Genomic DNA, 57,671 nt, shown 5'->3' with positions numbered 1-57,671 from the left:
TCGTCGCGGTCGCCCGCCGAGCCGAAGTCTCCACCGACTTCCTCTACAGCACCCCGACCCTGCGATCGAAGATCCTCGAGTTGAGAGGTGGACGTCACGCACCGACCTCGGCCCCACCCCAAGACGACGGCACCTCAAGCACGAGCGCGATCCGCGCCCTGTCGACCCAACTCAAGGAACAACGCCATCGCCACCGCCATGAACTCGAGGCACTCCAGCGCGCCCTCGCCGCCGCGCACGGAGAGAACCTCAAACTCCGCCGTCGACTCGCGTACCTCGACGACCAACACCCCGACCCCGAAGTTCGCTGATCGGCGTCCCGGATAGCCCCCCATCACCGGGCATTGTCCAGGGCGGGTCTTACGGCACACCCGAACATGCGTTCGGGCGCCGACCTGCATTATCACCGCAAGGGGTTCCGCCATTGGGACGGTTCTCGCGGCAGTGGCGGGCGTGTCGTCACGTCGCTTGGGGTTCGACTGCAGCCGTGGGGGGGTGTCGGGTCTCCCATACGATGCGCACGGCACCGATGCTCACCAATGCGGTGAGGGTGAGCAAGGCCGGTGCGAACAGCGCGGGAGCGATGAGGGCGGCCGAGGCGGCGGCGGCGATGAGTCGATCGGTGGCTATCCGGTGGTGATCGCGCCAGCGGTAGGCGACGTCGCCGGCGTAGGCTAGGGCCACTCCACCGGTCAGGGCGACGGCGGGCAGCAGGTGGAGAGGGTCGAAAACCGTGTCGATTGCCTGGTGGGCTCCGAGTGCGAAGAACACGATGCCGGCCACGATGAGCAGATGCAGGTAGCTGTAGGCGTCGCGGGCCAGCCGGTTCCGCTCAGATCCGTCGGTGGACACAAGTCGTGCCTGAGCAGCGTCGGTGAGGCTGAAGTAGGACCACCAGAGCTGGCCGGCGATGAGCAACGCCAGGACGACTGCGGCCAGTACGCCGGGTTGGCTCAGGTCCTGGTTGGCGCCGGTGCCGACCTGGACGATGCTCTCGCCGAGGGCGATGATGATGATCAACCCGTGCCGGTCGACGAAGTAGCGGGGCAGCACGCGAAGTCCGCCGACTCCGATGACCAGCGGGCCGCCGAGGTCGATCAGCGCGGCGAGGATCCATACCAGCTCGCGGTATGGCGCACCGAGGAACGCGGCGATCAGGATGAGGCAGGGTCCGGCCAACATGGTGGGCACAAGGCGGATGGCCGCTGACCGCTGCTCGCGGCTCTGCCCTGTTTCGAGAACCAAGAGCACCAGATGCACGAGCCGCACACACAGGAAGGCCACCGCGAAGACCAGAGCCCGATCGCCGAAAGCATCGGGTAACGCGATGCCGGCGACCAGCATCGCTGCCATCGCGGCAATGGTCAGAATCCGTGCCGCCACTCCGGCATCGGCGGTGGTGTTGGTCAGCCAGGCGTAGCAGACCCACGCCCACCACACCGCGGTCAACGCCAACGCGCCTCGTCCGAGTCCCAGCCACGAGCCCTCGGCGAGCATCAACTGGGTCACCTGGGCCATCGCGAACACGAAGACCAGGTCGAAGAACAGCTCGAGGGGGTCCGTGGTCCGGTCGTCGGTCTCGGTGCCCGGCTCGGCGGCATTCACACCCATCGAAGCTTCCTCCTGACGGATCGGACTGCGCAGCAGCGTCGTTGCCTTCAGCCGATCACCAAGGTCCTCCAACCGCAAGGCATGCGCGCAGCCCAGGAGCCACGCATCTCAGCCAGTGACCCTCGCAGTCTTGCCCAGCGACCCATTATTGACGCGGTCACCAGGGTGCGGCGTAACGTCGATTGCGTTCGGGCGTGTGTCGCCATTGACCATGGGGATCGGTGGGTACCTGCGGATATAGCAGGCACGTACACAACGGTAAGGTGCATATGACCATCAATCTCGAATCCGTATCCCTCGAGGACGCTCAGCGCGTCATGGCCGCCGGTCAGGCGAAGGCCGCCGAAATCGAGTCGCCGAGCAACGTCGCCGTCGTCGACGCGGGCGCGAACCTCGTCGCCCACATCCGCATGGACAACGCATGGGTGGGCAGCGTCGACATCTCGATCAACAAGGCCTTCACGGCGCGGGCATTCGACATAGCCACTAAGGATCTGGCCGAGAACGCACAGCCCGGCGAACAGTTCTACGGCATCCAGGGCTCCAATCAAGGACGGGTGATGATTTTCGCCGGCGGGATCCCGCTCCGCCGCGCAGGCTTTGTCGTCGGGGCGGTAGGGGTGAGCGGAGGCAGCGGCGAGCAGGATCAGGCGGTCGCCGAAGCAGCCGCAGCGGCGTTCTGAAGGCCACGACAGAGCGAACCAACAGAAGGAGACCAAGATGGCGACACAGGTCAGCAAAGCGCTCTTAGTGCGACTCGAAGCGCTACCCGGCCGGGAGGACGAGGTCCGCGACTTCCTGAACCAGGGGCTGTCGATCGTCGAGGGAGAGCCGAAGACCGTCAGGTGGTTTGGCGTCCAGTTCGGCCCGTCGTCGTTCGGGATCTTCGACGCCTTCCCAGACGACGACGGACGTCAGGCCCACCTGTCGGGCGACGTGGCAAAGGCCCTAGGAGAGAACACGGGCAAGCTCTTTGAGGAGCCCACGATCGAGCAGCTCGACGTCGTGGCCGAGAAGCAGCCCGCCTAACGGCGGAGGCCGGGCTCGGTATCGACGAAGCCTGCGCCTAGGCGGTTCACTTAGCGGAGCCGCGTCGACGGCAGCCGTGTCCGGACCCGGATCGCGTGAGATGAGTGTGCCGATGCTCGCTGTGGTTACGACCATGTGCTTGCCGCGACCCCAAGCGGGGACTCGTTGTCGGGGGCGGGCTGGCCGCTCGCCACCTTCCATGCCGCGACGGTGTCCAAGCAGGAACGCCGAGTCCCGACACAGCCCCGCAGACAAGGGCAAGGGCAGCCCCAGTGCCGTGCCGGCCGCGCCGGGTGTGGTTTCCACTTCGGGCGGACCGCCTTCAGCGCGGTGGCGAGCGTGCGGTTAGGGTCGCCCTGGCTTCCAGCGATCGCGTTCAACTTCACTGGTGCCGGACGATGACAGAGCCGAACGTGCCCAAGGCCGCGACAGCCAACGATCCGCCCGCACATCGATCAACGTCACCGGCGCAAGGGAAACGCTCTCGTGGCGGTGATCGGCGGACGCCCGGAGTTCGGCACGGGTCGAGCTGGAGAGGCCGGCGGACGACGGGCAGCGCGACGAAGACGCAAACTTCGCACTGCAGTACGCCAGCGTCGCGCTGGGACTGATCAAGGCCCATGCCGCGGCGATGGGCGAAATGGAGAACCGACTGAGTCGTGACCTCCTCGACGACCTCCTCGAAGGCATCCCGGGCGAAGTGGCCAGAGACCGGGCCACCGCTCAGGGCCACGACCTTCGCGTTCCGCACGACCTGGTCGTGTCGGTGTGGTCCTCCGACGCGGGTTCGCGCGCTGACGACCGCGACGTCGACCGTGTCCGGACCGCCATCGCACACCAGCGTCTGCCCTGCCTGGTGACTCGGACCCATGGCATGGTCGTGGTTCTCGCCCATCACGGTCTCGACATCAGCAAGCTGTACGACGACCTGTGTCGCGCCCACGACCACACCGACGGCGTCGTCGCCAAGGGCGAGCCGGCCGCTTCGCCGGAGCAGATCCCGGGCGCCTACGAGCAGGCCCAGAGAGCACTCGCGGCTCGCCGGCAGTCCAGCGACCCGCGCGGCGCCATCGCCTACTCCGACTTGGGTGTCGACCGGATCCTCGCCCTCGACGGCAACTCCGGTGAGGTCGAACGCCTCATCAACGACTGGCTCGCCGACCTGATGTCATACGACCACGGTCATGGCACCGATCTCGTGCCTACACTTGCGACGTACCTCGATCATGGAGGCAAGTACGACGACACGGCACGTGCTCTCTCGATCCACCGCAACACACTGCGCTACCGGCTCGGCCGAATCACGGAGATCTCGGGCCACGACCTCGCCGACGTCGAGACGAAACTCAACCTGCACCTAGCGGCACGCGCCTGGCGACTCCGCCGCGCACCCAGTCGCTGAGCTCGCCGCACGACCCACCCCAACCCGCCATGCCCCGTGCCTTCACTCGGCGCCGGTGGGACGCGAACGACGACGTGGCGGCGGCGGGCCTGCGAGCTGACTGCGCGCCACGACCAGGTCCTCACCGAGCTCACCGCGCACCTGGTCGTTCCGCGCCTCCTGCGGACTTTCCACCAGGACGCCCCGGGAGTGCGGTGCTCCTGCGGCAGGAGGCCCGCAGAAGATTCTCCGCGACCTGATGACCGGCGCGTCCGAGCTGGCCGTCACGTCGATGCGTCCACCGGGCGCGCTCGGCTGGATCCAGCTCCAGCAGAAGCGACTGATGCTGATCAGTTCGCTCGACCCACCGGCTGCGCAACCTACGCCGGGTCGGACTCCACGAGCTCGCCGGGAAGGAACTCGTGACGACGCCGGTCGGCTTCGGCTACCGCTCGCTGGTCGAGGGCTCATTGCCGAGGCCGGTGTCGCCCGCCGCAGCTCCTTCGAAAGCGGTGACCTCGCCACCATCGAGGGACTGGTCGCGTCGAGACTCGGTGTGGGTCGGGCGGTCCGGCACCATCGGGCTCGCGCTCACGACGCCCGGGGGCGCGTCGTACGGTCGGCCTGACCTGGCGTGACGACGTCGAACTGGCGCCCGCGGCCGCTCGGTTCCTGGCGTTCGTCGTTCAGAACAAGACGTTCCCGGAGTGAGGTGTCAGATCACGAGCGCGGCGATCAGTCCGGGCGACGAGACGGGCGGCGTCGGACGCTGCGTAGAAGTCGCTGATGATGCTCGGGATCTGGCTCATGAGTCTGCTTGTGGTTGCTGCGCCAGGCGGCGCGCAAGGTACGGCGCGGTGGCACTGCCCTCGGTCGAGGCGACGTCGGTGGGGGTGCCGGTGGCGACCACCCTTCCACCCGCATCGCCGCCGCCGGGGCCGAGGTCGATGACCCAGTCGGCGGTGGCGATCGTGTCGAGGTCGTGCTCGACGAGGACGACGGTGTTGCCGGCCTCGACGAGCAGGTGCAGTTGTCGCAGCAGCAGGGCGATGTCGGCAGGGTGGAGGCCTGCCGTCGGTTCGTCGAGCAGGTACAGCGCGTGGCCGCGGCGTGCTCGCTGGAGCTCGGTGGCCAGCTTGATGCGTTGCGCCTCACCGCCGCTGAGCTCCGTCGCGGGCTGACCCAGCCGCAAGTAGCCCAGCCCCACCTCGCGCAGCGTCTCGAGGCTCCGGGAGGCCGCGGGGACGTCGGCGAGGAACGTGGCCGCGTCGTCGACCGTCATCGCCAGCACGTCGGCGATGGTCTTGCCCTGGTAGGTCACTTCCAGCGTCTCGGGGTTGTAGCGGGAGCCATGACAGGTCGGGCACGCCGCGTAGGTGCCCGGCAGGAACAACAGCTCGACAGCCACGAAGCCCTCGCCTTGACAGGTCTCGCACCGGCCCTCGGCGACGTTGAAGGAGAACCGACCGGCGCCATAGCCGCGGGCCTTCGCCTCGTCCGTCGCGGCGTACAGCTTGCGCACCGCGTCGAACATCCCCGTGTACGTCGCCAGATTGGACCGCGGCGTGCGCCCGATGGGGCGCTGGTCGACCAGGACGAGACGGTCGAACGACTCGAGCCCCGACGCGTCCTCCACGTCGACCTCGAGGTCGGCCTGGTCGGGGTCCTCGGGGGCCAGACCGAGGTGGCAGCGCACGAGCTCGGCGAGCACCTGCGTGACCAGCGTCGACTTGCCGGATCCGGAGACCCCGGTGACGGCCGTCAGCACGCAGAGCGGGATGTCGACCGAGACGTCGGTGAGGTTGTGGCGCGAGACGCCGCGCAGGTGCAGGTGGCCGTGCGGGGTCCGCGGGGTGTGGTCGAGGGGCTCGGCGCGCCCGAACAGGTACTGGCTCGTGGCGGACTCCTTGACGGCTTCCAGGCCGGCCACCGGGCCGCTGTAGAGCACCCGACCACCGCCTTCCCCGGCGCCCGGCCCGATGTCGACGACCCAGTCGGCGCGTCGTACGACGTCCATGTCGTGCTCGACCACGAAGAGCGAGTTGCCCGACGCCTTGAGTCGGGCCAGCACTTCGAGCAGCGGCTCGGCATCGGCCGGGTGCAGGCCGGCCGAGGGCTCGTCCAGCACGTACACGACGCCGAACAGGCCGGACCGCAGCTGGGTCGCGATGCGTAGGCGCTGGGCCTCGCCGGGCGACAGGGTCGTCGAGGAGCGGCCGAGACTGAGGTAGCCCAGGCCGAGGTCGAGCAGCACCTCGACCCGCGCGACCAGGTCGGCGCAGATCCGCACCGCTACCTCGTTGGACTCCTCGGGCAGCTCGGCGACGGGCCGCAGGAGGGCGACCACTTCGGCGAACGACATCGCGTTGACCTCGGCGATGGAGCGGCCGGCGACGGTGATCGCGAGCGCCTCCGGCCGCAGCCCGCTGCCGTGGCATTCCGGACAGGGCACGCTCCGCACGAACCGCAGCGCCCGTTCGCGCATCCGCTCGCTCGTGGAGTCGGCGAGCACGTGCATGACGTGCTTGCGGGCGCTCCAGAACTTGCCGTAGTAGCCGTGGTCGACGCGGTCACGTTGTGGCTTGATCAGCACGGACGGCTGCTCGTCGGTGTAGAGCAGCCAGTCCCGGTCCTTCTTCTTCAGCCTGCTCCACGGCTTCTCGATGTCGATGCCGAGACCGCTGACGATGCTGCGCAGGTTGGCGCCCTGCCAGGCACCGGGCCAGGCGGCGATCGCGCCGTCGCGGATGCTCAGCGACGGGTCCGGGACGAGGAGGTCCTCGGCCACGTCGTGCACGACGCCCAGCCCGTGGCATCGCAGGCAGGCGCCGGCGGCGGTGTTGGGCGAGAAGGCCTCGGCAGCCAGGTGAGCGGCACCCTCCGGGTAGGTCCCGGCGCGCGAGTAGAGCATCCGCAGGAGGTTCGACAGCGTCGTGATCGTGCCGACCGTCGACCGGGAGCTCGGCGCACCACGCCGCTGCTGGAGGGCCACGGCCGGCGGGAGTCCGGTGATCTCCTGCACGTGCGGCGCACCGACCTGTTGCAGTAGCCGACGGGCGTACGGCGCGACCGACTCGAAGTAGCGGCGCTGCGCCTCGGCATAGAGCGTGCCGAACGCGAGAGACGACTTGCCGGATCCGGAGACCCCGGTGAAGGCGACCATGGCGTCGCGCGGGATGTCGACGTCGACGTCGCGCAGGTTGTGCTCACTGGCGCCCCGCACGTGCACGAAGGTGTCGCTCGGGTCGTAGGTCACCACTCATCTTACCCCCTGCGCCCTGGGGGGAGAATCCCTGGACATGACCTCCTACCGGTTCCTGGACGCCATGGGTGCCGTGGTGGAGGAGGGCGACTTCGAGGACCACACCGCAGTGCTCGCCTGGGCGAGGGACGGCGACCACGACGAGGACGTGCAACGGGTCGAGTACCTCGGGCCGCAGCGCGACTGGCGCTGGGCGGGTCCACTGCTCGACTGACGTCCTAGGCCATCGAGGGCGCCGAGGGAATGTACGCGTGCGGCGACGGGGAACTGGCACATGACCAGCAGCTGGCGTGGCCCGCTCGCTCGAAGGCAGGTGGCCGTAGAAGTGGGCCGTCACCAGCCGGTGGAGCGTCCCGGTGGCAAGGGCAGGTCCAGCGCATCGCCGAGGACCACCACCCCTCCCGCAAGTCGCGGCTGGGCCACTCGGGCCATCGCCGGCTCTGGTCGAGTCCCACCGTGAACCCACGCAGATGCCCGGTCAAGAACCCGGTGCCACAGGCAATGTGCACCGTGCACCTCGGTGGCAGACCACGCACCAGTTCGACCACCCGGTGCACCTCGGCGTGCCACCTCGGTCGATCGCTATCGGCGAAGGTAAATCTGCCCCTCCTACCATTCGTCGTGGTCCGCGGAATGCCGGTCGTGGTATTACGCGGTCGTCGGCTCCCGCGCGAAACGCGGGCAAACGAGACGTCATGACCGAAGGTCGCCACCTCGCGCGGGCTCATGCCCCTCTCAGACTTCCCGATCCCGTACTCCGATCCGCGTGCGGGTGACCGAACACCCCGAACTCCGGGTGAGCTAGCGTTCCGGTGTGGCGTTGAATCATGTAAGACGAGGGAGCGGCAGCCCACTGTTGCTGGTGCACGGTCTGGGCTCTGGGTGGCGATCCTGGTCCCCGATCCTCGACGAACTGGCTGAGACTCGTGAGGTCATCGCCGTCGACCTGCCGGGGTTCGGCGAAACGCCGCCGTTGACCGGCGAGGTCTCGATCGCCACCCTGACCGACTCCGTCGCGGACTTCATCCGCGAACAGGGCCTGGACGGGGTCTCGACCGTCGGCCAGTCGATGGGCGGCCGAATGGTGCTCGAGCTCGCGCGGCGGGGCGTCGGCGGCGACACCGTGGCGTTGGACCCGGGCGGCTTCTGGAGCGATCGCGAGCTCCTCGTGTTCGGTGCCACGCTGCGGCCGTCGATCGCATTGGTCCGAGCGCTGCGAGGCATGCTGCCAGCACTGCTCGGCAGCTCTGTGGGAAGGACTCTGCTGCTGGCGCAGTTGTCGGCGCGGCCCTGGGCGCTCTCGCGCGAGACCGTGCTGCCGGACGTGCGCGGGCTGGCCGACTCCCCGGCGACGGGCGCTGCCTTGGACGCCCTGACCAAAGGGCCTAAGCAGCAGGGAGCCCCGGCTGGCACAGTGCCCGGCCGGGTCACGATCGGTTGGGGTCGTCGTGACCTGGTGACCGTGCCGAGACAGGCCGCACGTGCTACGGAGCTGTTCCCCGACGCGGTGCTGCACTGGTTTGAGCGGTGCGGTCATTTTCCACAATGGGACGCACCGCACGAAGCGACACGACTGATTCTCGACAGCACCGATTGAGGTCTGTTGCTCGGCATCCCGACGGCCGTACCCGTCGCCGAAGGCGGATCCCTATGCGGGACAGCAGATCACCTCTCTGTGACCGGCATGTCGCTGACGAGTTGACCTGCGCGATCAGATGGCACCTACTGTGGCCGGTACTGATACGATGTGATCGGCTCCAATGCTGGGAAAGTCGTCCGACAAGCGAGCCCAACCCCGCACCGCGTCGACATGTGACGCTATGCCGCTCTGCCACATGTGGGGACTATCAGGCAACGTGCGAGCCTCAGCCAAGATCGCTGCGCGTGCGACTTCAACTGCTGCCGGGGCCGTGGCGAGCTCGATGAGTTGGCGAGTCACCCAGTCACGAAATATGTCGCAGTGGTCCGAACGGATGGCTAAGGCGAACAGCTTGGCGCGAAGGTGGCTGTCAACCCCAGCCACAGCCTCGGCATATGGCCCAACGATCCGTTCGTCCTCGAACATGCTGGAGACGACGCTATTGGCCAGCTCCCAGGTATACGGGTCCGACGGATCCGCTTTGACGAGGCTCTCTATGCTGGTTTGGATCGACGCTAGCGAGGTTGTCGGCGTGATCTCGTCGAGCGCCGCGAGAATCTCTACGAGCGTCGACGAGATCCCCCAATTTGCTGGAGAGACCTTCTCAAGAAACCCATTGAGAAGCTCAATGACTCTCGCTCGATCACGCCCTTCGAGATCGATTACGCTGAACTGAACCGCCATGAGGCAGACGAGCTTTAGGTGGTAGCCCAGCAATCGCCAGGCGTGCTCGAGTAAGTCGGGGAGGGCCGATAGGTCCTCGGGGTGACGCGACGATCGGGCGATGATGGCGGCCGCATAGACGCGACCCCAGCCGGGGGCTGGTTGTGCCAGCAGCTCTCTGACGAGCGGGTGCGACGGGGGCTTGGTCCAGTGGTTCATCTGGTACGTCTGAATTGCTGCTGTGATGACTGCACCGGCGGGGAGGTATTGGCGTGACATCGGTGCGCCGTAGGTTGATGCGACAACGAGTGAGATTGGCGCCTGCTGGCCGGCCGTCTTCTGCCTCACCATCTCGCGTTGACAGAGCGAGTCGGTATGGTCGAGGACCTCGCGGACCTCAGCGACGAGGCGGCCTGAGACGAGCAGTTGCCCCGCTGCTTGCAGCATAGCTGTGTCGGCAGGCGGACGCTCTGTGGTGCTGGTCCAGGGCGTGAACCAGTTAGCTGCCCCTGCATCTGGAACCGCCCCGTCCTCAGTCAATGCTCGGTCAAGCACGTCTTTGATGAGACCCGTGGTCAGGTCCCTCACGTCTGGCCCCATGCCGCCGCGGCCAGCTGTCGCGAACAGGTCAGCTTCCGCTAGCTCGCGGAGCGCGTCGACGCACCGGACGGCGTCGCTTTCGAGGCGTAGGGCATGTTCACGGAGATCGCGGCGGCTGTGCTCGCGAAGCGCGTGGCCGAGCGTCGTGCCGCTGCCGGTTGACTGAACGAGGTGCTCAGCAGCGAGCAGCCGCCCGATCAGCTCGTGGACAAATCGAACGCGGCCTTGCTGGCGAACGAGAAGGGGCGACGCGAGGACCGCGTCGATCCGGTCGCTTTCGCAGACGACCCGCTCGAGCAATAGCTGGGCCTCTCGCCAGGTGAGCGACACCCGGATCTGGGCGTCCATCGCGCCGGCCAGGTGGTGGAGACCGCGGCGGATCCCTGTTCGCCCGGAGACTCGGCGGATGTAGACGTCGAGAAGGTCGGTTTGTGATGCCGTCGACGTCAGCTCCTCGAAGCAGAGCGCCGCCAGCTTGAGCTCGTACGGCGTCTGGAAGGCCGGCCCGACGGTCGCCCCGGCAGGTAGACCGTGCGACTCGAGAAGGGTCTGGCGTGTCTCGGCGTTGAGCGGTTGGAGCGTGACGACGGTCGTCGTCTTGTCGTCGAGATGATCAGGCAGGCGTGAGGCGGTCAGCACAAGAGCTGCCGTCGGCGCTCGGAGCCGAAAGGCTGCAAGATTCTCGACGAGCTGTTGCTGCAGGGGTGGCGCACAGCCGCTGAAGTTGTCGAGAAAGATCACGATGGAGCGGCCGGCCTCCTGCGCGGCATCCAGTAGCGGCATCACGGCCTGGGTGGTATGTGGTGCGACTGCTCGTGCGAGCAGTCGGTGGAGGCCATCCTTGGTGTAGTCGTCGGCTCGTGCCCACACCACCAGATTGCCAGCGTTGCTCAGCTGAACAGCGGTGTGCTGGGCCAGGTGGGTCTTTCCCCAGCCAGAGGGTGCCAGGATGACTGTCGTGCTGCCCTCAGGAAGGTGGCTGGGTACCTCTTCGAGGTCCTGTTGCTCTCCATTAACGGCTGCGGCTGTGGGGATCCGTTCGTGCAGATTCTCGTTGCTCGTGGCGAACGAGGCTCTGTAGTCGTCGATGACGTTTTCGGCGCTCCGTCGACGTTTTGTGGCCGGCGCATCGTCGGACTCGGGGTAGGTGCCCAGGTGCTTCGAATAGGCATCCCAGTCGTCATCGTTCCAGGGTGGTCGCGGCCCCGGCTCTTGCAGCCGCGCCAGGAGATTGTCGTAGCCAACCACCGTGGTGTGCGTGTCGGGATCGATCTTCGAGCCGTGAGGTACCGCGGGATCGATGCACAACACGCAGTCGAGGCCGGTGAAGAAGCGATCCATCTGAGGAAGTGACCTCTGGTTTGCTGCTTCACGCATGCTGTCACTGATCGCGAATTTCGTATCCCGAGCCTGCGCGTAGTAGTTGCCGCCGAGGTCCTTTACCGATCCGTCAGATCTGACCTGCTGCCACTTGCCGTTCAGCGCACCCAGCAACGGTCTAGCTTGCGAGTGCGACTTGAGCTCGAGGTGGACGCAGCGCTGATCGGTGACGATCAGGAAGTCGACCTGGCGCTGCTGGCGCGCTGGGGTGATGAAGTTGGCGAATATCAACGCGTCTATCGAGCGCTCGGTGAGATCGCGGCGAAGCTTCTGCAGGAACTTGCGTTCGGCTTCGTGGGCGAAGTCCTCACCCAGCCGGACGTGAACACCTTTGCGCATTTGAGCCGCCTCCGGGTCATCGAACTGGACTTACGCGAGCGATCTCCTCGCGGAGACGTTCTGCGGTGATCTCCACCCATTGCCTCAGTACGACGGGGTCGGTATCAGTGACACGCTGCACGAACACCTCCAGTTCCGCCTGAAGCTCCGCAGCCTCTTCCTCGATCCATCGTCCGGCGACCAGCGAGCCGGCCATCATCGAAGTGACGTCGGCATCGTGCCCGAATCGCGTGATGAGGAATCGGGCAACTGGCCCGAACTGGGTACGGAGGTCGGTGACCGCGGCCAGCGCTCTCGCCTTCCCGACATCGTCACCAACCCAGCCTTCGGCCGTCTCGACGTCGGCGGCTTCACCGAGCCAGCGCCCGGCCGCCCGAACGTAGTGATGGGATTCTGCTGCCACTCCGTTCATGAGTCGCAACCAGGTACCGGCTTGAGTAGCAGCCACACAGGCCGGCAGGAGCTTGTGCTCGTCGGGGCCGAGGACACCGATCCGGAACCGACCGGCCTCGATCAGTTCGATCAAGAGGTCGGCGAGTACGCCAGGTTGCTTGGTCAACTGCCGCAGCGCGAGCCGGTTCCAGTCCCATTCTTCGTGGGAGAGCTTGGGGAACTGCCGGCACCGTGCCACCAACTCGGCGACAACTGGGTCAACGGTTTCGATCCAGGGCTGGCGCGCGTAGAGCATCTGGTGGACGCAATCGACGACGGCGTTGTAATCCTCCTGTGTGCTGAGCCGGGGGAGCCAGTCATCCAGGAGCTTCTTGAGGTCCGCATCACTGACCTTCCACGCAAGCATGGTTCGTGCCCCGTCAGCTGGTTCGAGACCGGCGCTGAGGTGGAGAACTCGAGCCGCTGCTTTCGGGCTGCGTGGGCCACGGACGGTCACATACAGCCGACGGCTGCCGTCTAACCCAGCGCCTGCCCGGGCGTCGAGGAAGCGATCGCAAGCTCCGGATTGACGCTGCTCGAGGGCGTAGAGGTAACCAAGCAATGGGGCCGCGTCCGTTTGCGCGAGCTCGACCAGTGCGGCTTCGACCGTCTCGTCTTCTCCAGTGGCTTCGCCGAGGATTCGGCCAATAGCAAACGAGCCTCGCGGCTGACGCCGCAGGATGCTGAGCAGCAGGGTGACACGGCCGGATTGGTCGAGGCATCCGACGGCCGCCTGGAGCTGCGGGTAGTAGTGCTCGCCGTCGATGTCGTGTGATGGGTTGACGTCGGCGAGGTACTCGACGGTCTCCTCCGGGGTGGGAGCCGGCAGGCTGATCTCGAGGGTTTCGAGATTCTTGACGATGCGGTGGTCCTGGCTGTCGCGGTGGAGCAAGCGCAGTTGCGAGATCGCCGCCCGTATCGGTCGCAGTTGGGGCGCAGTCAGCCTTGCTAGGACCGGGACGAGAGCGGCTGTGAGGACGTCCGTTTCCAGCAGCTCGCCGACTGCCTGCGCAAGGCAGGACACGGCTGAATTGGCAGTTGCCGGATCACCGTCGTTGGCAAGCGCGCCGAGAATGGCGATGGCTTCGGCTTTGTAGTCCCAGACTGCACCCCAGGTGGTGGGCATACCGCGGCTCTCGATCAGCATCGTGCCTTGGCTGTGCAGGGATCCGAAGGCCGTTTCGTCTGGCCGTACCGCTCGGCTCGCGGCGAGGACGGCAAGACGGCGATCCCTTGGGTCTGTAGAGACCTGCGTTGCACGCAGATATCTGAGGCGCGCCTCAGGCGGCGCCGCTGTGTTGGGCAGGATCGTGCCGAAAAGGCTCGTGAATGTGATGACGAACGGGTCTTGACCTTCAAGGTCTTCCAGACCGACAACGGCGGGGCTGGGGTTGTTGGGATCCTCGATAGGTGCCGTGCGGGCGATGCGGCGGATGAGGTCCGCCGCTCTCCTGAATGTACTGGTGCTCCACGCGAGGCGGTCGAGCGCGCCCCGCGCGGCCTCCCATTGCTCCAACAGGTCGAGCAACTCGTCCTCAGGGCTGGCGTTCACTTCCTCCTCGACGAGGCCGCAGACAGCGTCAGGGGCAATCGCGGCCAGGTTGGACAGCAAGGTCCCGTACTCATGACTGCCATTGGGTCGGAGCTGTACGAGCAGTTGCTCGGAGCGAAGAATGTGTCGGATCGCAGCGCCGGTCACATCAGAGGAACCGAGCTCAGTGACTCGTTGCACGAGGTCATCGAGGAGGTCGCCGCTGGCGGCCGCCGGGAACAGGTCATTCAGAATTTCGGTCGTCAGGGTATCCCAGGCGCGTCGGGCCAGATGTACAGCCAGTGGGTGAGGTGTGATCCTGCAGATACGGAAGTCCGGGCGATCGATCGAACTCACGCTTGAGACGAGCCCGAGTTCGTCAAGGTGGGCGAGGGCCCTCCTCAGCTCGATCTCGGTGACCGGGAGCGCGGATGCGAGCTCGCCAAGAACATTTGTGTCGCCACCGATCGAAACGGAGGGGACGAGCGCGACGACGTAGTAGGCCAGGCGATTGTTGTCCTTGGGGAGGTCAGCGGTGATGTAGGTCTCGATGATGTCTTGGTTGATCAGCTCACCGACCGTGGCCTTCGGGTTCTGGCTGAAGGCATCCGCGAAGACCTGCGCCAGCCGGGGGTTCCCGGCCGAGGATGCGGCAGCGAAGGCTCGGTGCTCTGCGGAGAGGTTCGGTCGTGCAGTCTTGATGACGCCGGCCACGGCATGTTCTTCTAGCGCTTCGATCACCAAAGGCTCAGAGCGTCCTCTATATCCGGTGGGATGTCCGATGGTGATGAGGCGGACAGGCGACTGCACTGTCAGCATCCCGGCGAGTTGTTCGTGCTGACGAGCCTCACATTCGTCGATCACCAGGATGGTCGGCCGCTGCTGGAACTGAAGCTGCTGAAGCAGTCCTTCCGGGGCCGACCTGTAGGCGGGCAGGTAGGCGACAAGTTTCGCGTAGGGTCGACTGCGGAGTGCCTCAAGCACTGCTCGGGTCTTGCCAATGCCGCTGACACCCTCCAGCCGCAGATCAGGAACGCGGCGACCGCTCACAAATTTGTCGAGTTCGGTTGCTATCTCTGCGCGTGAGGATGACATCTGCCAGGGGTTGCTGAGCCGGCCGGCACGACTCCACTGGTCAAGCGGCATCGCGCCATTACCGATCCCACCCAGCAGAGGCGATACCGCTACGGCTGGGTGTTCTTCTGCCCAGGAAGCCAACACATTGGCCGGGAGAACCTCGAACATTCCGGGAGCTACGTTGATCCCCTCGGTTGCCGCAGCCTCCTCCAACGCTTTGCGTCGCTTGGTCACCTTGGCGGGCGTCAAGTCGGCGCCCAGCACGAGGCGATAGGAACCGCCGGCACGGACGGTATCGAGGGCCGCTGACGGTTCTTCCAGATCAGGCCGGAGCAGCTCCTTCTTACACTTTGCCGGTTCCAGGTCTCCTGCTTTGAACTGCCAGGCGCTGTCGCCAGCTGGAATGTGGCGGGTCTTGATGGCTCCGCGGATGCCGGCGTCGATGCCCAGGTCGCCGATGTTCTCGCGATATGTCGTGTTCAATTGCCAGCCGTCCAACCCGGCTGCGGCGGCCTCGGCATCCAGCAACGCGTTGACGAAGGGCACGAAGCTGGTGCCGAGCGCCTCCACCTGGTGAGTCGCGACCGAGAACGGTCCACCGAAGTCGCGCTCAGCCACCGTTGTCCCTTCCGTTCAGCACCGTCTGCGCGGCCCTGTGAACGAACCGCATCCCAGCCTAACTCCGGTGGTTCCTTCGGATACCTCCTGGCGATTACGTCGTCAGGTGACGGACCACCTCTCCCCCAAGCAGCGGTTTGTCCTCCGGGCCCTTCACGTACGGACCGCGGTAGATCACCTTGTGCCGCTGCTCCGAGGGGTACCACTGTCGGACCTTGTGCATCCGCACCACCCACCGATGATTCCATCGATCCACGTCCGGACCATCTGCCGAGACCGCAGGGCGCGCTGTTGGACGCAGCTGCGCGACCCGGACTTCGGCCGGTACGCCGGCGCGCTCCGATGTCACCCGGGCAGCGTGACCCACCTCGGTCGGCGACACCTCGGCAATGTCTTGCTCACAGAGTCGCCAGAACGCGTACAGGAACCGCGCCGTGAAGAAGCCATCGTCGTCGGGGATCTCCGCACCCGGAACGTAGTCACCAACCATCCGGGTTTCATCCAGGCCCAGCTTTTCTGCCTCGGCCAGTTGCGCCTGACTGTGCTCCCGCGTCACCTCCCGGTACTGATCCATCGCCTCACGCTGCTCGTCCACGGTCTTCAACCCGAACCACAGACACTGCAGTCCGTCCAGCATGAGCGGTGGCAGCGGAGTCTTCTCCGCCCGCGCTCGAGCAGCAAGCTGGCGAAAAGAGTCCGGCTGAACGGGCCCGAACGTGTCGTAGAACGACGTGATCCGAACCGCCGGTTCCCGGACCCAACTTTGCTTGGCCATGTCCACCCGGGACCCCAGCAGCGTCCCGTTCCAGCCGAAGGCGCGGTCGTCCGACACCTCGCCGCCGATCGAGCGGACCAGCAACGGGTGTGGAAGTACCACGAGCCCCCGCGGAGTGGGCAGGTCTTCCTTGGCCATCAGGCTGAGGTCGTCGAAGCTCAAGCTGAGGGCTGCCGCAACCACCACGTCGCACATCTGCGGGCTGAGGATGTAGAGATCGGCTGATGCCAAATCCGAACCCTGGTCTGTTGTGACCATGGCGCCGAACTGCGCGAAATTCGCCGGCATCCACGATTCCGGGTCGTACCCGTAGCCCGCTACCATCAGCTGCAACGCAGCCGACTCCTGACCGGCACCCAAATGCGCCGTCTTGACCTGATGCAGATCCATCAGCCGGTGAGCCTGCATCTCATAGGCCAGCTCCGCCTCGCGCAAGAACCCCGCGGTTGCAATGCGGCTTTCCCGCGCCGCCCGGGCAGCGCCCGCAGCAGTCCATCCGAGCTTCTTCCGTTTCGCCACGGCTACCTGCTTCCATGGAGACGACCGGCCATCGGCGCGACGGTCACTGGGAGAGGTTTCGCCGGCTGCGACTGCTCCGCAGGTGATAAACCTTTCCAGGCGATGAGACGAAGCGTGGGCTTGACTCGCAGCATTACGACTCAACCTCCTCGGGAGCCCGACAGCATGACCGCAATCACTGTAGGTGATTCGTCCGACACTTCAAGCTGGTGAGTGGTACGCGGTCGGACCACACAGGTAGCGTTCGCGCGGCGTCGCGCGGACCTGACATGTTGAGGTCTCAACGACTCGTCAGGGCGACAAGGCGAGCCGTCAGGCGGTCGTCCACCCTGCACGGCCAGGCGCCCCTAAGGTTGGTCCATGTCCGCTCGGCCGCTCCAGAAGCTCGCTCGCGACGCAACGCTCGCACCGTCGACGGTGACCGAGATCAGCACTGGTCAACTTGGCTACCGCCGGCCGCGACGTCGGGGAACACGCCGATCATCCGACGTCTCGCGGAGTCAGCTGCATCCTCTCGTCCTGGCGGAGCTGAAACGCCGTACTAGCCACCTCGAGAATTACCAAGTCAGCGTGTTGTCGCCAGTCGAAGTCCTGATTCACTAGCAGCCGAAACACGCGGTCAGCGTCGAGCTCGATCGACCTTGCCCCGCAGCCACGGCACCACGATCACCCGCAGTTTCCAAACAGAGGCGGTTGCAGGATGACGTTCCCCCGCCCACCCCGCTGGGCGCTCGCAACCCTAGACACCCAGCTAGGTCCCGTCGCCACGCTTGTCCTTGAGGCCACAACAATCGATTCCTATACCGCGATTCGCACGCAGCTGACGATGACGGGCTGCATCGGCCAGATCGCGCCACACGATTGGCAGAGATGTCAATGGCCCAACTCCGGCCGGCTGCACCTCCATCACACAGACCGAAGTGTCACGTCGCTCACCAGCCCCAACTCTGCACTCCAGCTGCCCGGCGAACTCGATGCCAGCCGGAGATGGATCGACGCTGCGAGCATCGGGTACGGACTCTTCGCTGTGGTACCACCTGGCACTACGACACCTCCTTGGTCGGGCGAAGTCGACCCGATCGGGTTTCTGCTCGCCGACCTCGCTCACTCGCATCGACTCACCGCGGGCGTCGCCACGACGAGCAGCGAATGAGAAGTCGGCAAGCCCGGTGCGTTCTCAGGCATCATGGCCCCGTGCCGATTGAACATCCGATTCCCACTGGCGATGCCGACGCAGACGCCGAGATCGCCGCTATCGTCGCCAGGGGTGGGCCCGTGTGGATCCCCTCTGACGAAGCCAACGCCGAGATGGACCGCATTCTGGGCGAGGCTGAAGACGCCGAGGACGCCCGTGCGTTCCAGGAGTGGGACGACCTCAGTGCGTCAGGCCAGGCTGCCACAATCCCGCACGATCAGGCGCGTCAACAGCTCGGCTTGCCGCCACACCAGGCAGCGCCCGAGTAGACGATGATCACGGGTGATCGTTCACCGACGACATCACCAAGCCGCACACACCGTCGGCGGAATTCGGTTGGAAACGAGCTCGCCGCAACAAGATCATGGTGGACAGTTCATCTCGGTCCGCACCTGGCAGCTCTTCGAATGAACAGATTGGCTCGTGGTCATGAGCAGCACCCCTTCCCGGCCTGACGGACGGGCCGAGTCGCGGGAACTGTCGGATCTGCGCGGTAGCACCCGCGAGCTCCGCTTTCACCTTGACACACTCCCGGTCGACTACAACCTGGATGCTCCCCCGGACCAGTTCCTCGCGGGTCTCGCATTCATGCTCGGGAGGCAGCGCTTCGCGTGCGCCGACTCGCTGCTCGGTGCCGGCTTCGGCGGCTCGGTTGTCGGCGCACTCGCCCGGAGCTTGTTCTCCGAAGGCCTGCGCTGGCTGTGGATCGGCGAGGACGCGACTCACTGTCGATCCGGACTGTCAGATGTCCTTTACGGTGCCTGTGAGCCCCAACTCGCTTAACCGTTGCTGGAGTTCGCTCGCTACCGACGCATCCACGACCAGCTGGAGTGTCCCCAGGAGGTAGCTGATCTGCCGTTCATCGAGCGCCATGTAGAGGGTCTTGAACAAGGCGGCGAAGGTGTCGGCGTTGTCGGGACTGGCCAGGAGGTTGCTGGTGAAGGAAAAGGCGACCTGCTTCTCCTTCGCGGCTGGCGCCTTGTCGTCGGGGCCTCCGGCCGGACCATCTTGGGGCCCGGTGGCTGCGGGTCCTTGAGTGCCGCCGGTCGTCTCTGAACCGGTTCCGGCGCTCATGTCCCCGCCCGCGACTGCGGTGGGGCATGGGCCGGTGTGCGTGGGTTGGCCGCAGTCAGCGCAGGTCTGTGCCTGCGGCTTTGCAAGCCGCAGGCCGGCGCTGGTGAGGTTGACCTGGCCGGGTGCGGTCACGGCTACGTCGGTACCGTTCCCGTCAACGATGCTCACCAAGCCTTCGTTGACGGCGTCATAGATCGCCTGCTGCAGGTCCCGATCGCCGGCGTACAGCAGCGGGAGGCGTGGTGCGCTGTAGAAGGCAGCGCGGACGTCCGAAAGTGTCTTCCCATAGTCATGCTCCCGCAGGTTGTGCATGAGCGCCCTGGGCCCGAATTGGCCGATGTCGAATACCTTGTCGCGGGCAGCCAAGCCCTTCCAGACGATGGTTCCGTCGAGTGCGGTGAAGTTGTCGTCGTCGAACGTGATCTGGTCGAGGTAGCGGTCGCCGTCTGGGTCGGGCTGGGCGAGGTAGGCCACATGCTGGTAGGCCCGCTTGAGTGCCTTCTCGAGTTGCTCCTTCGCGGCCGCGAGCTCCTTGGTGCCGGTGGCTTTGAGCTCGTCGTCGTTCTGGACCTCGGGGGCGGCCAGCGCCTTCTGACGCGCGAGATACTCAACTGCCAGGCCGCGAGCGAGGCCGCGTCGCTGGGTGTTCACGACCGCGTAGACGGCACTGCTGGCCCACTGGACTGGCAATTGCTGCGTTCCTTTGCCCAGACCCATGGCGACGGTGAGGGCCGTCGTTGTGGCCTCTTCCATGCCGTTTCTGAGACTGTACTGGGCGGGGTCGAGCACGATGAGTCTGCTGGTGTGTGCGGTGTCGAGTCCGGCGGTAGCCAGGACGTTGGCGGCGCTGCGGCTGAAGTCGGCCTTGACGAACTTAAGCTCGCGGAAGGGTCCGCTGCTGGCTAGGCGCTGGGCGAACTCGGCGAGGACCTGGTCACGCTCGCTGTCGGTGATGGTGCGCCGGATGTTGTTGACCAGCATTCGGTGGGTGAGGCGGGTCGAGAGGAAGTAGCGGGCAGGCTTGTTGTTGCCCTGGCCGGGGATGATCTCGACCGCGCTCATGCCCTGGTCAGGGTTGACGAGCTCGTCGACGATGCTGTCGGCGTCGGTGAGGCTGTAATTGGTGTCCGGGACGCTGGTAGCTGCCTTGACTTCAGGTGCGCTGGCGCCCCGGCCGCGGCCGGGACGCAGTGTGCCGACGATGCTGGCGAGGAGGATGAAGGTGGCGGCCCGCTCGGCGGCCCGCGGGTTGCTGTCGCTCCATATGAGCGGCTGGCGTTCAAGATCTTGGCGACGGGCGGTGCCCGCCGAGCTGTCGTGGTTGACGACTTCGATCTCCGCGAGGCTGCGGTAGTTGGCGATGGTGCGCTCGTCTTCAACCAGCCCGCTACCCAGGAGGGCCTCACGCACTGCGCTGTCGGACAATGGCAGATCACCGGGGCCGATGAGCGCCGGGACCCATTGGCCGCCCTTGCCTCGCTGTTGTTGGGCGTAGACGGTCGCCGCGAAGATCCGGATGGTGGACCGGACTCGCTGGAAGCCAGTGACCTTGCTCCACTCCTCTTTCGCGACGCTCATGAGCATCGGGTGGAAGGGGTAGCAGGCCGCGACCTCGTCGTCCCAGCGACGCCGCCAGTCGGCGCCGGTTGCTTCCCAAACGTTCTTGGTCCACGCCTTGTCCTCGAGCACGGGCCGATACAGCGCGGCGGTTGCAGCGAGGACTTCTGCTGGGGGATCGGCGTCGAAGAGACGGCGCCGCAGGATGTCGGCGAAGTCGCCGACCTCGGTGACTGTGGCTGGCTTGCCGTTGCGGTCGAGCTGGCTGTTGAGGTCCTCTCGACGCTCCTGGGCACCTGTCGATAGCGCGGTCTTGTCGTGGTCTGATGCAATCATCACGACGACCATGGCAACGTGCGGAACATCATTGACGACGTCGAGGAGCGCACGAAGGAACGCCATGTCTTGGGCAGTAAGGTCAGGCTTGCTCGCGCCGTCGAGGCCGTTGCCGACGTAGTCCATGATCTCGTCGACGATGATCAGAACAGGCCGGTTGACGGCGCGGATGGCCTCACCGATCTTGTGCTTGTCGCTCCAGTAGGGCTGGTAGCGCTCGTAGAGCGAGTAGTCCTTGCTGAAGAGTCGCCAGAGAAATCGCTCGTAGAGGTTGGTGGCCGGACCGTCGAACTCCTGGACGCCGGCCCCTGGCGTCATGTTGTCGCACGGCATCACGACGACGTGTGGTCGTCCCAGATCGGCCGGGAGATCGTGCCCAATCTTCGCCTTTGCGCGCGCGGCGACTCCCTGGCCGAGCTCGGTATTGAACAAGGCTTCGGGGTTGGCGGCCAGGTGGTAGGCGCCGATGCAGGCGTGCGACTTTCCGCCGCCCATGCCTTGGTCGAGCCGAGTGACGGCGCGCGCCTTGAGGTAGTCGCTTCCGCTTCCGATGCGGACAGCGATCTCGGTGAGCAGGTCTGTGAGCCGCTCGGTCGGGTGGGTGATGTCACCGTAATAGGGCGCGTCGGCGTACGGCGGCTTGTCGCTGCCGGTTCCGTGGACAGCCCGGAACAGTGACATCTGCACATCGTCGATCTGGCCAGAAGCGCTGAGGATCTCCTGGCGGACCTTCAGGGCCTTCCACCACGGCGTGACTGTCGTCGTCATGGCAACCTCCTGCGGTTGTCTCTGGCTCTGATGGAGCATCGGCGGGCTGTGATCTGGCTGGCCATCAGAGCAACTTCAGCTGGTCGTCGTCGTTCTTCTGACGTTTGCGTTGCTGCTCGTCGGTTGCGGTGACCAGATCGGCCGCGGTCGCAATGCCGCTGCGTGTGCGTAGGACTCGGGTGAACGCGATGGAATCGGGGTCATTGTCGGGCAGTCGGTCAGCGAGGAACTGCACGGCGGCCCATAGGTAGGTATCGTCTGCTGATCGCTCTGAGGCCGCGAGGACCTCGCCCATCGCGTCGAGCCCGTCCTCGGAGGCGGCGGCGAGAGCGAGGGCCACATCGATCACGGCGGAGTCGCCGGTGATCTTGCCGGTGAACTGCTGCGATGCGGTGAAGCGGACTCCCTTGTCGGCGTCGGGCGCCAGGTCGCGGACGGCTGCCATGTCGAGGGATGAGGCGAGGGCCTGCCACCGGAGCTCCGACTTCGCCTGGGTCTGGCGGCCGTACAGGCGCACCCACCACAGACCGAACCGCGTGCGGGCGTCGAAGGTCTCAAGAGGCTGGTCGTTGATCTCGACAGACATGGCTTCCTGAACCGCGGCCCGGGCGAGCGGCAGGAAGGTGTGGATGTCGACCTGCTCGCCCTTGGCATCCAGGACCTCGCTGTAGCGGCCGACGACTTCCATCGCTGGACCGGCCGCGGCCATCAGCATGTCGGCCGGAGCGAGCCCCCAGCGTTCCCAGTCGGGGTAGCGCTGTTTGATCTCGGCCTTGATCTCGGCTTCCACAGCGCCCTTCCGACCAGACTGTCGACCGACTGGGGCAGGGCGGCAAGCCATGGTCAGAGTGGTCTCGATGTTGGCCTTGCCCTGCTGGCCGCCGGACTCGGTGTTCGCTGGCCACGAACCAGTCATGACCAGGCCGGCCTGGTCGATGGAGTGGAGCAGCCGCTGCCAGACCTCGGGTTCGCCGTGGCCGAAGACGATCGTGACGACGCCGTCGTCACGGACGACCTCGCGCATCTGGGTGAATGCCCGGGCGATGAGCGCGTCGTAGTGCTCGCGTGTGCGGTGCTCGTCCGGAGCCTCGCCCCGGACACGCTTGACGATGATCTCCTCGCTCTTGTCTTGGCAGCCGTACGGGTCGGCCGTCACGCCGAACTCGGGCCAGGTGTTGTGGAGGCAACGCTTGGCCCATGCGAAGAACAGGTCCGATGCGTCGGCATAGGCGATCATCTGGTCGTAGGGGGGATCAGTCACGACGGCGGTGAAGGTCTTCGCCGGGAAAGGTAGCGAAGTGGCTGAGCCGCGCTGGACTGAGGTCGCTGTGCCGCGCAGGTCGTGGAACAGGTTGCGGCAGGCGGCGAGAACGTTGTCGGAGATCGACATCCAGGTGCCCGGACCGTCACCGATCCCGGCCTCGAAGAAGTCGTGGGAGAAGGTGATCGAGCCTTCGTTCACGAAGAGATCTCCCACGCGGGCACCACCGCTGGTCTGGAAACGGGCTCCACGAGTGGAGCGCCGCAGCTTCTTGACCACCACGGCGGTCGCGTAACCGGTCAACGCGCGCACGTAATCACCAGAGAGACCGGCCGCCGTCAGCTCGTCACCGAGGCCTGCGATGACACGGGCGAGCCGGACGTAGGACAGAGATTGCCGGTCGACCATGAAGTCGCCGTACGTCTTCGCCCCGTAGATGCTGGGCCCGATGATGTTGTTGTTTCCGGGCGCTATGCCCTCGTCCGGTACGGCCGGCATGAGCGGGGTGAAGGGTGCTTCGGTCGCGAGCGCTTTGCTGGCCGCCTCCACCGCCTGGCGCTCGAGGTCCGTGGGCGGCCGGAACACCTTTTGGCTGCTGCGGTCGATATCGGCGGCGAGCACCAGGGCGTCGCGGCCGCGGCCCTCCTGCAGGAGACGGCGGTGGACCGCCAGAGGGTGAACGTGGGAGCAGAACACGCACAGCGCACTCTTGCCCGCCACCTTTCGCCCGTTGACGACTGCGTTGGTGAGTGTCGGCGACTGTGTAGCGGCGCCGTCCTTCACAACCGCTTGCCAGGTGCCGGTGGCGCGGTCGCCCTCGATATAGAAGGAGACCGGCCCCCGCGTGCCGCGTGCCGCGAGCAGCTCGTAGGAGCCGATCAGAGGGAACGTGTTGCCGCACTCCTGGCAAGGGATGGTCACAGCCCACAGGTAGCCCCACGGGAGTGCCTCACCGTGGCGTGGGTAGAAATCGCTCATGGCTGCGGCGTGCCGCGTCTGCACCTCGGCGAACAGCGTGGCGAGGTCGCTCAAGAGCCGGTCCTTGGGGAAGGCCAGCACGCCGGCGCTTCCCTCTCCGAAGGGCAGCGGTGGCTCGTTTGACCAGTCCTCGAACGGGGCCGACGTGAGCAGGTGACTAGCCAGCACCGCCATCGGGCTGTAGTCCAGGGCGGACGAGGGGACACCGAGACGAGCGGACTCGAGGGGAATCATGCCTCGGCCCGAGAAGGGGTCGAGGGTCGTGGCGCCCTGGGGGTTTGCGAGCTGGATCTCGGCCTGCAGTTGCCCCCAGGCGGCGTATCTGCCCGCCATCGCGCCTCGGACCAGTTCCTGGAGCCGCTTCTGCTCCCGGTCGTCGTCGGGCCACGGCAACAGCGAGCAGATTGTGGCGGCCTTCGCCTGCGCCGTAGGGCGCTTGGCGAACCACATGAACAGAGAGATCTCGCTGTTTCCGGAGCCCCAGCCCTTGCTGCTGTTCTCGGAGACCTCGGCGCTCGGAAACCATCGCTCGATCATGCGGGTCATACATTGCTCCCGGGTGCGTTCTTGAGGCTGCTGCCGGGGACGCGGAAGATCGCGTCGCCGGTCATGTCGGTGGCGAACAACATGGCGGGGTCCTCGTAAGCGCCGAAGAACCGGCCCTTGCCGTCGGCACACGCGTCGACGACGTAGAGCCAATAGTCCTTGCGGTGCTGGGTTGCGATGAGGACCTCGTTGCCGGTCATCCGGATGCCATCGCTAGCGGCGCTGCCGAGCACGCCTTTCACCTCGACGTGGCGGACCTGACTGTTACGTCGGGCATCGAGGTCGTAGCCGCGGCCCTCGGTATGGACGTCCTCCACAGTCCAGCCGTCGTCCTGCAACAACTGCTGGACGTGTTTCATCGAGACCATCTCGGCATCGATCTCGGCCTGGATGCTGGCGTCAGCGGCGGCGAGGACGCGGAGCCGGCCTACGAGCCTGGGCTCGGTGAGCTGGACGTCGACAAGCCGCTCAAGTTCCCCGAGCCGCTCAGTGGTCTGCGCCTGGAGGCGTTTGCGGAGGGTGAGCCGGGTGTCGCGGTCGTTGATGCCCTCGGTGAGGCTGAGCGGCAGGTTGGTGAGGTCTTTGCGAGCTTGAGCGAACCAGTCTGTGCGGACGTTGCGGTGCTGTTCGACTGTCTCCTGGGCGACCAGGTGAGCGGCATGGACGGCACTGTCCTGCCGAGCGGGATGGGGTCCAGTGCCGGGCTGGGCGGTCGAGACGAGGTTGGCGAGAGTCTCCCAGCGCACGGCGCGCGCGTTGCCGCTGTCGTCGACCTTGATCAGGGTGGCCCAGATGCTGGCACGTTTGCCATCGCTTTCGGTCATGGTCGCCTCGTACGCGTAGAGGTCGTAGGGCGTGAGGCTGGTCGGGTCCTCGGCCGCGCCGGACTGGTAGACGTCTTCAGCCAGGCTGCGGTCGGCGAGCTTGATGAGGTCGGTAAAACCAGGCTCGCCGGGGCCGAGTGTGATGGTGTCGCCGACGTCGATGTTCTCGGCCGCCTCACGCAGCGCGTCGCCGCTGGTGGCGATGTGGACTTCGTATCCGCCGCCCAGGCTGGCTGGAAGCGTGCCGCTGGTGAGTGCGAGCCGTCGGAAGCCGGCGCCTGCGGCGGTCGGCTCAGCGCGTAGAAGGTTGGCGGCTGCGAGCCGGTCAAGATAGGCCTCGACGATGGCTGGGTTGATGCGTGCGAACAGATCGCGCTGTAGCAGTGTGAGTGCGGCGACCGCGTCGACCTGGCTCGCGAGTCTGCGCTCGGTATCTCGCACTTGGCGAGCGACCCGGGTGAGCTCATGTGACTGGATTGCTTTCGCCGCATCGATTGCGTTCTGTTTCTTGACCTCGTCGTTGCCGTAGAGGTCCGACAGCCATTTGTCGTAGTCGACGCCGGTGATCTCGGCGACAGCCGACAGGCTGTCGAACATCTGTCCGCGCAGCTCGTTTGCGGCGGTGACGAAGTTGTCGAGTAGGCGGAGCAGCGTCGCGCCCTCGCGAGTGTCGGTTGCGACGAGGTTGTACAGAAAGACGTCGCGGTGCTGGCCGACACGGTGGATGCGGCCCATGCGCTGCTCGAGCCGGACCAGCGACCAGGGGATGTCGTAGTTGATCAGGACGTGCGCGGCCTGCAGGTCGATTCCTTCGTTGCCAGCGTCGGTGGTGACGATGACCTGAAACTCGCCACGCATGAAGGCCTTGCGAACGTCGTCGCGGTCGGCTTTGCTCTGGCGGCCGGAGTACAACCGGGCGGTGTAGCCCTGGGCTTGCAGACGCTGGGCGATCCACTCTGCCGAGTCAGCGTACTCGGTGAAGACGACGGCCTGCTCGGTGTTACCTGGGAGGATGCCGTGCTTGCCAAGGCAGTCTTCAGTGAGTCGCTTCCATTTCGACGGCTGCCCACTGGGGTCGTTGACTGTGGCGTCGATCTGGTCGACGAGCGCCTTGATGCCGGCGCGCTCCGCCCGACTCGCGGTCGACGCGGCATGCACGACCTTGGCCTCGTCAATCTCGCTCTCGTCGCCTTGGTCTTCACGATCGGCGATGAGTGCGGCCTCGGCCTCGCTCATCTGTCCCATGTGGGCATGCCGGCGACGCAGCGTCTCGGCGAGGGCGTGAAGGCTCGAGGCGGCACGTTTGCCGTAGACCATGCGGGCGAGGGGCTGCGCCGTGGGCGGGAAGTATTGATCGACCATGTCGAGGGCGGCCTGGTAGTAGCCGTACTCGACCTGAGACAGCGGGACGCTGTGGTTGTGGGCCGTCCGGCCTTTGAACAGTCGCGTCTGGCCGTCGTAGTCGACCAGGTCCTCCTTCATGCGCCGCAGGAAGTGAATCGGCCCCGGGCGCAGCGCGCTCAGCTCGATGTTCGGGTCAGTGCCGGGGTCGGGGTAGATGGCGGGGTCGACCAGATGCAGCAGGTGTCGGAACAGCCACTCCTTGCCGCGGTGCGGCGTAGCGGTCATCAGCAGCGCACGTGGCGTGTTTTTCGCCAGCAGACGACCCACCTGATGAAAGCCTGCCGCGGTCGGGGTGAGCCGGTGCGCCTCATCAAAGACCACTAGATCCCAGCCCGCCCGATCCGGACGGATGGCGTCCTGGACGGCGGGGTTGACGGCGGCCAGCTCGAGACTGACAACCCAGAGGTCGTTGCTGTTGAGTGCGTTCTCACGCACGGTGGCCGAGGTGAGCTGGCGTAGACCGCCGCCGAGAAGGCGCTGGAAGTCGTCCACCCACTTGGTAGCCAGGTTCGCCGGGCAGACGATGAGCGCCCGCTTGACCAAGCCGAGCCTCTGCATCTCCCGCAGGTAGAGCCCAGCCATGATGGTCTTACCGGTCCCCGGCTCGTCTGCCAGCAGGAACCGAAGCAGCGGCTGCGGCAGCATCGCGCCATACACGGCGGTGGTCTGGTGCGCATACGGCTTGAGCGGAGTCGAGGCCATCGCACTGGACTCCGCATTGGTCGCGGCAGCATCCATCCACCGCGTCCACATGCCGGCCAGGACCCTGGCCGAATCAGCCTTCCCATCGCTGACAAGAGCACGAACCGTGACCGTGTCCCCGGCGGCCAGGTTCACCTCGTGGCGTCTCTGCTCGTCGTCAACGAGGATCAGATCAAACGAACCCGGCCGCTCCCCAGGAATCACGAACCGAACGGTGGCGAAATCGGGCACGCCGACCGCGGACACACGGACCCGCTGCCCCTTCTCAAACATCGGTCGTCCCCCTTCCATGACGCGGGTGTCAATGTACCCCTGAGCCGTGATCCGCGATGGCCTGCGAGCCCGACACCTCCCCTAGTGACGAGCCTGAAAAGTCGCCGGCCACCCCAGCCACGTGGCTGATGATGCCACTACAGCGCGTAGTCAGTACACCTTACTAAGACCACGCGGTCGCTTGACCCAACAGTCTTGGTCGAGATGGGCTGCGAGGCCCACTGGTACGACCGATGGCGATCTGGACGACAAGATCGGGTAACCGAAGAGGGAGCACTCACTGAGAGATGTCACTTGGGATAGCCCCCGAGCCAGTCGGTTCGGGGGCTGTTTCGTGTCAGGAGCCGGACTCGCGCGATTTTGCCATGGCCGTCAGGATCGGAATGGCTGCAATCTTCCTGGCGTCCAGGTCCTCCCAGATCAAGCCACTCGGCCGGCGTGAGCTGGGGCACTCGATCACTTCGTCCGGGGTGACGATCAGATCGACGCGAAAGTCATGGCCAGATGTTGGTAGGTCGTCGTCTACGACTTGGAGCTGGTGAACCGGGGCAACGATGACGGTCTCATCTGTGACCAATCCGGCCTCAGTCAGGAGTGCGACCTCGAGATCGGAGTACCCGGCACCCTTGCCGATTCGGGCACCGTCCCGGTTGACGGCGACGCTCCCACAGATCACTAGATCGACGGGGCTCATCTCGCTGATCGCGATGAGCGTCCGATTGCCGTCTGAAGCCTCCTCGATCGCTTGGTCGGGAGAAAGGTCCGTAGCCTCTGGATCCAATACGTAGAAGGGCTGCGGTGTGGCCATCTTGGGGACTGCCACGTACAGCAGTTTGCCGTCCTCCAAAGCCCGGACCCGAACGGGCCGCTGGGCACGATCGGGGTTGGCCTTGATTGTCCATGCGCTCTGCCACTCGGGCCTTGCCGACAGGAGATCGGCAGTCCGATCGGCGCCATGGAAGTTGGGGATCTTGCCGTGAACCCCGGCTGGTGCTGCGTGCTCGGATTCGAGGAGGTTCCAGATCCGCTCGCGAAGTTTCTGCTTGTCATGATCAGCGGTCATGCCGCAGTTTGTCTAGATGGATGCCATGAGCGCAAGAAGGCGATCGTGGATGTCCTGGACCCAGGGTTCCTGGCGCCAGGGCTTCAGCTCGCGTCCAGCGGTGAAGACGAGGTTCAGCGCGCCGCCGCCGCGCGTTAGCTCGACAGCGTCAATGGTCTGATGCAGTGTGCCCGCTGCCTCATCCAGCTTCCGTTGCCTGATCAGGGAGAGAGTCAGATTGGCGAGTGCGATGGCCTGGCTTTTCTTTTTGGAACCCAAGGCACACGCGGTCTGGTACAGGATTGGCTCGGCTCGGCCGGGCAGGTTGAGGAACAGGTAGCAGGATCCCGCCAGCCGGTTGAACTCATTGATGGAGTAGTGGGCAGCAGCCACATCGTCTGCGCCAACCAGATCGAACTGACGCTCGGCCCCCGTCAGGGCGATCTCACAGCTCCGGAGATCTCCCAGCATGGCGTGGCTCTCAGCGACGTGCAGAAGGGCTAGACCGGTGAGGGAAGGGCTGTAGTCGCTCGCCACCTCCGACGACTCGGTGGCGAGCGCGAGCCCGCGCCGCGGATCGGACTCGCCATACAGGGCGACGTACGCCTTTCTGAGGATGGCATAGGACTCAGCGGCGGGATCACGTACCTGTTGTGCAGCGTGCACAGCCTGATCGAAATACGCGATCGGGCCTGTGGGCTCGCGACGCTGGCTCGCGTCCCAGACGAGCTGGCCCATCAAGAGTGAGGACTCAGCCTCCACCTCGTACAGGGCGCGCCGGACCTTGGCACTGTTGGCGTTCTCGCGGAGATAGGCCACCTGTCCATGGGCCTGGCCCGCCGCGCCTATCAGCCCAGTGGACGGCGATCTGTCGTAAGACTCGTCCAACGAGAGGATTCGGTTCCTTAGTTGGGCGACGCCGACGAGGTCGGTCGATGCAGGATGACCGAGTGCGTAAGCCATCCGGTCTTCGACGCCAGCCGATTTGTCGACCTCGTTGAGGAGGTCTCGGACATGATCCAGGCTGGTGCCCAGCGCCGCCGCAAGTTTTGGTCGCAGATACGGTTGCGGGTCGGTGTCAGCCGCCTCCCAGCGGCCGACTGTTGAGCGATCGACGCCGAGAAGTTCAGCAAGGCGTTCCTGACTTAGGCCAGCAGCCTTCCGCTGCTGTGCCAGTCGTACGCGCTTGGATGCCATCGCCCCACGCCCAGCCGCCTGGGCTTTACCGCCTTGTCGTCGTCGCGTCAACGGTGCAGCACAGATGCGGCTTTTCTGCGCTGGCAACTACGCAGGGTAGACGGTTTGCTTGTTTCAGTGAAGCCACTGGCCATTGTGTCCCTGCAATCGTCACCAACTGGCCGCCCGCTAGAGGCTTTCCCGCTCAACCCACACCTGGGGATGTGACTAACAGTGGCCGAACTGAGCGAGGCGCAGATCAGCGAGTACGTCAGGCGATGCCCCGACCAGAACCGGTGGGCTTTCGAAGGGTGGCTCCGGGGTGAGCGCCACCTCGACGGGGATCTGATCGAACGGGGAGATGAGGACCGAGATGGAGACGGCGCAGGCCGAGGGGGCCGCTGAAGGGCGACGGGTGCAGGTTTGGTTCGGGGAGCATCTCATCTCGGACTGGATCGGCGACGATCCGCGATACGCGGCCCGTTTGGCGGCGGCGCAGCGCAGGCGGTTCGCGAAGCTAAGGGTGACCAACGAGCCGACCGCCCGCGCGGATCGGTGACCGATGACAAGCGGTGGCTCGTCGTCGTGATCCGCGATGGCCAGGTCATCAACGCTCGCGTTGCGCCGACCGCTCTGGCCGAAGCCTATGCCGACGTGTTCCGGAAGCGATATCCGCTCGATCAGATTCGCGCCAGGGAAGCGACAGAGAACGAGATCGCCTATCCACCCGGCGAACCGTACGACCCGCGCGACTGAGTACCAACCCATGGTCTGGCGGGACCGGCATCCAACCTCTGGCGCGGATTGATCGTCGCGCGTTGCTTGGTCCCGTCACCGAAAGCTGGAGTCCTCGGCACTCAACCCCGAGGTCGAGGACTCCTCCATGCCAGCGGGTGGGCTACGCCGAGCAAGCGGCGCCCACCCGCTGTTCCAACTGACTGAGAAGGAGTGTCGTGGACACCCAGACTGCATCTGTGCCCGAACAGCCCGCGGTGAGTGCCGAGATCCACCAGCACTACTCGACCCGGTGGGATGAGTCGGCTCGGCTGAGTTCGACCCTCAAGGGCCAACTCGAGAGCGCGCGCCTATACGACTTCCTCACCCGCTGGCTCCCTCCCGAGCCGTGCCGCATCGCCGACATCGGCGGCGGTCCCGGCGTACACGCGCGGTGGCTTCAACAGCAGGGTCACAACGTGGACCTGCTTGACCCGGTGGTCGATCACATCAAGAAGGCGAGAGACAGCGGGATCAGCGCGGAGCTGGGCGACGCCCGGAACCTGCCATGGCCGAACGAGACGTTCGATGCAGCGTTGATGGCCGGCCCGCTCTACCACCTGCCGGATGCGGCAGACAGGCGGTTGGCGCTGCGCGAGGCGGCACGTGTGGTCCGGCCGGGAGGCATCGTGGTGGCGATCGCGATCAACCGCGCGGCAAACCTGATCGGCTCAACCCTGGCCAACACTCTCGTACGACGCCTGCACGTGGTGGAGAAGATCGTTGACACCGGCTACAGCGAAGACAACGAGCGGATGGCCCACTGCTACTACCACAAGGAAAGTCAACTCCGCAGCGAGATCGCTGATGCCGGTCTGCGACCCGTCAAGATCTACGGTCTCACGGGCCCGGGCGGCTGGCTGACTGTCATGATCGATGCACACTTCAAGGACCAGCCGTACACCGGCAACCTGGCAGATCATGATCCGCTCAGTACTGCCCTGGAGTGTTGTCGCCTCGCTGATCGGATGCCTGAGCTGGTTGCCTCTAGCTCCCTGTTCCTCGCCATCGGCCGCAAGGACTGATGCCCCTGCTAGCCCGTCCGGCCGCCGAACAGTTCTTCGTGCTCGATCTCTGCTCGCAAGACCTTGGAGAGCACGGCCTCGGCGGTCGGCAACGGGTGCTGAGGAAACTTCGCACCATCCCAGCGCAGCCGATGACCATCGAGCAGGCGCGACGGCGGAATTACGACCGGTGTGCCCGGGGAGAGATACTCAACACCGGTCGCCAACGGACCGAGAGTGTCGCCTGGCGGCAGAGTGCAGGTGATCCAGTCGCCGTCAGCCAGCTGCATCATCGGAGGCCAAACCCCCGGTCGCTCCTGCTCATACAGACGCTTGCCGTAGGCGCCAGCCAACTTCGGCAACCTCCAGATCGCGACCGCCGCACTAGACGTGATCGCGAGGTTCGGGGGCTCCGCGACTCGCCAGACAGCACCAACAGAGTTGGCATCCGTCAGCCAGTCTGCCATTTCCGCGTTGCCGTCCGGAGTCGCGGGCTTAACGGGGATGCCCCGCTCGACACAGGCGAGCGCGGTTTCCAGCAAGCGGTTCTTACGTCGAATCATCCGAGCACCAACCTCCATTCAATCCACATCATGGCCCAGGAGCCCCCAGGCCGCATCCCCAGCCCAATGGCCACAACCCAAACCCAGCGAGGAGATTGACGTGTCAGATGTGCAACGGCTGAACGGACAACTCCATCAGGTACCTGCCGAGGCCAAGCAGGCCGCGGGAGGTCTGGCCGGGTTCAAGCAACGGTTCGGCCGGCACAGCGTCCAGGTGCAAGCGCTGATCGCGGGAACGGCTACCGGCGTCGACCCGGGCATCAAGGCCACGCCAACTGCGTCAGCGTTGCTGATTGCCATCCGGCCGAGCGCGGCTGCCGAGACCGCGACCGCGAGATCATTCGGTGACGGGCGGAGCAAGCTTCGGAACATCGTCTGGACTGAGGTCGGGTCGTATGGCTGGGGGACAGCGTTATCTGATTCGTGCAGAATGCTCCAAGCCCGCTGGCACGCCCGCCAGGTGGGCCCGCGCTGGATACTTGCTTTGTCCAGCAGCAACGGCGGCGTTTCGGAGGTTCGGTGGCCGGGTCGGCGATCATTCCGCCAACGTCAGCGCCGGTTGTGCGCTCTCTTCCGGTTGCGTTGGTCGCCGGAGCTCTGATCGGCGTTCTGGGCGGGATGATCGGCCTGGGCGGAGCCGAGTTCAGGCTCCCGCTGCTGATCGGGCTGTTCGGTTTCATCGCCTTGCAGGCGGTGATCGTGAACAAGGCGATGAGCCTGATCGTGGTGCTCACCGCGCTGCCTGCCCGGTTGCTCGCGGTGCCGCTTGATGACGTCACTTCGCAGTGGGGCGTGGTGGCGAACCTGCTCGCGGGCAGTCTGGTCGGCGCCTGGATCGGGGCGACCTGGGCCACCAAGATGCGATCGGCGACCCTTTACAAGGTCCTCGCCGTGCTCCTGGTCGTCATCGCGGCCGCGCTCGCCGGATCCCATCTGGGGCCGGTCGGCACTCTTGAGCTGCCGGCCTTGGTCAGGCTCGTCGCGGGCCTGCTCGCGGGCGTCGCGATCGGAGTGGTGGCCGCGCTCATGGGAGTGGCCGGCGGCGAGCTGCTGATCCCCACCATCGTGCTGCTCTACGGCATCGACATCAAACTCGCCGGCAGCCTGTCGCTGGCCGTTTCCCTGCCGACCATGCTGGTCGCGTTCGCCCGCTACTCCCAAGACGCCAGCTTCGAGATCCTGCGCAGCAACAAGACTTTCGTACTGACGATGACGGTCGGCTCGATCGTCGGCACCCTGCTCGGCGGCATGCTGCTCAATGTGGTCCCCGCAGTGGTGATCGTGCCGCTGCTGGTCGTGCTCCTTCTGGCCTCAGCGATGAAGGTCTGGCGGCACCAATAGCCCTGGAGCTGGCGCTGCTGCGGTGGTCCTCCGGAAGCTCAGTTCGGTCATCAGACGCGGTTGCATCTATCACAACATTGATGCGCTGTTGCTTGTCGGAGCTCTGAACGCCAACCCACAAGGTCGAGGCTCGGCGAGCGATCAGCCGACCCTCAGGACTCCGCACCGTTATCAGGAAGTGTCGGAACATCTTTTGGCTGCAACTCCGCTCGTATGCGTAGCAGGCGCAGTGGGTGCCGGTAGTGCCCGTCCTTCTGCGCTGCGTCGGCCGAGACTTCGACCACGACGCCGGGCCGAACCTTGATGATCGGAGTCCTCTTGCTGTTCTGCCACTGGGTCGAGATCTCGTCGGGCCAAGGATGGCGTGCCCCGGCCGGCTTGAGCACCTTGCTGAGGCCGGCCGCCTGGTCGCCTCGCAGCTTCACGGTCCGCCCGACAATCTCCAGCGTCTTACCGCGGTAGCGGCCGACGATCAGGGAGTCCGGGCGGTCGAGCGAGCCGGTGACAGCGCCGGCGATCGCCTCCACCGACTCGCGATGTTTCACACGCAGCCACTCTCGGCGGCCGCCGACATACCGGGATGCAGCGCCTTTGACCACCAGGCCTTCCACGCCGAGCGCCGCGGGCAGTACGTCGAACCACTCCTTGGCTTCGTCGACGTCGCTGGTCACTGGCGAGAGCTGAAGAGGAGGCGACCAGGTCGACGCGAGTCCGTCGAGGCGGGTACGGCGAACCGACCACCGTTGAGTACGCAGGTCGACGCCGCCCAGCGCCAGCAGGTCGAAGGCCATGAACAATGCCGGCGGCGAGCCCACCAGCCCGCGCAGCAGCGCCTGGAAGTCCAGCTTCCCGTTGACGAAGGCAACAATAACGCCGTCCAACACGACGCCGGTCGGTAGCTGCAGCTGCGCTGAGGCGACGATGCCGGGAAACCGGTAGGTCAGTTCCTTGCGCTGGCGTGACCAGATCCGCGCAGTTTCTCCCTGCCGGATCAATATTGCTCTAAAGCCGTCCCACTTCGGCTCGTAGCGGCTACCGCCCGGGAGCGCCGACGGGCCAGGAAGGACCTCGACCGATCGAACCAACTCGACGTCGACCGGTCCGCCAAGGCCTTCCGGTAGCCGAGGCTCAGTTCGGCGAGCCGGTGCCATCGCTATCCCGAGGCGTTGCCCGGCGGCCGAACGGCGGCCAGACGATCATGACCACCCGCTTGACGCGGTCGGTCTTCGGGCGTCTCGGGCAGAAGCGGTGGTGCGCGGGAACGTTCAGCCCGTCGCACTTCCCGCACTGCCAGGTCATGACCTCAGAATGCGCCCGACCTTCGCCAGCTGTCTCGACTCAGCAGTCGTCTAAGCCGACCTGCCGCCTGATTTGGACGACACAGCAACAAACGAGATGCGACAGCCCGACTCAGCGATCTCGGCCAAAGACCGGCGAGCGTTGCCCGAACCAGGCATCCAGTACTGCGTCGTCGGCAAGCTCACCTGAACTAGGGCAGCGCTCCAACAGCTGCAGCAGCAGCACGAGGCGCTGCGCGGTGTCACCCATCCCCATGAACCCGATCCCCTCCCCTGCCGGATCATCGGGTGCGGGCCCTGAACCGTTTCCACAATTCGCCGATCGTGGCGAAACCGACATCCGCTGCCTGGCCCGCTGCCATGCATCGACTGCGAACCTTGCCCACTGCAACCACCCGGTCACACAACGATTAGGGGTTGTCCGTGGCCTCCCGCAGCTGGTCGCCGGGCACCCAGTGATATCGCCCGTCGTCATCGCGGACCTGGCCGAGCCATTCACCGCCTTCGCGGACCCACGCGACCAGCACCCCCGCGGGCTGCCACGCCTGGACAGGCTTCGGAGGATCCACCTTCTGGTAGGTCTCGGCCGGCCGATAGCCGTGCGCGTCGTACTGCAGCTCGAGCTCGGCGGCTTGGCGATGCGCTTCGGCCTCGTGCAGACCTGAACCTCTCAGACCGTTCGCACCGTTGTCCCAGATCGACCAGTCAGCCTCTCCGGTTCCTGGCCGCACATTGAATCGTCCCACCATGACCACAGAATGCCATGTATTCGAACATGTGCTCTACTAGCCGAGTAGCTAGGAGCCCGGTCAAAGGGGCGACCGTACGGAGTGTCTTGGAGGTGGCGCTTTGGGTTACTCGAATCCGCCGATCTCCTGGTCGGAGCTGGAACGCCGGCTGTCGGACCGATCCCGGCCGGACTCCCACGGAGGCCGGCCTCCGGAGGCAAATGGCGGGGACTCCCCCGCCTGGAGCCAGCATCGCGGCCCGTACGTCCCTCCGCTGGAGGCCCGGCCGACCCGTCCGGCCGGGCCGGTCACGCCGTACGCCGAGCTGCACGCCCACTCGCATTTCAGCTTCCTGGACGGCTCGTCGTCGCCGGAGCACCTGGTCGAGGAGGCGGTCCAGCTCGGCCTGCACGCCTTGGCGCTGACCGATCACGACGGGTTCTACGGTGCCGCTCGGTTCGCCGAGACCGCCGCGACCTACGACCTGACCACCGTCTACGGCGCCGAGCTGTCGATCGGCCTGTCGGGTCCACAGAACGGCGTCCCGGACCCCGAAGGCACCCATCTGCTGGTGCTGGCCGAAGGCAAGGAGGGCTACCACCGGCTGTCCGGGGCGATCACCGAAGCCCACCTGGCCGGCGGTGAGAAGGGCCGCCCGGTCTACGACATCGAGAACCTGGCCGAGCGCGGCCGCGACCACTGGCTGATCCTGACCGGCTGCCGCAAAGGCGCAGTCCGCCAAGCCCTCACCAGCGCCCCGTCGATCCCGGCCGGCATCGACGCTGCTCGGCGCGAGCTCGACAAGCTGACCGCGCTGTTCGGCAAGGACCGGGTCGTGGTCGAGCTGATCGACCGGCAGATGCCGACCTGCTCCACACAGAACCGCGCCTTGGCGGAACTCGCCCAGCAGGCTGGCCTGGCGACCGTTGCGACCGGCAACGTGCACTACACGCAGCCGCGCGGCCACAAGCTCGCCGCCGCGGTCGCCGCGGTACGGGCCCGGCGGAGCCTGGACGAGATGGACGGCTGGCTCCCGGCCGCCGGCACCGGGTTCCTGCGTGACGGCGACGAGATGGGGAGTCTGTTCCGCAACTTCCCCGGCGCGGTCGCACGGTCGGTCGAGCTGGCCGACCAGCTCGCGTTCAACCTGCGTGCCGCGAAGCCGAACCTGCCGAAGATCGACGTACCGGACGGGCACGACCAGATGTCGTGGCTGCGGCACCTCACCTTCGAAGGCGCGCTGGAGCGGTACGGGACCCGCGAGCAGCGCCCGGACGCCTACCGGCGTCTGGAGCGCGAGCTCGATGTCATCGCCGAGCGCGACTTCCCTGGCTACTTCCTGATCGTGTGGGACTTCGTCCGGTGGGCGCGCGAGCGCAGGATCTTGTGCCAGGGCCGCGGATCGGCAGCGAACTCCGCGGTCGTGTTCTGTCTGGGCATCACCGCCGTCGACTCGATCTTGTACGGGTTGCCGTTCGAGCGGTTCCTGGCCGCGACCCGCACCGAGGAACCCGACATCGACGTCGACTTCGACTCCGACCGGCGCGAAGAAGTCATCCAGTACGTCTACGACAAGTACGGCCGCCGCAACGCCGCCCAGGTCGCCAACGTGATCTCCTACCGGCCCAAATCCGCGGTGCGGGACATGGCCAAGGCGCTCGGCTACTCCCAAGGCCAGCAAGACGCCTGGTCCAAGCAGGTCGACGGGTGGTCACCGGAGATCACGTCGACCGACCACGACATCCCCTCCCCCGTCGTCGCCCTGGCCGGCGAGCTGCTCAAGTTCCCCCGCCACCTCGGCATCCACTCCGGCGGCATGGTGCTCACCGAACGCCCAGTGGGCGAGGTGGTGCCGATCGAGCACGCCCGCAAAGAGAAACGCACCGTGCTGCAGTGGGACAAGGACGACTGCGCCTACATGGGCCTGGTCAAGTTCGACATGCTCGGCCTCGGGATGCTCGCCGCTCTCCAGTACACGATCGACACCGTCGAGAGCCGGCTCGGCGAGGCCTGGGAGCTGCACACCATCCCCAAGGAGGAGCAAGGCGTCTACGACCAACTCTGCCGCGCCGACTCCGTCGGGGTGTTCCAGGTCGAGTCCCGCGCCCAGATGGCCACGCTCCCGCGGCTGCGGCCGCGCCGGTTCTACGACCTCGCCTGCGAGATCGCGCTCATCCGCCCCGGCCCCATCCAGGGCGGCGCCGTGCACCCGTTCGTACGGCGGATGACCGGCCAAGAGCCGGTCACCTACCCGCACCCGCTGCTGGAACCGGTGCTCGAGAGAACCAAAGGCGTGCCGCTGTTCCAGGAACAGCTCATGCAAATGGCCATGGCCATTGGCGAGATCGACGGCGACGAAGCCGACCTGCTCCGCCGCGCCATGGGGTCGAAGCGCGGCGTGGAGAAGATCTCCTCGCTCAAGACCAAGCTGTACGCCGGCATGGGAGCCAACGGCATCACCGGCGACACCGCCGACCAGATCTACGCGCGGATCGAGGCCTTCGCGAACTTCGGGTTCGCCGAATCCCACTCGATCAGCTTCGCCCTGCTCGTCTACGCCTCCACCTGGTTCCGGCTCCACTACCCCGCCGCGTTCCTCGCCGCGCTGCTGCGCGCCCAGCCGATGGGCTTCTACTCACCGCAGTCACTGGTCGCGGACGCGAAACGGCACGGTGTCGAGGTACGCCGTCCTGACCTGCAGCTATCCGGCGTCAACGCCGAACTCGAAGACCTGGTCGACGGGCCCGCAGTACCGACCGGGATGGCCTCCTGCCTGGCCACCGTCCAGCCGCCCATCGGGCCGTTCGACCCCGAAGCGCCCGACACCTGTGCCCAGCACCGCCGCGACGGCGCCTTCGCCGTCCGGCTCGGCCTGGCCGGCATCAAGACCATCGGGGACAAGGACGCCGAGAAAATCGTCGAACAGCGCGACCTCCACGGCCCGTACGCCGACATGGCCGACCTCGTCCGCCGTACCAGCATCACAACACCCCAAGTCGAATCACTCGCCACAGCAGGCGTGTTCGACTGCTTCGGCCTCGACCGCCGCCAAGCCCTGTGGGAAGCCGGCCGCGCCGCCGAAGAACGCCCCGAACGGTTCGCAGGTGTCACCGTCGTCGGGCCACCACCCACGTTGCCGGGGATGAGCGAGGTCGAGCTCACCATGGCCGACCTATCGTCGACCGGCATCACCACCGCCCACCACCCCATGCAACACGTCCGCGAACAGCTCACAGCCGACGGAATCCTGTCCGCCAAGCAGCTGCGCACCGCCACACCCAACAACCACGTACGAGCCGCCGGCGTCGTCACCCACCGCCAACGCCCCGCGACCGCCTCCGGCGTCACCTTCATCAACCTCGAAGACGAAACCGGCTTCATCAACGTGATCGTCTCCCCCGGCTGCTGGAAGCGCTACAGACGCACTGCAAGGGAGTCGTCGGCATTGGTCGTGCGTGGCCGGCTTGAACGCGCCAACGGCGTCACCAACCTGGTCGCCGACCGGCTGGAACGTCTGCCACTCGCGGCGCGTACGACGTCGAGAGACTTCCGATAGCGGGCCGCTCGACGGCTACGCAGGGATGACTCGCTTGCGTCCTCACGTCGATTCCGGTGGAGGTCTCTGAGATGCCGGGACCGCGGCGAGTAGATGGCCGTGCGCAGCCACTCACCTATGGCGTGCAAACGCCTTAAAAACAAGGAGACGTGCGAGAAATCCGGCCGTTCTTGCAAACTGTCGGAGGCTAGTCGTACGCTCGTGAAGCGATGTAGCAAAGGCTCACTAATCAATCGGACGGAGGTGAACACATGACCTTGGAAATAACCCCAACGAAGGGACACCGCGGTGACCTCCACCGACGTACTTCAGTACCTGCCTGCGCTCATCGTGACAGCGCTCATCCCGGCCGCTTACTGCGGTCTCTATCTCCTGCTCGCCGCCTTGTCGATCTTCATGAAAGATCGCGATCGGCAGCACGTACTGGTCCTTCTTGAGGGCCTGCGCGATCTCATCCGCAGGCGGAAGTAGCTTCGCCCGTAGAGCTGGTGTAGGAGCGCACCGGCCGACGCCTGTCCAGCAGTTCAGACAGACCTCGACCGGTGCGCTCAAACATGACCAGGGCCAGCGGCGCGTCAGTGGCTGCTCTCGGCCCCGCCGTTCACCTGGATCACCTGCGAGGTGATATGGCCGGCCGCCGGGGAAGCGAGGAAGTGCAGCGTCGATGCGATGTCGCCTGGTACGCCGACGCGACCGGTCATGGTCTCTTCGGCCCGGCGCTTCAGACGTTCGTCGGTCATCGGTTCGCCGAAGAACGGCGTGTGATCGATGAGGCCGGGCGCGACGACGTTGACCGTGATCCCTCGCGGCCCGAGTTCACCGGCGAGCCTGACGGCGTACGGGTGAAGGCCGGCTTTGGCCGCGCCGTAGGCCACGCGGCCGGATCCGCGGTACGCCGAGATCGAGCTGATGAACAGCACGCGGCCGCCGCCGTCGACCAGTCGATCCTTGAGAGCCTCTGTCAGCAGTACCGCCGTCAGGGTGTTGAGCCGAAAGTTCAGCGTCCAGTCGTGAGCGATCGCTTCGAGCGGATCGGCATGCTCCACCGGGGGTTCGAGCAAGCCGTTCCCCCCGGCGCTGTGAACGATGACGTCGACGGTGCGGTACTGCTGGGAGATGAAGGTGGCGGCCGCGCGGGTGGCGCCGGGGTTAGTTAGGTCGGCCGGGAAGTAGATGGCGCCGGGGATCTTTTCGGCGGCCGCAGCGAGCACCTCCTGGCGCCGGCCGAGGAGGACGACCTGGTCGCCGCCTGCTGCGAATGTCTCCGCAGCGGCGAAGCCAATACCGGTTCCTCCGCCGCTGATCACCACGGTGCGCGCCATGCCCTGGATCCTACGAGCGGCCCACTCGATCCGCAGTCGGAATCGGCTCGTCACGTGGTGGCATTTGCGCTAGAGAGCGGTTAGGCGCGCGCGAGGTTCAGTCCAATTCTTGGGTACGTCCGGTCGCCTCTGGATTGCTGTTCCGTCGCCAGAGCTGTTGCATCGTGGCCTGGTACTCCTCGAACGGCTCCATTCCGACAGTTCTTCGTCGCTCTGCCAGACCATCAGGGTCCTCGATCGGTCGCGGTTCCAACCCGTTGCCGCAATCAACGAACTGCGTCCCGAACAGCTGAGGTCGGCCGCTGTTGATACGTACCCGGTCCTCCAGATATCCGAGCAAGCGCGGTGATGCCTCGCCGGCCTCAACGGCCTGCGCCATCAACCGGTGGAACAGGCGCTGGCTCTCCGGTTGCATGTCTGCGTGCTGGGCCAGCAGCCATGCATTGGTGGCCGCTTCCTCACCGACCTCGGACTGCTGTGGCCAGCCCTGCCGGGTAATTAGGTCGACGAGCCAGCGGGTGTTGTCGGCGTCGATCTCGCTGACCGCATTCCACAGCTCGGTGCGCGAGTCGTCCGACCAGCCCTCGACCGCCTGACGGGCCTGCTGGTCGCGCGCTGCCCGGCGCTCCAATTCGTCGCGGAGCTGACTAATCCGCATCGCTCCGTGGCCCGGTCGGACCCCACTCGGTGAATTCGCCGTTCGTCACGCTCACCCGCGCCGTGCCGCCGTGCTGAATAAGCGCGGCCTGATCGAGCTGTATCGCTCCACGTTCCGCAGCCGCCAGGCACTGTGCAACATAGGCCACGAGCTCCGGCGAGTCCTTGTGCACGTGATGGCCTGCGAAGTGCGGCACAACGAGATGGCCGGTCCACCGCTTCGCCAGGTTCAGCTGATGGCGCTGCCACCACTGATCCATCTCGACCAACGTCAACGGCCGATACTCAGCGGCCTTCTTGACCGGCAGCCAGCGCCAGACCGCCGAGCCGATCACCACGGTCTCGATCTGTCGCTGCGGACCAGGCTCGAAGTTGTCCAGCGTGGCAGGCACCGAGATACGCCAACCCTCCCCGTCACGGCCGTCGACCAGGACCAGCTTGTCGTTGTCCAGGGCTGTGTGCAGGACCGGGTCGCTGGCATCCACCAGGGCCAGGCCAGTGACCTGCTCGGGCCATAGCCGCGCGAATGCATCCACAATCAGGCCCCCCATCGAATGCCCGACAAGTACCCATGGCTTCGGTACGCCCACCGTGTTCAGAAGCTTGAACAACTGCTCAGCACCCCACTGAATCGGCTGAGCATCACCCACAGCCGTCGCCGCGTCGACCGGACCACTGCTCCCGCAGCCCGCCCGGTCGTAGACGAACGTGGAGAGCCCAGCGGGAAGGTGCTCGATCACGCCATCCCATACTTCACCTGACTCGCCCAAGCCAGAGACGAACACGGTGCACGGACCATCACCTGGCACGTACCGGTGCTTCAGCTGGATGCCATCGACGACACAGCTTTTCTGCAGGTTGCTCATACACGTCCTCTTTTCGTAGTCGCGCCGGCAACAGCTACTGCGGGCAGGCCTGACACGCGCGGTCTGCCTCATGTCTCGACACCTGCCACAGCCGTCGGCATCGCTCGATTCGCAGGCCTCCGTCCGCGTCGCAACGCCGACCGCGCTGCTCTACCTCGGCCAGGCCCGCTGCCAAAGCCGCGCAAAAGTCTGTTGCAGGTATGCTCGTCGGGCACGCCCGCCGTCGACCCCCGCTCCGCGATCTCCGCAGTTGCCGCGGCGCGACTGTCGGCATGCACGCGAGCAAAGGAGCCGTCGGGATCCTCGGGTGCTTCCGCGGCAAGCTCTTCCCCGGTCACCCCGAAGTACGACTTCTTGCGCTGCCCATCGTCGGCCTGCATCTCGTTGAACTCCTTCGATGTTGTCCCAGACCAGCGCTGCGTCTGTATACACAGGCTGCGGCCGCTGTTCGTCAAGAGACGAGGTCTCTGAATTGATCGCCAATCCTCACAGTGGTTCGCGGTCGGGGCCTAGGGCGACTTGTCGGCCAGGAGTGCGGCTCACCTGCCGAGTGTCGGCGGTGGTCGGTGCTGCTGGGCCGCTGGCGGCCGCCGCAGGACGGTGCGGCTGGCGATGACGAGGCAGATTGCCATCAGGATCCCGGCGGTCCAGAAACAGGCGTCGATACCCCACTTACTGGCCACCAGGCCCCCGAAGAGCGCGCCGAGCGGTCCGGCGCCATTGCCGAGGGTGCGAAAGGTCGTAACGACGCGCCCGAGCATGTCGCGCGGGGTGAAGTGCTGCCGCGCGGACACCACGGACACGGTGACGACCGACGAGGCGAAGCCTGCCACGGCCAGCGCGGCCCCAGCGACGATCGCAGACGATGTCAGGGCGAGCAGGGGCCAGAGCAGAACACGGACCGACATAGCCAGTACCACAGCCCAGTGAAAGTCCAGGCGCCTCAGCAAGCGCGGTGACAGCGGACCGCCGATGATGCCGCCGATGGCCAAGGCGGCAATCAGGAAACCGAAGTCACGGCCTGGTATGCCGAGACCGTCAGGACCGGTCGCGTAAAGAACGAGCAGCGCGTAGACCATCGTTGTGGTGAAGTTAGCCGCGCCGGTCAGCAGGGCCAGCGTGCGCAGTTGGGGATGGCGGGCCAGCCAGCGCATGCCGGACCAGATCGCCGTACGGAGCGACTCCCGCGGTACTGCGGGGTTGCTGTGAGTCTGGTGTTTGGGTGCAGCGCTGAGGAGTGCCGCAGAAGCGACGAACGAGATGGCGTCCGCGGCGAAGGGTAGCCAGGCCGCGAAGGTGAACGAGGCCGAACCTGCGGGCGGCCCGACCAGTGAGGCACCGGCTGTTTCCGCCGCGGACACAGAACCGTTGACTCGGTTGCGGAGATCGGGATCGTGGTCGGTCAAGTCAGCGACGATCGACTGTGCTGCGGCACCATGGAAGACCGCGCCCGCCGTAACGACGAACGACCCAAGCGCCAGTACGGGCAAGGTGATCCGGTCGAGCATCACCAGCAGTGCAATGAGGCCAACGGCCAGGCCGCGAATCGTGTCGGCCGTGATCAGGGTTGGACGGTGTGGCCAACGGTCTACGAGAGCGCCGGCGAATGGCGAGATCACCAACCAGGGCAGCAATGCTGCGGCCGAAACGAGGCCGATGGCGAAGGGATCGTGGGTGACGGCGGCAGCCGCCAGAGGGGCTGCCGCCGTCCACGCGCCGTCACCGATTGATGAGATGGAAGCCGCGGCGATGATGGCGCGCAGCCGTCCGGGAATAGTGGGCCGGCTGCGGACCGGCGCCGTGGCATCCTCCATCGGCGGTGGTTAGAGGTCGAACTCGCCCTTGTGGGCGCCGTCCAGGAAGGCTGCCCATTCCTTCGGGGTGAACATCAGGACCGGGCCGTGCGGATCGGTCGAGTCACGGACAGCTCTCCAGCCGTTCGGTTCGCTGGCGACCTCGACGCAGGCGTTGTCGTCAGCGCTGAGGGTGGCCTTGCGCCAGTTGGTGAAGGCCGACAGGCCGGGGCGGTCGGGAGACATCATGAGATTGCTCCAATCGGTTGTGTTCGGCTATGAAGCGTTGCGTGCAATCACCGTCAGCCAGCCCATCGACTCCTCCGGAGACATGGCTGCACGGAGCATTCGGTCCCAGACGACGCCGTACGTCGCGAGGTCATCGCTGCCGCCGAGCGCGAGACCGACAGTCGGCGTCTCGACCCGCACCACCGGTGCCTGCGCCGGATCGCCATACGTCACCCAGACAAAGCCGGTCATCGGCGACATCTCCATCGGTGCGTCGTTGAGGATGATCTGCAGGGTGATGCGCGGCGCCTTGGCGCAGAGGACTAGGTGTTCCAGCTGGGCTCTTCGCAAAGAACTATTGCCTCGAGGGACCCAGCGCGCGGCGGTCTCAGTCACCACGACGTGGTACTGCGGACCGTCTTGGTCGTCACGTAGCCGGGCACCGCGCTTCATGCGCATGGCCACGGCTGCATCGACGTCGGTGCCGGCTGAGAACCGGGCTGACTCGATGACGGCATGGGCGTACTCCGGTGTTTGGAACGGTCCAGGCACCAGGAACGGCTGGAAGTGGCGGATGTCGCTGGCCAACTCATCAAGCTCGAGCAGGTGGCGTTGCCGGTCTTCCAGGCTGCCGCGATGCAAGGCCTGCCAGCTGCTGATGTCGGTGACCACAGCCTCGGCAAGCGACATTACTCGCTCGCGATCCTCGGACGTTGCACTCACCGCGTCGAGCCATCGCGCGATGACATCCATGGCAGGCCGGGCGGTTACGTTCGTCTCGATGCGTGACACTTTGGCCTGCGAAATGCCGACCCGCGATGCGAGCTGGTCGCCACTGAGGCCGGCCAGACTGCGCAGACGGCGAAGCTCTTGACCTAGTCGGGCACGACGCTGCGGCGGCGTCACATCCACAGACAACGGCCCTCCCCTCCCCACGCTATCTATGCAATCTCATGCATCGTAGCGGTATCCGCACTAGGATCGAACCCATGGCAGTGACCCACTTCGACGTCGGTGGTTACCGGCTGGCAGCAGAAATTACTGGTGATGGCTCACCAACCGTTGTTTTCAGCTCTGGATCCGGCGATGCCGGCGAACCGTGGGGCCCGACCATCACTTCACTCAGCAGTCGGGTCCAAGTGCTGACTTACGCGCGTGCCGGCATCGGCCAGAGCGACGCCCTACCGAGTTCCGCGCCGCGATCACTTTCAGACGCTGCCGATGAGCTCCGCAGACTGTTAGAGGCGACCGAGCTGCCAGGCCCGTTCGTCCTCGTTGGCCACTCGATCGGGGGGATCATTGCCCAGGTGTTCGCTGCGCGGTGGCCTGACAGGTTGGCTGGGTTGGTCCTCGTCGATCCGAGCGACGTCCAGCTGTGGCTGGACATCGACACTCCGAAGCCTGTCGTGGCGGACGGCGATCGCGACGATCATGCCTCATTCGATATCAAGGTGGGAGCCGAGGACTCGGCCGCGAGCATGCAACGCCTTGAGATTCCCAGCGTTGTCATCACCAGCCGGGTCGGCCGGTGGCTGGAGTCGAAGACACCGCACCTCTGGAAACCATTCAGCCTCGTCGAGCTCGACGCTCGTTGGCAGCGCAAGCATCGCGAGCTCGCCGCCGGCCTGGGTGCTGAGCATCGGGTTGCGAGCGAGGGCGGCCATTACGTTCAGGTCGACCAGCCGGAGGTGGTCGTTGAGTCGCTCGATCACGTCATTCGCATGATCCCTACCTCAAAGTCCGCAGGCTAAGACTCTTTAGATATCGATGACACTCTGATGGTGGGGTCCGCCGACGTCACTCGATCGGACCCCGGACCGAGCGTGCATCGTCTAACCACTTTGTCTCAGTGGCGAGTGCGCGTGGCACACCGGTTCGTGCTAGAGGGCAGCTCCAGCTTCTCTCGTCGGGCGCCTGGTGTCTCTGTGTGCCTTCCTCGTCTGAGCGAGGAAGGCACGGCCGGGGTTTTACAGCCGATTCCAGAGCATTTCGCGCTGGCCTTGGCGCAGCTGGTCGATGCGCGTGTGAACCTCATCGGCTTGTGGACTGCTCGGTGCAGATTTTCGGGCGTTGGTGGTGATCATCCGGAGTTCGCGCAGGTCGCGGAGCGGTTCGTATCCGGACCAGTTGCGGATGTCGATGCCGTAGGCATCGACAAATCGGCTGTACTCGTGGGGATCGGGGAAGAACCGCCGGCAGTGGATTTCGATGGTGACTAGGTCCCATTCACGTGGGCCGATGCAGGCGCCGTCCCAGTCGATGAGGGCGGTGCCTTGCTTCGTCTGGAGTGCATTGTGGTGTTGTGGATCTTCGTGGATCAGACCGGGCGGCAGCTCGTAGCGGACTGAGGTGACCGCTGCTGCGATCTTGTCGCTGTACTGGCTGAGGAACTGCCGCTCTTCGGCTGTCAGGATGCGACTTGCGGCGAGTGAGCTCCGAATGCCGTCGATCATGTCAAGTGACGGCAGATCGAGTGCTGGCGTGAGGGCGTGCAGTGCCTTGAGCGGCTGGCCGAGGTCGCCGGCTGTCACTCGCGTTTTGTCTTGCTGAGCGATGTATGGCCAGAAAGTGGCGAGGCAGCCGGCACTCTGCAGTGGTTGTTCGTGGGGTGATGGTGGAACGGTGAGGACGCCGTGGCTAACTATCCAGCGGACGAGGGCGAGCGTCCTGTTGAGGTCTTCGAGGCGCTCGTCGGGACGCGCGATCTTGACGACGATCTCGTTGCGGGGCAGAAGGTAGACCGCATTGGTCTGGTGGCGCAGCAAGACCGCGCCGACGGGGTCCAGGCCGGCCTGGCGGCAAACGTCGGCCAGCACTCGTTGTGTGGTGTCGGGGGTGAAGGTCGTCTCAGTGATCAGCGGGGTCATTTAGGGGGCCGCGGTGAGCGCGAGCATCTCGCGCAGGTCGGCGGCTGCTGGCAGCGCCCGTGCGGTGCGGGGGAGGGCTGAGAGCACGTCGGTTCCTCGGGTGAGAACGATCTGGGTCCGGTGCCCGGCGGGCACTGCCTCTAGTGTCTCTTGAGTCAGCTCGCAGGCTCCAACCGCGTCGGTGCCTGCCAAGCCGGCGGCCCGGTCGAGCTGGATCAACGTCGGGTCGAGTGTGAAGCCGGCGCCTTGCTGGGAGTACAGGGCCAGTGCGCGGTCCTGGATCGGTTCAGCTCGTGCTGGTTCGCCGAGGTAGGTGAGGGCTCCCGACAGGTACAGCAGAAGGCGCCTCTCGGGGAAGGAGAAGGCGTCGGTGGTGTCTGGATCGGGCAGGCGGTTGAAGATGTCTTGAGCTTTTCCCATCGCCAGTTCGGCCTTCTCGTGGTCGCCCAGGCGTGCCCAGGCGCGGCCTTCGGCCGCCGCCGCGAGACAGGCGGCAGCGCAGGCCAGATCACCCGCGATGTTTTGGGCTTCCTGGGCCAGGCGGATGGTGCGAGGCAGGTCGCCATAGTAGTAGGGCAGCATTGCTTCCTGGGCGCGGATCTGGGCACGCAGAGCGTTGTCGTGGGTGTCGTCTCCGGCGAGTCGTGCTGTGCGGTACCAGCGGTGGCTGTCGGTGGTTTCGCCGAGCTTCATCAGGCTGTCTGCTGTCAGGGTGGCCAGCTGTGCGGCCGCGCCCGCAAGGCGGATCCGGATCTGCGCGGTCTGACTGTGTTTGGTGAGGTCGACAACGCCGACGAATTCCGTGAGGAGTGCGGCCAGCATCGTGTTGGGTGCATCGTGGATGTGATCTCGGCGTAACTGCTCGACTGCATCCTCGATGAGTTCCATCCTGGAACCGGTGACCGTGCCGGCCGACAGCACATCGTCGGTGCTTCGGCGGAGCCGATCGATCGACTCCAGCAGGTGCGCCGGCAGGGAGCCGAGCTCAAGGCTGGGCAGCTGGCGGAGAAGGGGCCTGATGTCTTGTTCCAGCAAACCGGGATGGCCTGGGTCGTCGCCGAAATGAGTTTCGACCTTCCGGGCCGACTGGAAGTCCTGACCTTGAGCCGTGGCTTGAGGGCGCATCGCGGTCAACACGATGCGATCCCGAGCCGGTAGCTGGTCGAGGTCGGCTCCTGCCACGAGCCGGTGAGGCTCGACGTTGTAGACCTGCGCTAGAAGGACGAGGTTGTAGATCGTCGGAGCTTTGCTACCCGGGCCGGGCCATCGCTCGAGCTTGGAGATCAGGCTGTAGTCGGTCGCAGGGCGGGACTCGTCGGCTGCACTGTAGAGAGACGCGGCTTCGCCCTGGGACAGGCCGGCGGCGTGGCGGTACGCCGCGAGTGTGCCGAATCCCCAGCGGCTGCGGAACTCGGCTGCGATGTCGTCGACCGAGCAGCCTTGGTTGATCAACTGCAGGCGCAATGCGGTGCGTGAGGCCTTGTCGCCGCCTTGTGCCTGCATTGCGCTCATCTCCGCATACTCTCAGTCAGTTTGTCCAGGATGGAGTGGTTCGCAGACAAGAGCAAGGCGAGTCTGGCCAGGTTTTTGGGAACTGGGTGCACATTTCCGACTCGGCCGGGCGAGGTTCGCGCCTGTCTCGGGCCGGTTGCCGTTCACAACAAATAGGGCTTCTAGACCCAGGTTTTCGGCCGCTGATCTCGGTTTACTCGTAGTCATCGCAAGAACACGAGTTGCGTGATCGGGTTCGACGCCTGCTACCTCACGACCGACCCCCGGATCACGCTACGCGGCCGTCGTGTAGCCATTGGCTCAGATGGTCGTGCTGACTGAGGCAGGGGAGAAGACATGCAGTTGTACGAAGCCGTAACGGTGCTGCTGTACCTGCTCGCCGTGGCAGGTATGCGCGGATTCCTGGTCGACGTAGCCGAGGACGTGAAGGACCGATGACCGCGGAGGCCGCCGAGGAGACCCGTCACGGCCGGCGCCGAGTATGTGTCTGGTACGGCGAACACATAATCGCCCAGTACATCGCCGAAACGCCGCTCGCGGAGCGGTACGAGCAGGCCATGCGTCGGCGGTTCGCCAGCCTGAGGGTCACCAACGACCTCCTCAGCGCGGCGTCGGGTCCCCCGGCGACGGGAGACAGCTGACATGACCGATCCCACCCGACCGGTGCTGATCGGTTACTACAAAGAGACCGGCCGCGAAGGCCGCCACCAGACGCCGGATCATCGAGTTCGCAGAACGCGAGGGCTACACCCTGGACTCGATTCTGTGTCAGGAGTTCGACCAGAAGCGCTCGACGTTCGAGTACCTGGTCGAATTGGTCAACCTTCAAGGTGCTGCGGCGGTCACCGTCGCGGACGCGTCGGACCTGAGCGCCGCCGAGCGGCAACGGCTGAAGGCCGCCACCAAAGCCAACGTTCTGGTCGTACCGCCGCCAGCCTGATCCGACCGGGCCGAGATACAACGGTCTCGCGAATCGCGCAGCTTCCTCGCTGCGCCGGAGAGATCCCTAAGCCCCGCCACCCATTGGAGTCTCCCAGCCCTGCCCCTCGATCCCCTGGCGCTTCGCCAGGGCTGGGGGACTCCTCACAAGCCGGCTGGTGAACCCGCTGCCGCTCGAGCGCGGGCACAAGCCGTTCCACCCCCAGGGGCGGGCGACACCACCAAAATCACACATCCAAGCCAGCCGACTAATGAGGGGACCGATCCAAATGACCAGTCATGCTCGCGATCACGTCGCGCGATGCCATGTCCGACCCTCCCACGTCGTTGAGCCGCTGCGGTGCTGATTCACGATCACCTCCCGGCCGCCGACCTGCTGGTGCTGGACCTGCTGATCGTGCTGGCCTCAGCCCTGTTCGGTCTGGCCGCAGCCCAGACCGCCGTACGCGACGGCGACCCCGAGCAGCGGCCGCCACCTGGCCACGTACCAGCTGACGACTCAGATCTGTCGGAGGCCGTACTTCGTCCAGCTCTCCCAACACTTGCCCGTAACTGAATGAGACTGCATAATCACGAGTCTTATGCAGTCTCATTCACTCAGTGATCAGCTGGCTCTATGCCGATGCCAAGCCTGGTCCCGAGTGGCTACTGAACTCTGCGAAAGGTCGGCGATGACGAAAGGTGCCCGCGCGGCGGATCCGTCCGCCAACTGCGACGGCTGGCCTACCGGGTTGGGAAATACGCCCAAGTATCGAGGACCAGCGCTCCTGCCAAGCATCCTGGCCGCCGGTGACGCTGGGTTCGGGGACAACAAGGTCCGCCCAGAGCTAGGACCCCGGCCGTTCGTCATCGGCTACATCGACGCGGCCTGCCTGTCGCGCCAAGGCCCGAAGGCCGTCGCCCAGGTGCGGGCGCGGATCGCGAAATTCGCCACGATGATGCAGCTCGATCTTGGGCACGTCTACGTCGATTACCCGAATCTCGGTGGGTCGAGCTTTCGCGTATTACTGATCGCGGCCATTCGATACAACCCGCAGCAGATCCTGGTACCTGACCTGGCCCACCTCGAAACACAGGCAGACGCCCGCTCGGGAGACCAGACTCGACGGCAACTGATTCAGCGCCGCACCAAGGCAACCGTGCGGTCCCTGCCAGGAGGCCGGTCGTGATCGGCACAAAGTCCCTGACCTATGAGCAGCAACGCAGCTCCGACACGGTCGAAGCTCTACTCGCCGCCACGGCTCCCCTATCGAGCCAACCGGGCGACAACCATACCGTGAACCGCTCGGCCAGAGCGTGGACGCTCGGCTACGTCGATGCCACCGGGCTGCAACGCAACGCCGACCTCGGAGAGCACACCGCCCGCATCCGCGAGTACGCCGAACGGCAGCAGTTCACGCTGATCTCCACCCACGTGGACCTTCCGCACGAGAACGGCCTCGGCTTTCGCACCCTGCTGGCCTCAATCGAACGCACCGCCCCGCAGCGAGTCCTCGTCTCCAGACTGGCGCACCTCGACTCACCAGTCATCATCGACGGCGAGCCAACCGGAGAAACCAAATTCGAGCGCCTGAAGCGCCTGCGAGTTGATATCCACGAGGTTTTCCCCTGAGACCGGGCGGGACCGGCACCGGGATCCTCAACCCGGGAGTCGACCTGGGGACGGCCGGACTCCTCACCGGCCGCGACTCCGCCGGTCCCGTCCCTTCCCCCAAGACCGAAGTCCCCGGCACCTCGACCCGCCCCTGCAGGCCCCCCTGTGCCTGCCGGCTCGAGGCACCTCCCCCCGAGCGCCGGGGACTTCGCACACAACCGGTGGGCGGCCGCCTTACCTCTGCATCGGCGGCCGTCCACCGCTCCAACCGAACGACCCGAAGGAAACACTGATGCCTGCACTGGAACGCGTCGTCCTCGACGAAACCGGCGCACCCTGCTATCGGCTCCGCGTTCTTCTGGCTGTTGACACGACGATGGTCTTACTGAAGCGGGCCCGCAGCCGCGGTCTTCCACTGCAGGACACGATCCGGCGCGCGATCGCAGTCCTCGACTTCATTGAAGATGAAGTTGCGGCAGGCAACACTCTCGCGTCAATCGAAACAGACAACTTCGGTCGGCAGCGGATGCGCGAACTGGTCATGGTTGACGACAAGCCCCAGCCGAGGTCGCGTCGATCAGCATTGTTGCGCGGCCTCGCCTGCGGGGGCCGTCGCTTTGGGACCTGATGCCACATCGCTAGCCCACTTGAGGCGTTCGGACGCCACCCCCGCATGTCGCTCCGGGCTGAAGCGTCCGCCGGTGCAGGCCAGGGTTGCGAGGACCGCTGCATCCCCCACGCCGTCGTCTTGCCGGAATGTCGGCAGCTACTGAGAGAGTGATCGAGTGAACACAGTCAGAGAACAAGACGTCAGCGCCGCTGAGCTGCGTGCCGCGATGGTCGAGGAGATGCGCGGACACGGTGATTTACGCACCGACGCGGTGGCCCGAGCGTTCGCGACCGTGCCCCGGGAGCGGTTCGCACCGGAGGCGCCCCTCGTCCAGGTGTACAACCGCGACGACGTCGTCATCACCAAGCGCGATGCCAACGGTCTGGCGCTGAGCTCGGTGTCGGCACCGCGAATCCAGGCCCAGATGCTGGAGCAAGCCGAGATCCGGCCCGGGATGCGGGTGCTGGAGATCGGCTCCGGTGGCTACAACGCCGCTCTCATCGCGGAGCTCGTCGGAACCGAGGGTGAGGTCACCACCGTCGACATCGACGCGTTCGTCACAGACCGGGCGTCGCAGTATCTGGCCGCGGCCGGTTACGACCGAGTGCGGGTGCTGCAAGCAGACGCAGAGGGCGGTGTGCCGCAGCACGCGCCGTTCGACCGGATCATCGTCACGGCCGGCGCCTGGGACGTGCCGCCGGCGTGGATCGAGCAGCTGGCCGACGACGGACTGCTGGTTGTTCCGCTGCGGCTGCGTGGCCTGACCCGGTCGTTCGCGCTGGCGCCCGAGGCCGGACACCTGGTCGCCCGCAGCTACGACCTGTGCGGGTTCGTGTCGATGCAGGGCGCTGGCGCCAACGACGAACGCCTGATCCTGCTGCACGGCGAGGACGTCGGACTCCGGGTCGACGACGACCAGGACGTACCCACGCCGGACAGCCTGCGCGACGCGCTGGTCTCGGAGCGAGTGACGCGCGGCAGCGGGGTGGAGGTCGGCGGATTCGAGCCGTTCGACGATCTGGACCTGTTCGTGGCCACCAGGCTGGACGACTTCGGGCTGCTGGTAGCCAAGGACGAGGCGATCAGCGCCGGTCTGGTCGAGCGGTCGGCGCGGATGGGCGCCAAGACCGCCCTGAGCAGGGACAGCTTCGCCTACCGCGCGTCGCAGTCCACCAGCGAGGAACGGACCTCGTTCGAGTTCGTCGTGTACGGCCACGGCCCGCACGCCGACTCGCTGGTCGACCAGTACGTAGGGCTGATCCGCGAGTGGAACCAGCTGCACCGCGGCGGTACCGGCGCCCGTGTCGAGGTGTTCCCGGCCGGTGCCGACGTACCGGTTCCGGCCGGTGGCCGGGTGATCGCCAAGAAGCACACCAGTGTCCTGATCTCCTGGCCGACGTCGCCGTGACGCGGCCGAGAGCAGGTCGTCCCATCCGCACCACTTCGCGAAGGAGCACAGTGATGACCCACCACCTGCAGGCGACCACGGCCATCCCGGACGCCGAGTTCGACCTCGACCTCAGCATCGTCTCGTCCGGGCCGGTGATCGCCGATTTGATGCGCAACACCGACGACAACTGCGGCCAGACCTGCCAAAGCGCCTGCTCCAACAGCACCTGCTGATCGCAACCGACCGCGGTAACTGAGTGACTGCCCGGCGGCGACTGCGAGTCGCCGGCGGGCAGTCTGGCGAAGAGAGGGCCACGAGGTTGTTCACAGTCGTCGACGCGGCCATGCTCCGGCTGGCCACTCAACCCGGTCATGCCGGGGCCCTGCACGGCTGGCCCGACCTCAACGCGCCACCTGCCAGCCAGGTCCTGCAGTGGAAGAGCTGGCTCGGCCGAGTGTGGACCGAGACCTCCTTCGCACAAGCGGTCACGGCAGCCAGTCCGGATCTGGCCCGCCGCGTCACGGCGATACTCGCCGGCCGCGAGCTGAGGCCCCGCCAGGTCCGCGGGGCTGTCGTGTCGGTACTGCGCTACCGGCTGCGGGCCTCCAGTCGGGCGACACCGTTCGGGCGATTCGCCGCAGTGACGGCCGCCAGGTTCGGTTCGGCGACCCACGTCCGGATCGGGGACCAGCACCAGGCAACGACGCGCACCGACGCAACCTGGCTGGCCGCAGTCATCAACGAACTGGAGCAGTGCCCCGCCCTGGCAGCACGGCTGACGGTCGTGCTCAACAACGTCGCGACGGTGCGCGACGGACGCCTGATCATCGGCCTGCGGCAGCACCCTGCCGCCACCGAGGACCGGACCGACCCGGCCGAGGTATCCATCCGCTACACCCAGGTGATCGAGCTCGTCACCGAGGCCGCCCGGGCTCCGGTGCGGCGCCGCGACCTGTCCCAACGAATCTGCGACCAGTTCCCCGCCACCTCCCCGCAGGTCATCGAGGCGATGCTGGATCAGCTGGTCAACCAGCGGATCCTGCTCACGAACCTGCGCCCGCCGATGACCGCAGCCGACCCACTGGCCCACGTCCTCGCGATCCTGGACGAGGCCGGCCCCGACGACATCAGCTGCGTCGCGGACCATCTCGCCCAACTGCGCAACACCCCGCCCGACAGCGCTCGGGGCAAACGGGTGGACCTGCGCGCTGACGCCGACCTGGTCCTTCCCCACGACGTGGCAGCCGAGGCAGGCCGGGCCGCCACGGTGCTGGCGCGGTTGAGCCCGCACCCGTTCGGCAGACCGAACTGGCGAGCCTTCCACTCCCGGTTCCTCGAGCGCTACGGCATCGCCGCGGCCGTGCCGCTACGGGAGCTGGTGGACCCCGACATCGGCCTGGGGTACCCCGCCGGCTACCGCGACTCCCTCCACGAGGCACCCGCAGCGGTCTCCACCGAGCGCGACCAGGCACTGCTGCGACTGGCCCAAACGGCAGCCCTGCAGCGCCAGGTCGCCGTCGCACTCGACGACACGACGATCGACGAACTGGTCAGCGACCGCCTCGGCCGGGCCCAATGGCCAGCGCACACCGAGCTGGCACTGCGAATCCACGCCCCAAACCGCGACAGCCTCGACCGCGGCGAATACGCCCTCGTGGTGACCGGAGTGTTCCGTGCCGCTGGCGCCACCGCCGGCCGATTCCTGGACCTGTTCGACCCGACCGAGCGCGACCGGATGACCCGCGCGTACGCCGCCATCCCACCACTCAACACCGGAGCCGCTCGCCTGCAGGCATCCTGCCCGCCGCTCTACACCGAAACCGAGAACGTCGCCCGCAGTCTCCCCGTGCTGCCCGGCCAACTGTCGATCAGCGAACACCCCACCGCCGGGGCGGCCGAGGCGCTGACACCGGACGACCTGCTGGTCGTGGGCGATGCCCACCGGCTCTACCTGTGGTCGCGGTCCCTCGCCCGACCAGTCGAACCGGAGCTGTTCAGCGCAGTCGAGTTCACCAACTTCGCGCACCCCCTGCTGCGGTTCACCTGCGAACTCACCGGTGCCCGAGCCGCAGCGATCGGGCCGTTCGCGTGGGGAGCAGCCAGTCAACTACCGTTCCTGCCCCGGCTGACCTACCGGCGTACGATCTTGTCCCCAGCCCGCTGGCACCTCACGGCCGCCGACCTGCCCGCTCCTGAAGCGACGTGGAGCCAGTGGACCGCCGCGCTGGCACGGTGGCGAACCGACCTCATGGTCCCGGCCGCGGTGTACCTCGGCGGCAACGACCAGCGCCTCCAGCTCGACCTGAACCAGCCAGCACACCTGCACCTGCTACGCGCCGAACTCGACCGCCGCGGCCACGCCACCCTCCAAGAAGCCCCCACCGCAGCCGCACTGGGCTGGATCGAGGGACACGCACACGAAATCGTCATCCCTCTGACCACCACCCGGTCCCACAGCTGGCCCGCGATCCCGCCACGCCCGCTCCCCCCGCCGCCGGCAAACGGCCTACACGCCGGCGAGACTGGTGGCCACCTGCCCGGTGCCGGGCAATGGCTGTACTACAAGGTCTACAGCCACCCCGACCGCCACAGCGCCCTGCTCACCACCCACCTGCCAAACCTCCTGGCCGCAGTGCCGAACCTGTGCTGGTGGTTCCTGCCCTACCGCGACCCCGACAATCACCTGCGGATCCGGTTCCAGCTCGATGAGTCGGATCGGTTCGGTCCTGTAGCGCGCGCGATCGGCACCTGGGCCGAACAGCTGCAACGGCACGGGCTGATCTCCACCCTGCAACTGGACACCTACCGGCCCGAGTCCGGCCGGTTCGGCTCGGGTCAGGCGATGGCAGCGGCAGAGGCAGTCTTCGCAGCCGACTCCGCCGCGGCGATCGCGCAACGAGCCCACCTCGTTAACGCTGGCACCGCGCACCCCCAAGCACTGACCGCGGCCAGCCTGGTGGACCTGACCGCCGCGTTCACCGGTGACCACACCGAAGGCGCGAAGTGGCTGATCGACCACCTCACCACCGAGCCACTGCCCGCCCCAGCCCGGACCGTCTACGACCAAGCACTACAGCTGGCCTCCCCCGGCCACGATGCGATCCTCCAGCTTCCCGGCGGCGCCCAGATCATCGAATCGTGGTCGCGACGGCGAACCGCCATCGCCACGTACCGGGCGATCGTCGAGGCCGACGATTGGCCGCCACCGCACTCCGTGCTCGCGTCACTGCTGCACCTGCACTGCGTCCGCGCCGGCGGCATCGCCCCCGAAGCCGAACAACTGGCCCATCGGCTCGCGCGCGCCGCCGCGCTCAGCCAAACCGCACGAACCGAGGTCCGGACATGACACGAACCGCTACAGCACTCCAGGCTCTCGCCGACGACATCACCACGAGCCTCACCAGCCCGGCCACTGCGCCCACCGTCGGCCACGGCAGCCACGCATACCTACCGCAGTCACTGGCCGGCGGCGCGGCCGGCATCGCCCTGCTGCACGCCGAGTACTCCTTCACCCGGCCCGAGCACCACACCACCCTCCACACGTGGCTAACCTCTGCGGCCGGCGGTGACCTCAACGGCTCGACCAGCGCCGGACTCTTCTTCGGCGTCCCGGCCCTGGCCTTCGTCACTGCAGCCGCTGCCAAGGCCACCGGCCAGTACCGCCACGCACTCGCCCAGCTCACGGCCGCCGCCCAGGACCTGACCCGCCTCCGCCTCGCTGCCGCGCATTCCCGAATTGACAAAGGCGACCTTCCGGCGCTGGCCGAATTCGACCTCATCCGTGGCCTCACCGGTCTCGGCGCCTACCACCTCCACCACGAACCCGAACACGACATCACCCGCGCCGTCCTGACCTACCTGGTGAGGCTCACCGAACCGCATGCGCCCACCGGGCGACCAGGCTGGTGGACCGACCACGGCCCCAACGGGCAACCACCCACCAGCTACTCCGGCGGGCACGGCAACCTCGGCCTCGCCCACGGCATCACCGGTCCCCTGGCCCTGCTCTCGCTCGCACTACGCGCCGGCATCGTCGTCCCCGGCCACCGCGACGCGATCGCGAGGATCTGCCGATGGCTCGACACCTGGCAACAAGACCACCCAACCGGCCCCTGGTGGCCCCGAACCATCACCCTGGACGAAGCCAAGGCACAGCGATGCGACCAGCCAGGCCCGCTCCAGCCCTCCTGGTGCTACGGCACCCCCGGGATCGCCAGGTCCCAGCAACTCGCCGCACTGGCCACCGGCGACACCACCCGCCGGCGCACCGCCGAGACCGCGCTGCTCGGGTGCATCACCGACCCCGACCAGTTCGCCCGGATCGACGGGCCCAGCCTGTGTCACGGCAGCGCCGGTCTCCTGCACACGACCTGGAGAGTCGCACGCGAAGCCGAAACCGGCGACCTCACCGCCCAACTCGCCAACCTCGCCAAACTGTTCAACAACCACCTGCAAACAGCCCCACGCAGCACCGAACTGCTCGAAGGCAGCGTCGGCGCCGCACTCGCCGCCCTTACCGCCACCACCGGCCAGCCCCCGCGCTCAAGCTGGGACACCTGCCTACTGCTCGGCTGACAACCCCACCCGGAGGAAGACGAGCATGGAAACCGCCCCGGCCACACAGGATCCGCACCCGG

General features: G+C 66.2%; 48 protein-coding genes (2 of these 48 running past the window's edge). 25 read left to right on the top strand and 23 right to left on the bottom strand.

Annotated features, from left to right (window positions below):
* A protein-coding gene (locus tag ACLQ2O_RS15335; protein ID WP_425831661.1) for a DUF6262 family protein crosses the window boundary here: on the top strand, nt 1-311 show its 3' portion. The gene continues 106 nt to the left of window position 1, outside the view; only the last 311 of its 417 coding nucleotides appear in the window; its start codon lies beyond the left edge, outside the window; it ends in the stop codon at nt 309-311.
* Between the two features lie 148 nt (nt 312-459).
* Here the strand turns inward: ACLQ2O_RS15335 and ACLQ2O_RS15330 are convergent, their stop codons facing one another.
* The gene (locus ACLQ2O_RS15330) at nt 460-1,683 is read right to left on the bottom strand and encodes a low temperature requirement protein A (protein WP_425831659.1); all 1,224 of its coding nucleotides are present in this window, start codon (nt 1,681-1,683) and stop codon (nt 460-462) included.
* A 197-nt stretch (nt 1,684-1,880) separates the two neighbouring features.
* Between ACLQ2O_RS15330 and ACLQ2O_RS15325 the strand changes: the two genes are divergently transcribed.
* The 3 genes from ACLQ2O_RS15325 to ACLQ2O_RS15315 all read left to right on the top strand — a co-directional run bounded on the left by ACLQ2O_RS15325 (nt 1,881) and on the right by ACLQ2O_RS15315 (nt 4,042).
* Complete coding sequence (locus tag ACLQ2O_RS15325; RefSeq protein WP_425831657.1) at nt 1,881-2,294, top strand: GlcG/HbpS family heme-binding protein; 414 nt, start codon at nt 1,881-1,883, stop codon at nt 2,292-2,294.
* A 37-nt stretch (nt 2,295-2,331) separates the two neighbouring features.
* On the top strand, nt 2,332-2,640 hold the full coding sequence (locus ACLQ2O_RS15320; RefSeq protein WP_425831655.1) for a putative quinol monooxygenase: 309 nt from the start codon (nt 2,332-2,334) through the stop codon (nt 2,638-2,640).
* A 640-nt stretch (nt 2,641-3,280) separates the two neighbouring features.
* Complete coding sequence (locus ACLQ2O_RS15315; protein WP_425831653.1) at nt 3,281-4,042, top strand: PucR family transcriptional regulator; 762 nt, start codon at nt 3,281-3,283, stop codon at nt 4,040-4,042.
* A gap of 42 nt (nt 4,043-4,084) precedes the next feature.
* On the opposite strand, the gene ACLQ2O_RS15310 is transcribed toward ACLQ2O_RS15315, so the two are convergent.
* Nucleotides 4,085-4,216, bottom strand: coding sequence for a hypothetical protein (locus tag ACLQ2O_RS15310; protein ID WP_425831651.1), 132 nt, complete (start codon nt 4,214-4,216; stop codon nt 4,085-4,087).
* 610 nt (nt 4,217-4,826) lie between these two features.
* Nucleotides 4,827-7,277: an excinuclease ABC subunit UvrA gene (gene uvrA, locus ACLQ2O_RS15305; RefSeq protein ID WP_425831649.1), complete on the bottom strand. Its 2,451-nt coding sequence runs from the start codon at nt 7,275-7,277 to the stop codon at nt 4,827-4,829.
* A 43-nt stretch (nt 7,278-7,320) separates the two neighbouring features.
* Here uvrA and ACLQ2O_RS15300 point away from each other — a divergent pair, with 43 nt between their 5' ends.
* Together ACLQ2O_RS15300 and ACLQ2O_RS15295 are read left to right on the top strand one after the other, a co-directional pair.
* On the top strand, nt 7,321-7,497 hold the full coding sequence (locus ACLQ2O_RS15300) for a hypothetical protein (protein WP_425831647.1): 177 nt from the start codon (nt 7,321-7,323) through the stop codon (nt 7,495-7,497).
* 600 nt (nt 7,498-8,097) lie between these two features.
* Nucleotides 8,098-8,880, top strand: a complete 783-nt coding sequence (locus ACLQ2O_RS15295) for an alpha/beta fold hydrolase (protein WP_425831645.1) — start codon at nt 8,098-8,100, stop codon at nt 8,878-8,880.
* Between the two features lie 114 nt (nt 8,881-8,994).
* Here ACLQ2O_RS15295 and ACLQ2O_RS15290 read toward each other — a convergent pair whose 3' ends face one another.
* The 3 genes from ACLQ2O_RS15290 to ACLQ2O_RS15280 form a co-directional block, all read right to left on the bottom strand.
* The gene (locus ACLQ2O_RS15290) at nt 8,995-11,904 is read right to left on the bottom strand and encodes an NERD domain-containing protein (RefSeq protein WP_425831643.1); all 2,910 of its coding nucleotides are present in this window, start codon (nt 11,902-11,904) and stop codon (nt 8,995-8,997) included.
* A gap of 16 nt (nt 11,905-11,920) precedes the next feature.
* Nucleotides 11,921-15,562 (bottom strand): hypothetical protein, encoded by a 3,642-nt coding sequence (locus ACLQ2O_RS15285; RefSeq protein ID WP_425831642.1) that lies wholly within the window; start codon nt 15,560-15,562, stop codon nt 11,921-11,923.
* A gap of 94 nt (nt 15,563-15,656) precedes the next feature.
* A complete protein-coding gene (locus ACLQ2O_RS15280; RefSeq protein WP_425831640.1) occupies nt 15,657-16,856 on the bottom strand; it encodes a hypothetical protein in 1,200 nt (399 codons plus the stop codon).
* Nucleotides 16,857-18,050: 1,194 nt separating this feature from the next.
* On the opposite strand from ACLQ2O_RS15280, the gene ACLQ2O_RS15275 reads away from it, so the two are divergent.
* Nucleotides 18,051-18,320 carry a hypothetical protein gene (locus ACLQ2O_RS15275; RefSeq protein WP_425831638.1) on the top strand — a complete coding sequence of 90 codons (270 nt, stop codon included), beginning with the start codon at nt 18,051-18,053 and terminating at the stop codon, nt 18,318-18,320.
* A gap of 472 nt (nt 18,321-18,792) precedes the next feature.
* On the opposite strand, the gene ACLQ2O_RS15270 is transcribed toward ACLQ2O_RS15275, so the two are convergent.
* The 5 genes from ACLQ2O_RS15270 to ACLQ2O_RS15250 form a co-directional block, all read right to left on the bottom strand.
* Entirely contained in the window at nt 18,793-21,786 is a 2,994-nt protein-coding gene (locus tag ACLQ2O_RS15270; RefSeq protein ID WP_425831636.1) for a DUF499 domain-containing protein, read from the bottom strand.
* A 64-nt stretch (nt 21,787-21,850) separates the two neighbouring features.
* Nucleotides 21,851-24,571, bottom strand: coding sequence for a hypothetical protein (locus ACLQ2O_RS15265; RefSeq protein WP_425831634.1), 2,721 nt, complete (start codon nt 24,569-24,571; stop codon nt 21,851-21,853).
* Complete coding sequence (locus tag ACLQ2O_RS15260; protein ID WP_425831632.1) at nt 24,568-27,774, bottom strand: helicase-related protein; 3,207 nt, start codon at nt 27,772-27,774, stop codon at nt 24,568-24,570. The genes ACLQ2O_RS15265 and ACLQ2O_RS15260 overlap by 4 nt, the downstream gene beginning before the upstream one ends.
* Nucleotides 27,775-28,111: 337 nt before the next feature.
* On the bottom strand, nt 28,112-28,837 hold the full coding sequence (locus ACLQ2O_RS15255) for a 5-formyltetrahydrofolate cyclo-ligase (RefSeq protein ID WP_425831630.1): 726 nt from the start codon (nt 28,835-28,837) through the stop codon (nt 28,112-28,114).
* Nucleotides 28,838-28,849: 12 nt separating this feature from the next.
* The gene (locus ACLQ2O_RS15250; protein WP_425831628.1) at nt 28,850-30,013 is read right to left on the bottom strand and encodes a helix-turn-helix transcriptional regulator; all 1,164 of its coding nucleotides are present in this window, start codon (nt 30,011-30,013) and stop codon (nt 28,850-28,852) included.
* Between the two features lie 352 nt (nt 30,014-30,365).
* On the opposite strand from ACLQ2O_RS15250, the gene ACLQ2O_RS15245 reads away from it, so the two are divergent.
* The 3 genes from ACLQ2O_RS15245 to ACLQ2O_RS15235 all read left to right on the top strand — a co-directional run bounded on the left by ACLQ2O_RS15245 (nt 30,366) and on the right by ACLQ2O_RS15235 (nt 31,791).
* Nucleotides 30,366-30,551 carry a hypothetical protein gene (locus ACLQ2O_RS15245; protein ID WP_425831626.1) on the top strand — a complete coding sequence of 62 codons (186 nt, stop codon included), beginning with the start codon at nt 30,366-30,368 and terminating at the stop codon, nt 30,549-30,551.
* A complete protein-coding gene (locus ACLQ2O_RS15240; RefSeq protein ID WP_425831624.1) occupies nt 30,548-30,748 on the top strand; it encodes a hypothetical protein in 201 nt (66 codons plus the stop codon). Before ACLQ2O_RS15245 ends, ACLQ2O_RS15240 begins: the two co-directional genes overlap by 4 nt.
* A gap of 197 nt (nt 30,749-30,945) precedes the next feature.
* Entirely contained in the window at nt 30,946-31,791 is an 846-nt protein-coding gene (locus ACLQ2O_RS15235) for a class I SAM-dependent methyltransferase (protein ID WP_425831622.1), read from the top strand.
* A gap of 8 nt (nt 31,792-31,799) precedes the next feature.
* Here the strand turns inward: ACLQ2O_RS15235 and ACLQ2O_RS15230 are convergent, their stop codons facing one another.
* Complete coding sequence (locus tag ACLQ2O_RS15230) at nt 31,800-32,333, bottom strand: hypothetical protein (protein ID WP_425831620.1); 534 nt, start codon at nt 32,331-32,333, stop codon at nt 31,800-31,802.
* A gap of 519 nt (nt 32,334-32,852) precedes the next feature.
* Here ACLQ2O_RS15230 and ACLQ2O_RS15225 point away from each other — a divergent pair.
* Nucleotides 32,853-33,674, top strand: a complete 822-nt coding sequence (locus tag ACLQ2O_RS15225) for a sulfite exporter TauE/SafE family protein (protein ID WP_425831619.1) — start codon at nt 32,853-32,855, stop codon at nt 33,672-33,674.
* 152 nt (nt 33,675-33,826) lie between these two features.
* Here ACLQ2O_RS15225 and ACLQ2O_RS15220 read toward each other — a convergent pair whose 3' ends face one another.
* The 3 genes from ACLQ2O_RS15220 to ACLQ2O_RS15210 all read right to left on the bottom strand — a co-directional run bounded on the left by ACLQ2O_RS15220 (nt 33,827) and on the right by ACLQ2O_RS15210 (nt 35,721).
* Nucleotides 33,827-34,825, bottom strand: a complete 999-nt coding sequence (locus ACLQ2O_RS15220) for an ATP-dependent DNA ligase (RefSeq protein ID WP_425831617.1) — start codon at nt 34,823-34,825, stop codon at nt 33,827-33,829.
* A gap of 259 nt (nt 34,826-35,084) precedes the next feature.
* Entirely contained in the window at nt 35,085-35,228 is a 144-nt protein-coding gene (locus tag ACLQ2O_RS15215; protein WP_425831615.1) for a hypothetical protein, read from the bottom strand.
* 154 nt (nt 35,229-35,382) lie between these two features.
* Nucleotides 35,383-35,721 (bottom strand): hypothetical protein, encoded by a 339-nt coding sequence (locus tag ACLQ2O_RS15210; protein ID WP_425831613.1) that lies wholly within the window; start codon nt 35,719-35,721, stop codon nt 35,383-35,385.
* Between the two features lie 100 nt (nt 35,722-35,821).
* Here ACLQ2O_RS15210 and ACLQ2O_RS15205 point away from each other — a divergent pair, with 100 nt between their 5' ends.
* The gene (locus ACLQ2O_RS15205) at nt 35,822-39,256 is read left to right on the top strand and encodes an error-prone DNA polymerase (protein ID WP_425831611.1); all 3,435 of its coding nucleotides are present in this window, start codon (nt 35,822-35,824) and stop codon (nt 39,254-39,256) included.
* 288 nt (nt 39,257-39,544) lie between these two features.
* On the top strand, nt 39,545-39,727 hold the full coding sequence (locus ACLQ2O_RS15200) for a hypothetical protein (RefSeq protein WP_425831609.1): 183 nt from the start codon (nt 39,545-39,547) through the stop codon (nt 39,725-39,727).
* Nucleotides 39,728-39,831: 104 nt separating this feature from the next.
* On the opposite strand, the gene ACLQ2O_RS15195 is transcribed toward ACLQ2O_RS15200, so the two are convergent.
* The 6 genes from ACLQ2O_RS15195 to ACLQ2O_RS15170 all read right to left on the bottom strand — a co-directional run bounded on the left by ACLQ2O_RS15195 (nt 39,832) and on the right by ACLQ2O_RS15170 (nt 45,034).
* Nucleotides 39,832-40,578: an SDR family NAD(P)-dependent oxidoreductase gene (locus tag ACLQ2O_RS15195; protein ID WP_425831607.1), complete on the bottom strand. Its 747-nt coding sequence runs from the start codon at nt 40,576-40,578 to the stop codon at nt 39,832-39,834.
* A gap of 97 nt (nt 40,579-40,675) precedes the next feature.
* Nucleotides 40,676-41,236, bottom strand: a complete 561-nt coding sequence (locus ACLQ2O_RS15190; RefSeq protein ID WP_425831605.1) for a DUF6624 domain-containing protein — start codon at nt 41,234-41,236, stop codon at nt 40,676-40,678.
* Entirely contained in the window at nt 41,226-42,101 is an 876-nt protein-coding gene (locus ACLQ2O_RS15185; protein ID WP_425831603.1) for an alpha/beta fold hydrolase, read from the bottom strand. The genes ACLQ2O_RS15190 and ACLQ2O_RS15185 overlap by 11 nt, the downstream gene beginning before the upstream one ends.
* A gap of 539 nt (nt 42,102-42,640) precedes the next feature.
* Entirely contained in the window at nt 42,641-43,915 is a 1,275-nt protein-coding gene (locus ACLQ2O_RS15180; protein WP_425831601.1) for an MFS transporter, read from the bottom strand.
* A 9-nt stretch (nt 43,916-43,924) separates the two neighbouring features.
* Nucleotides 43,925-44,143 carry a DUF397 domain-containing protein gene (locus ACLQ2O_RS15175; RefSeq protein WP_425831599.1) on the bottom strand — a complete coding sequence of 73 codons (219 nt, stop codon included), beginning with the start codon at nt 44,141-44,143 and terminating at the stop codon, nt 43,925-43,927.
* A gap of 27 nt (nt 44,144-44,170) precedes the next feature.
* Nucleotides 44,171-45,034 (bottom strand): helix-turn-helix domain-containing protein, encoded by an 864-nt coding sequence (locus ACLQ2O_RS15170; protein WP_425832616.1) that lies wholly within the window; start codon nt 45,032-45,034, stop codon nt 44,171-44,173.
* A 77-nt stretch (nt 45,035-45,111) separates the two neighbouring features.
* On the opposite strand from ACLQ2O_RS15170, the gene ACLQ2O_RS15165 reads away from it, so the two are divergent.
* Entirely contained in the window at nt 45,112-45,873 is a 762-nt protein-coding gene (locus tag ACLQ2O_RS15165; protein WP_425831597.1) for an alpha/beta fold hydrolase, read from the top strand.
* A 216-nt stretch (nt 45,874-46,089) separates the two neighbouring features.
* On the opposite strand, the gene ACLQ2O_RS15160 is transcribed toward ACLQ2O_RS15165, so the two are convergent.
* Both ACLQ2O_RS15160 and ACLQ2O_RS15155 read right to left on the bottom strand, forming a co-directional pair.
* Complete coding sequence (locus tag ACLQ2O_RS15160) at nt 46,090-46,989, bottom strand: phosphotransferase enzyme family protein (protein ID WP_425831595.1); 900 nt, start codon at nt 46,987-46,989, stop codon at nt 46,090-46,092.
* Nucleotides 46,990-48,501, bottom strand: a complete 1,512-nt coding sequence (locus ACLQ2O_RS15155; protein ID WP_425831593.1) for a helix-turn-helix domain-containing protein — start codon at nt 48,499-48,501, stop codon at nt 46,990-46,992.
* Between the two features lie 434 nt (nt 48,502-48,935).
* On the opposite strand from ACLQ2O_RS15155, the gene ACLQ2O_RS15150 reads away from it, so the two are divergent.
* The 11 genes from ACLQ2O_RS15150 to ACLQ2O_RS15100 all read left to right on the top strand — a co-directional run.
* Nucleotides 48,936-49,142 (top strand): hypothetical protein, encoded by a 207-nt coding sequence (locus ACLQ2O_RS15150; RefSeq protein WP_425831591.1) that lies wholly within the window; start codon nt 48,936-48,938, stop codon nt 49,140-49,142.
* Nucleotides 49,143-49,315: 173 nt separating this feature from the next.
* Complete coding sequence (locus tag ACLQ2O_RS15145) at nt 49,316-49,441, top strand: hypothetical protein (protein WP_425831589.1); 126 nt, start codon at nt 49,316-49,318, stop codon at nt 49,439-49,441.
* A gap of 339 nt (nt 49,442-49,780) precedes the next feature.
* Entirely contained in the window at nt 49,781-49,996 is a 216-nt protein-coding gene (locus tag ACLQ2O_RS15140; RefSeq protein ID WP_425831587.1) for a hypothetical protein, read from the top strand.
* A gap of 115 nt (nt 49,997-50,111) precedes the next feature.
* The gene (locus ACLQ2O_RS15135) at nt 50,112-50,609 is read left to right on the top strand and encodes a hypothetical protein (protein WP_425831585.1); all 498 of its coding nucleotides are present in this window, start codon (nt 50,112-50,114) and stop codon (nt 50,607-50,609) included.
* Complete coding sequence (locus tag ACLQ2O_RS15130) at nt 50,606-51,052, top strand: hypothetical protein (RefSeq protein ID WP_425831583.1); 447 nt, start codon at nt 50,606-50,608, stop codon at nt 51,050-51,052. The genes ACLQ2O_RS15135 and ACLQ2O_RS15130 overlap by 4 nt, the downstream gene beginning before the upstream one ends.
* Nucleotides 51,053-51,326: 274 nt before the next feature.
* Nucleotides 51,327-51,662: a hypothetical protein gene (locus ACLQ2O_RS15125; protein ID WP_425831581.1), complete on the top strand. Its 336-nt coding sequence runs from the start codon at nt 51,327-51,329 to the stop codon at nt 51,660-51,662.
* A 157-nt stretch (nt 51,663-51,819) separates the two neighbouring features.
* Nucleotides 51,820-53,052, top strand: a complete 1,233-nt coding sequence (gene fxlM, locus ACLQ2O_RS15120; RefSeq protein WP_425831578.1) for a methyltransferase, FxLD system — start codon at nt 51,820-51,822, stop codon at nt 53,050-53,052.
* A gap of 53 nt (nt 53,053-53,105) precedes the next feature.
* On the top strand, nt 53,106-53,267 hold the full coding sequence (locus ACLQ2O_RS15115) for an FxLD family lanthipeptide (protein ID WP_425831576.1): 162 nt from the start codon (nt 53,106-53,108) through the stop codon (nt 53,265-53,267).
* An 86-nt stretch (nt 53,268-53,353) separates the two neighbouring features.
* Nucleotides 53,354-56,380, top strand: a complete 3,027-nt coding sequence (locus tag ACLQ2O_RS15110) for a lantibiotic dehydratase (protein ID WP_425831574.1) — start codon at nt 53,354-53,356, stop codon at nt 56,378-56,380.
* Nucleotides 56,377-57,609, top strand: coding sequence for a lanthionine synthetase C family protein (locus ACLQ2O_RS15105; protein WP_425831572.1), 1,233 nt, complete (start codon nt 56,377-56,379; stop codon nt 57,607-57,609). The genes ACLQ2O_RS15110 and ACLQ2O_RS15105 overlap by 4 nt, the downstream gene beginning before the upstream one ends.
* Before the next feature lie 25 nt (nt 57,610-57,634).
* Nucleotides 57,635-57,671, top strand: partial view of a thiopeptide-type bacteriocin biosynthesis protein gene (locus tag ACLQ2O_RS15100; protein WP_425831570.1) — the start only. 767 nt of this gene lie beyond the right edge of the window; only the first 37 of its 804 coding nucleotides appear in the window; its start codon is at nt 57,635-57,637; its stop codon lies off the right edge, out of view.

Source organism: Kribbella sp. DT2 (assembly GCF_049844575.1).
In the GTDB taxonomy this organism is placed as follows: Bacteria; Actinomycetota; Actinomycetes; order Propionibacteriales; family Kribbellaceae; genus Kribbella.
This window is presented reverse-complemented; position numbering and strand designations above follow the sequence as displayed.

Coding starts and splice junctions, on each gene's coding strand:
- ACLQ2O_RS15290 (WP_425831643.1), bottom strand. CDS start 11,904: ATGCGCAAAGGTGTTCACGTCCGGCTGGGTGAGGACTTCGCCCACGAA.
- ACLQ2O_RS15180 (WP_425831601.1), bottom strand. CDS start 43,915: ATGGAGGATGCCACGGCGCCGGTCCGCAGCCGGCCCACTATTCCCGGA.
- ACLQ2O_RS15325 (WP_425831657.1), top strand. CDS start 1,881: ATGACCATCAATCTCGAATCCGTATCCCTCGAGGACGCTCAGCGCGTC.
- ACLQ2O_RS15270 (WP_425831636.1), bottom strand. CDS start 21,786: ATGACGACGACAGTCACGCCGTGGTGGAAGGCCCTGAAGGTCCGCCAG.
- ACLQ2O_RS15215 (WP_425831615.1), bottom strand. CDS start 35,228: ATGGGGATGGGTGACACCGCGCAGCGCCTCGTGCTGCTGCTGCAGCTG.
- ACLQ2O_RS15300 (WP_425831647.1), top strand. CDS start 7,321: ATGACCTCCTACCGGTTCCTGGACGCCATGGGTGCCGTGGTGGAGGAG.
- ACLQ2O_RS15320 (WP_425831655.1), top strand. CDS start 2,332: ATGGCGACACAGGTCAGCAAAGCGCTCTTAGTGCGACTCGAAGCGCTA.
- ACLQ2O_RS15165 (WP_425831597.1), top strand. CDS start 45,112: ATGGCAGTGACCCACTTCGACGTCGGTGGTTACCGGCTGGCAGCAGAA.
- ACLQ2O_RS15125 (WP_425831581.1), top strand. CDS start 51,327: ATGCCTGCACTGGAACGCGTCGTCCTCGACGAAACCGGCGCACCCTGC.
- ACLQ2O_RS15195 (WP_425831607.1), bottom strand. CDS start 40,578: ATGGCGCGCACCGTGGTGATCAGCGGCGGAGGAACCGGTATTGGCTTC.
- ACLQ2O_RS15160 (WP_425831595.1), bottom strand. CDS start 46,989: ATGACCCCGCTGATCACTGAGACGACCTTCACCCCCGACACCACACAA.
- ACLQ2O_RS15265 (WP_425831634.1), bottom strand. CDS start 24,571: ATGACCCGCATGATCGAGCGATGGTTTCCGAGCGCCGAGGTCTCCGAG.
- ACLQ2O_RS15210 (WP_425831613.1), bottom strand. CDS start 35,721: ATGGTGGGACGATTCAATGTGCGGCCAGGAACCGGAGAGGCTGACTGG.
- ACLQ2O_RS15190 (WP_425831605.1), bottom strand. CDS start 41,236: ATGCGGATTAGTCAGCTCCGCGACGAATTGGAGCGCCGGGCAGCGCGC.
- ACLQ2O_RS15150 (WP_425831591.1), top strand. CDS start 48,936: ATGACCGCGGAGGCCGCCGAGGAGACCCGTCACGGCCGGCGCCGAGTA.
- ACLQ2O_RS15105 (WP_425831572.1), top strand. CDS start 56,377: ATGACACGAACCGCTACAGCACTCCAGGCTCTCGCCGACGACATCACC.
- ACLQ2O_RS15250 (WP_425831628.1), bottom strand. CDS start 30,013: ATGGCATCCAAGCGCGTACGACTGGCACAGCAGCGGAAGGCTGCTGGC.
- ACLQ2O_RS15255 (WP_425831630.1), bottom strand. CDS start 28,837: ATGACCGCTGATCATGACAAGCAGAAACTTCGCGAGCGGATCTGGAAC.
- ACLQ2O_RS15220 (WP_425831617.1), bottom strand. CDS start 34,825: ATGGCACCGGCTCGCCGAACTGAGCCTCGGCTACCGGAAGGCCTTGGC.
- ACLQ2O_RS15315 (WP_425831653.1), top strand. CDS start 3,281: ATGGAGAACCGACTGAGTCGTGACCTCCTCGACGACCTCCTCGAAGGC.
- ACLQ2O_RS15185 (WP_425831603.1), bottom strand. CDS start 42,101: ATGAGCAACCTGCAGAAAAGCTGTGTCGTCGATGGCATCCAGCTGAAG.
- ACLQ2O_RS15155 (WP_425831593.1), bottom strand. CDS start 48,501: ATGAGCGCAATGCAGGCACAAGGCGGCGACAAGGCCTCACGCACCGCA.
- ACLQ2O_RS15245 (WP_425831626.1), top strand. CDS start 30,366: ATGGAGACGGCGCAGGCCGAGGGGGCCGCTGAAGGGCGACGGGTGCAG.
- ACLQ2O_RS15175 (WP_425831599.1), bottom strand. CDS start 44,143: ATGATGTCTCCCGACCGCCCCGGCCTGTCGGCCTTCACCAACTGGCGC.
- ACLQ2O_RS15230 (WP_425831620.1), bottom strand. CDS start 32,333: ATGATTCGACGTAAGAACCGCTTGCTGGAAACCGCGCTCGCCTGTGTC.
- ACLQ2O_RS15115 (WP_425831576.1), top strand. CDS start 53,106: ATGACCCACCACCTGCAGGCGACCACGGCCATCCCGGACGCCGAGTTC.
- ACLQ2O_RS15135 (WP_425831585.1), top strand. CDS start 50,112: ATGACGAAAGGTGCCCGCGCGGCGGATCCGTCCGCCAACTGCGACGGC.
- ACLQ2O_RS15260 (WP_425831632.1), bottom strand. CDS start 27,774: ATGTTTGAGAAGGGGCAGCGGGTCCGTGTGTCCGCGGTCGGCGTGCCC.